At 60.3% G+C, this 56,514-nt stretch carries 56 protein-coding genes (2 of these 56 cut by a window edge); 31 read left to right on the top strand and 25 right to left on the bottom strand.

Annotated features, from left to right (window positions below; all coding sequences use genetic code 11):
• Positions 1-222, bottom strand: the beginning of a protein-coding gene (locus tag ACP15P_RS11475) for a glycerophosphodiester phosphodiesterase family protein (RefSeq protein ID WP_424928599.1). Its footprint begins 570 nt before the window's first position; 222 of the gene's 792 nt are visible here — the first part of the coding sequence; it begins with the start codon at positions 220-222; its stop codon lies off the left edge, out of view.
• Positions 203-667, bottom strand: coding sequence for a RidA family protein (locus tag ACP15P_RS11470; RefSeq protein WP_424928598.1), 465 nt, complete (start codon positions 665-667; stop codon positions 203-205). The genes ACP15P_RS11475 and ACP15P_RS11470 overlap by 20 nt, the downstream gene beginning before the upstream one ends.
• A gap of 197 nt (positions 668-864) precedes the next feature.
• Here ACP15P_RS11470 and ACP15P_RS11465 point away from each other — a divergent pair, with 197 nt between their 5' ends.
• Together ACP15P_RS11465 and ACP15P_RS11460 are read left to right on the top strand one after the other, a co-directional pair.
• Positions 865-1,608 (top strand): MlaA family lipoprotein, encoded by a 744-nt coding sequence (locus ACP15P_RS11465; RefSeq protein WP_424928597.1) that lies wholly within the window; start codon positions 865-867, stop codon positions 1,606-1,608.
• Position 1,609: 1 nt separating this feature from the next.
• On the top strand, positions 1,610-2,242 hold the full coding sequence (locus tag ACP15P_RS11460) for an MlaC/ttg2D family ABC transporter substrate-binding protein (RefSeq protein WP_424928596.1): 633 nt from the start codon (positions 1,610-1,612) through the stop codon (positions 2,240-2,242).
• Positions 2,243-2,246: 4 nt separating this feature from the next.
• Here ACP15P_RS11460 and cobC read toward each other — a convergent pair whose 3' ends face one another.
• The 9 genes from cobC to ACP15P_RS11415 all read right to left on the bottom strand — a co-directional run bounded on the left by cobC (position 2,247) and on the right by ACP15P_RS11415 (position 9,995).
• On the bottom strand, positions 2,247-2,771 hold the full coding sequence (cobC, locus tag ACP15P_RS11455; protein ID WP_424928595.1) for an alpha-ribazole phosphatase family protein: 525 nt from the start codon (positions 2,769-2,771) through the stop codon (positions 2,247-2,249).
• Entirely contained in the window at positions 2,762-3,532 is a 771-nt protein-coding gene (cobS, locus tag ACP15P_RS11450; protein WP_424928594.1) for an adenosylcobinamide-GDP ribazoletransferase, read from the bottom strand. Before cobS ends, cobC begins: the two co-directional genes overlap by 10 nt.
• Positions 3,529-4,542: a nicotinate-nucleotide--dimethylbenzimidazole phosphoribosyltransferase gene (gene cobT, locus ACP15P_RS11445; protein WP_424928593.1), complete on the bottom strand. Its 1,014-nt coding sequence runs from the start codon at positions 4,540-4,542 to the stop codon at positions 3,529-3,531. Before cobT ends, cobS begins: the two co-directional genes overlap by 4 nt.
• A gap of 70 nt (positions 4,543-4,612) precedes the next feature.
• The gene (locus tag ACP15P_RS11440) at positions 4,613-5,494 is read right to left on the bottom strand and encodes a DMT family transporter (RefSeq protein WP_424928592.1); all 882 of its coding nucleotides are present in this window, start codon (positions 5,492-5,494) and stop codon (positions 4,613-4,615) included.
• A 74-nt stretch (positions 5,495-5,568) separates the two neighbouring features.
• Positions 5,569-5,859, bottom strand: a complete 291-nt coding sequence (locus ACP15P_RS11435; RefSeq protein WP_424928591.1) for an HU family DNA-binding protein — start codon at positions 5,857-5,859, stop codon at positions 5,569-5,571.
• Positions 5,860-6,040: 181 nt separating this feature from the next.
• On the bottom strand, positions 6,041-7,531 hold the full coding sequence (locus ACP15P_RS11430) for an AMP nucleosidase (protein ID WP_424928590.1): 1,491 nt from the start codon (positions 7,529-7,531) through the stop codon (positions 6,041-6,043).
• A 136-nt stretch (positions 7,532-7,667) separates the two neighbouring features.
• A complete protein-coding gene (locus ACP15P_RS11425; RefSeq protein ID WP_424928589.1) occupies positions 7,668-8,132 on the bottom strand; it encodes a GAF domain-containing protein in 465 nt (154 codons plus the stop codon).
• 131 nt (positions 8,133-8,263) lie between these two features.
• Complete coding sequence (locus ACP15P_RS11420) at positions 8,264-9,622, bottom strand: ammonium transporter (protein ID WP_424928588.1); 1,359 nt, start codon at positions 9,620-9,622, stop codon at positions 8,264-8,266.
• 34 nt (positions 9,623-9,656) lie between these two features.
• Positions 9,657-9,995: a P-II family nitrogen regulator gene (locus tag ACP15P_RS11415; RefSeq protein ID WP_424928587.1), complete on the bottom strand. Its 339-nt coding sequence runs from the start codon at positions 9,993-9,995 to the stop codon at positions 9,657-9,659.
• A 282-nt stretch (positions 9,996-10,277) separates the two neighbouring features.
• Between ACP15P_RS11415 and ACP15P_RS11410 the strand changes: the two genes are divergently transcribed.
• Positions 10,278-12,293 carry a transglycosylase domain-containing protein gene (locus ACP15P_RS11410; protein ID WP_424928586.1) on the top strand — a complete coding sequence of 672 codons (2,016 nt, stop codon included), beginning with the start codon at positions 10,278-10,280 and terminating at the stop codon, positions 12,291-12,293.
• Between the two features lie 9 nt (positions 12,294-12,302).
• Here the strand turns inward: ACP15P_RS11410 and ACP15P_RS11405 are convergent, their stop codons facing one another.
• Positions 12,303-12,818, bottom strand: a complete 516-nt coding sequence (locus ACP15P_RS11405; RefSeq protein ID WP_424928585.1) for a hypothetical protein — start codon at positions 12,816-12,818, stop codon at positions 12,303-12,305.
• A gap of 441 nt (positions 12,819-13,259) precedes the next feature.
• Here ACP15P_RS11405 and ACP15P_RS11400 point away from each other — a divergent pair, with 441 nt between their 5' ends.
• A complete protein-coding gene (locus tag ACP15P_RS11400; protein ID WP_424928584.1) occupies positions 13,260-14,483 on the top strand; it encodes a bifunctional alpha/beta hydrolase/OsmC family protein in 1,224 nt (407 codons plus the stop codon).
• A gap of 81 nt (positions 14,484-14,564) precedes the next feature.
• Here ACP15P_RS11400 and ACP15P_RS11395 read toward each other — a convergent pair whose 3' ends face one another.
• From ACP15P_RS11395 to ACP15P_RS11385, 3 genes are all read right to left on the bottom strand, one after another.
• Positions 14,565-15,344 carry a Bax inhibitor-1/YccA family protein gene (locus tag ACP15P_RS11395; protein ID WP_424928583.1) on the bottom strand — a complete coding sequence of 260 codons (780 nt, stop codon included), beginning with the start codon at positions 15,342-15,344 and terminating at the stop codon, positions 14,565-14,567.
• 134 nt (positions 15,345-15,478) lie between these two features.
• On the bottom strand, positions 15,479-18,016 hold the full coding sequence (locus ACP15P_RS11390) for an ABC transporter permease (RefSeq protein ID WP_424928582.1): 2,538 nt from the start codon (positions 18,014-18,016) through the stop codon (positions 15,479-15,481).
• Positions 18,013-18,702, bottom strand: a complete 690-nt coding sequence (locus ACP15P_RS11385; RefSeq protein ID WP_424928581.1) for an ABC transporter ATP-binding protein — start codon at positions 18,700-18,702, stop codon at positions 18,013-18,015. Before ACP15P_RS11385 ends, ACP15P_RS11390 begins: the two co-directional genes overlap by 4 nt.
• Between ACP15P_RS11385 and ACP15P_RS11380 the strand changes: the two genes are divergently transcribed.
• Positions 18,703-19,386, top strand: coding sequence for an arylesterase (locus tag ACP15P_RS11380; protein ID WP_424928580.1), 684 nt, complete (start codon positions 18,703-18,705; stop codon positions 19,384-19,386). It begins immediately after the preceding gene.
• Positions 19,387-19,416: 30 nt separating this feature from the next.
• Here ACP15P_RS11380 and ACP15P_RS11375 read toward each other — a convergent pair whose 3' ends face one another.
• Both ACP15P_RS11375 and ACP15P_RS11370 read right to left on the bottom strand, forming a co-directional pair.
• Positions 19,417-19,926 carry a hypothetical protein gene (locus tag ACP15P_RS11375; RefSeq protein ID WP_424928579.1) on the bottom strand — a complete coding sequence of 170 codons (510 nt, stop codon included), beginning with the start codon at positions 19,924-19,926 and terminating at the stop codon, positions 19,417-19,419.
• A gap of 87 nt (positions 19,927-20,013) precedes the next feature.
• Positions 20,014-20,241, bottom strand: coding sequence for a YjiS-like domain-containing protein (locus tag ACP15P_RS11370; RefSeq protein WP_424928578.1), 228 nt, complete (start codon positions 20,239-20,241; stop codon positions 20,014-20,016).
• 122 nt (positions 20,242-20,363) lie between these two features.
• On the opposite strand from ACP15P_RS11370, the gene ACP15P_RS11365 reads away from it, so the two are divergent.
• A complete protein-coding gene (locus ACP15P_RS11365) occupies positions 20,364-21,236 on the top strand; it encodes a LysR family transcriptional regulator (RefSeq protein ID WP_424928577.1) in 873 nt (290 codons plus the stop codon).
• 7 nt (positions 21,237-21,243) lie between these two features.
• Here the strand turns inward: ACP15P_RS11365 and ACP15P_RS11360 are convergent, their stop codons facing one another.
• A complete protein-coding gene (locus ACP15P_RS11360; RefSeq protein WP_424928576.1) occupies positions 21,244-22,266 on the bottom strand; it encodes an aldo/keto reductase in 1,023 nt (340 codons plus the stop codon).
• A 105-nt stretch (positions 22,267-22,371) separates the two neighbouring features.
• Here ACP15P_RS11360 and ACP15P_RS11355 point away from each other — a divergent pair, with 105 nt between their 5' ends.
• The 5 genes from ACP15P_RS11355 (at position 22,372) to ACP15P_RS11335 (ending at position 26,934) form a co-directional block, all read left to right on the top strand.
• A complete protein-coding gene (locus tag ACP15P_RS11355) occupies positions 22,372-23,187 on the top strand; it encodes a LysR family transcriptional regulator (protein WP_424928575.1) in 816 nt (271 codons plus the stop codon).
• Between the two features lie 96 nt (positions 23,188-23,283).
• Positions 23,284-23,694: a hypothetical protein gene (locus tag ACP15P_RS11350; protein ID WP_424928574.1), complete on the top strand. Its 411-nt coding sequence runs from the start codon at positions 23,284-23,286 to the stop codon at positions 23,692-23,694.
• The gene (locus tag ACP15P_RS11345; RefSeq protein ID WP_424928573.1) at positions 23,687-24,880 is read left to right on the top strand and encodes an HlyD family secretion protein; all 1,194 of its coding nucleotides are present in this window, start codon (positions 23,687-23,689) and stop codon (positions 24,878-24,880) included. Before ACP15P_RS11350 ends, ACP15P_RS11345 begins: the two co-directional genes overlap by 8 nt.
• A gap of 42 nt (positions 24,881-24,922) precedes the next feature.
• The gene (locus ACP15P_RS11340; protein WP_424928572.1) at positions 24,923-25,588 is read left to right on the top strand and encodes a potassium channel family protein; all 666 of its coding nucleotides are present in this window, start codon (positions 24,923-24,925) and stop codon (positions 25,586-25,588) included.
• Positions 25,589-25,590: 2 nt separating this feature from the next.
• Positions 25,591-26,934: a TrkH family potassium uptake protein gene (locus ACP15P_RS11335; RefSeq protein WP_424928571.1), complete on the top strand. Its 1,344-nt coding sequence runs from the start codon at positions 25,591-25,593 to the stop codon at positions 26,932-26,934.
• 7 nt (positions 26,935-26,941) lie between these two features.
• Here ACP15P_RS11335 and ACP15P_RS11330 read toward each other — a convergent pair whose 3' ends face one another.
• Complete coding sequence (locus ACP15P_RS11330) at positions 26,942-27,907, bottom strand: NADPH:quinone oxidoreductase family protein (RefSeq protein WP_424928570.1); 966 nt, start codon at positions 27,905-27,907, stop codon at positions 26,942-26,944.
• Between the two features lie 151 nt (positions 27,908-28,058).
• Between ACP15P_RS11330 and typA the strand changes: the two genes are divergently transcribed.
• The 3 genes from typA to hisN all read left to right on the top strand — a co-directional run bounded on the left by typA (position 28,059) and on the right by hisN (position 31,425).
• Positions 28,059-29,873, top strand: coding sequence for a translational GTPase TypA (typA, locus tag ACP15P_RS11325; protein WP_424928569.1), 1,815 nt, complete (start codon positions 28,059-28,061; stop codon positions 29,871-29,873).
• A gap of 281 nt (positions 29,874-30,154) precedes the next feature.
• A complete protein-coding gene (locus tag ACP15P_RS11320) occupies positions 30,155-30,538 on the top strand; it encodes a helix-turn-helix domain-containing protein (RefSeq protein WP_424928568.1) in 384 nt (127 codons plus the stop codon).
• Between the two features lie 83 nt (positions 30,539-30,621).
• Positions 30,622-31,425, top strand: a complete 804-nt coding sequence (gene hisN / locus ACP15P_RS11315; protein WP_424928567.1) for a histidinol-phosphatase — start codon at positions 30,622-30,624, stop codon at positions 31,423-31,425.
• Between the two features lies 1 nt (position 31,426).
• Here the strand turns inward: hisN and ACP15P_RS11310 are convergent, their stop codons facing one another.
• Positions 31,427-32,359: an alpha/beta hydrolase gene (locus ACP15P_RS11310; RefSeq protein WP_424928566.1), complete on the bottom strand. Its 933-nt coding sequence runs from the start codon at positions 32,357-32,359 to the stop codon at positions 31,427-31,429.
• Positions 32,356-32,646: an SCP2 sterol-binding domain-containing protein gene (locus ACP15P_RS11305; protein WP_424928565.1), complete on the bottom strand. Its 291-nt coding sequence runs from the start codon at positions 32,644-32,646 to the stop codon at positions 32,356-32,358. Before ACP15P_RS11305 ends, ACP15P_RS11310 begins: the two co-directional genes overlap by 4 nt.
• A gap of 66 nt (positions 32,647-32,712) precedes the next feature.
• On the opposite strand from ACP15P_RS11305, the gene ACP15P_RS11300 reads away from it, so the two are divergent.
• The 5 genes from ACP15P_RS11300 to ACP15P_RS11280 all read left to right on the top strand — a co-directional run bounded on the left by ACP15P_RS11300 (position 32,713) and on the right by ACP15P_RS11280 (position 37,745).
• The gene (locus tag ACP15P_RS11300) at positions 32,713-33,282 is read left to right on the top strand and encodes a tetratricopeptide repeat protein (protein WP_424928564.1); all 570 of its coding nucleotides are present in this window, start codon (positions 32,713-32,715) and stop codon (positions 33,280-33,282) included.
• 33 nt (positions 33,283-33,315) lie between these two features.
• Complete coding sequence (locus tag ACP15P_RS11295; RefSeq protein ID WP_424928662.1) at positions 33,316-36,234, top strand: helicase-related protein; 2,919 nt, start codon at positions 33,316-33,318, stop codon at positions 36,232-36,234.
• Complete coding sequence (locus ACP15P_RS11290) at positions 36,231-36,518, top strand: RNA-binding S4 domain-containing protein (protein ID WP_424928563.1); 288 nt, start codon at positions 36,231-36,233, stop codon at positions 36,516-36,518. The genes ACP15P_RS11295 and ACP15P_RS11290 overlap by 4 nt, the downstream gene beginning before the upstream one ends.
• A gap of 104 nt (positions 36,519-36,622) precedes the next feature.
• On the top strand, positions 36,623-36,961 hold the full coding sequence (gene fdxA / locus ACP15P_RS11285; protein ID WP_424928562.1) for a ferredoxin FdxA: 339 nt from the start codon (positions 36,623-36,625) through the stop codon (positions 36,959-36,961).
• Between the two features lie 268 nt (positions 36,962-37,229).
• Positions 37,230-37,745, top strand: a complete 516-nt coding sequence (locus ACP15P_RS11280) for a CarD family transcriptional regulator (RefSeq protein WP_424928561.1) — start codon at positions 37,230-37,232, stop codon at positions 37,743-37,745.
• Between the two features lie 79 nt (positions 37,746-37,824).
• Here the strand turns inward: ACP15P_RS11280 and ACP15P_RS11275 are convergent, their stop codons facing one another.
• A complete protein-coding gene (locus ACP15P_RS11275; protein WP_424928560.1) occupies positions 37,825-40,431 on the bottom strand; it encodes a calcium-binding protein in 2,607 nt (868 codons plus the stop codon).
• Between the two features lie 262 nt (positions 40,432-40,693).
• On the opposite strand from ACP15P_RS11275, the gene ACP15P_RS11270 reads away from it, so the two are divergent.
• The 6 genes from ACP15P_RS11270 (at position 40,694) to ACP15P_RS11245 (ending at position 48,991) form a co-directional block, all read left to right on the top strand.
• Positions 40,694-41,881, top strand: coding sequence for an RsmB/NOP family class I SAM-dependent RNA methyltransferase (locus tag ACP15P_RS11270; protein WP_424928559.1), 1,188 nt, complete (start codon positions 40,694-40,696; stop codon positions 41,879-41,881).
• Positions 41,882-42,092: 211 nt separating this feature from the next.
• Positions 42,093-44,351, top strand: a complete 2,259-nt coding sequence (locus ACP15P_RS11265) for an ATP-binding protein (protein WP_424928558.1) — start codon at positions 42,093-42,095, stop codon at positions 44,349-44,351.
• A 203-nt stretch (positions 44,352-44,554) separates the two neighbouring features.
• Positions 44,555-45,580, top strand: a complete 1,026-nt coding sequence (recA, locus tag ACP15P_RS11260; protein WP_424928557.1) for a recombinase RecA — start codon at positions 44,555-44,557, stop codon at positions 45,578-45,580.
• A 139-nt stretch (positions 45,581-45,719) separates the two neighbouring features.
• Positions 45,720-48,374, top strand: a complete 2,655-nt coding sequence (gene alaS, locus ACP15P_RS11255) for an alanine--tRNA ligase (RefSeq protein WP_424928556.1) — start codon at positions 45,720-45,722, stop codon at positions 48,372-48,374.
• 23 nt (positions 48,375-48,397) lie between these two features.
• Positions 48,398-48,682, top strand: coding sequence for a DUF1330 domain-containing protein (locus ACP15P_RS11250; RefSeq protein WP_424928555.1), 285 nt, complete (start codon positions 48,398-48,400; stop codon positions 48,680-48,682).
• 105 nt (positions 48,683-48,787) lie between these two features.
• Positions 48,788-48,991, top strand: a complete 204-nt coding sequence (locus tag ACP15P_RS11245; protein WP_424928554.1) for a CsbD family protein — start codon at positions 48,788-48,790, stop codon at positions 48,989-48,991.
• A 119-nt stretch (positions 48,992-49,110) separates the two neighbouring features.
• Here ACP15P_RS11245 and ACP15P_RS11240 read toward each other — a convergent pair whose 3' ends face one another.
• Both ACP15P_RS11240 and ACP15P_RS11235 read right to left on the bottom strand, forming a co-directional pair.
• Positions 49,111-49,734, bottom strand: a complete 624-nt coding sequence (locus tag ACP15P_RS11240; protein ID WP_424928553.1) for a YitT family protein — start codon at positions 49,732-49,734, stop codon at positions 49,111-49,113.
• Between the two features lie 5 nt (positions 49,735-49,739).
• The gene (locus ACP15P_RS11235) at positions 49,740-50,954 is read right to left on the bottom strand and encodes an NADP-dependent isocitrate dehydrogenase (RefSeq protein ID WP_424928552.1); all 1,215 of its coding nucleotides are present in this window, start codon (positions 50,952-50,954) and stop codon (positions 49,740-49,742) included.
• A gap of 230 nt (positions 50,955-51,184) precedes the next feature.
• On the opposite strand from ACP15P_RS11235, the gene ACP15P_RS11230 reads away from it, so the two are divergent.
• Both ACP15P_RS11230 and ctaA read left to right on the top strand, forming a co-directional pair.
• Complete coding sequence (locus ACP15P_RS11230; RefSeq protein ID WP_424928551.1) at positions 51,185-51,958, top strand: RNA methyltransferase; 774 nt, start codon at positions 51,185-51,187, stop codon at positions 51,956-51,958.
• 33 nt (positions 51,959-51,991) lie between these two features.
• Positions 51,992-53,140, top strand: coding sequence for a heme A synthase (gene ctaA, locus ACP15P_RS11225; protein ID WP_424928550.1), 1,149 nt, complete (start codon positions 51,992-51,994; stop codon positions 53,138-53,140).
• Here the strand turns inward: ctaA and ACP15P_RS11220 are convergent, their stop codons facing one another.
• Entirely contained in the window at positions 53,141-53,932 is a 792-nt protein-coding gene (locus ACP15P_RS11220) for an enoyl-CoA hydratase (protein ID WP_424928549.1), read from the bottom strand. It abuts the gene before it with no gap.
• Positions 53,933-54,006: 74 nt separating this feature from the next.
• Between ACP15P_RS11220 and ACP15P_RS11215 the strand changes: the two genes are divergently transcribed.
• From ACP15P_RS11215 to ACP15P_RS11200, 4 genes are all read left to right on the top strand, one after another.
• Positions 54,007-54,441 (top strand): PaaI family thioesterase, encoded by a 435-nt coding sequence (locus tag ACP15P_RS11215; RefSeq protein ID WP_424928548.1) that lies wholly within the window; start codon positions 54,007-54,009, stop codon positions 54,439-54,441.
• Positions 54,442-54,528: 87 nt separating this feature from the next.
• Entirely contained in the window at positions 54,529-55,680 is a 1,152-nt protein-coding gene (gene dcm / locus ACP15P_RS11210) for a DNA (cytosine-5-)-methyltransferase (RefSeq protein WP_424928547.1), read from the top strand.
• Positions 55,634-56,137 (top strand): very short patch repair endonuclease, encoded by a 504-nt coding sequence (locus tag ACP15P_RS11205; RefSeq protein WP_424928546.1) that lies wholly within the window; start codon positions 55,634-55,636, stop codon positions 56,135-56,137. The genes dcm and ACP15P_RS11205 overlap by 47 nt, the downstream gene beginning before the upstream one ends.
• Positions 56,134-56,514, top strand: the 5' portion of a protein-coding gene (locus ACP15P_RS11200) for a type II restriction endonuclease (RefSeq protein ID WP_424928545.1). The gene runs 900 nt beyond the window's last position; 381 of the gene's 1,281 nt are visible here — the first part of the coding sequence; its start codon is at positions 56,134-56,136; the stop codon falls past the right edge of the window. Before ACP15P_RS11205 ends, ACP15P_RS11200 begins: the two co-directional genes overlap by 4 nt.

Below are 56,514 nucleotides of genomic sequence, written 5' to 3'. Positions count from 1 at the left end.
GGTCTCGGCGGTCAGGCGGTCAAGCGTTCCGTCATGGAACACCATCGCCTCGCCACAGGACGCCGCCTGAATGTCGATCTCGATCCCATAGCCCTCAGCCACGGCCGCCTCGATGGCGGAGAGACTGTTTTCAATGATCCCCGCCCCACGATCGTGAAGCCCACGATGGGCAAGGGGCGCGTCAATGAAATCCTGTGGCAGTTCAGCTGATCTGGAATACACCTTCGACCTCTACCGCTACGCCGAGGGGGAGGGAGGAGGAGCCAACAGCCGCCCGCGCGTGCCGTCCGGCATCCCCAAACACTTCCACAAACAGGTCCGATGCGCCGTTCACGACCTTCGGATGGTCCGTGAAATCCGCATCCGCGTTCACAAATCCGTTGATTTTCACGACACGGACAACCCGGTCGAGATCACCGCCGCAGGCCGCGCGCAGCTGGGCGATCAGGTTAAGCGCACAGCGTTTCGCCGCCGCCACACCGGCGTCCACATCCATGTCGCGACCGAGCTTCCCGGTGATCAGGCCATTGGAATCATTACTGATCTGGCCCGAGATAAACACCAGGTTGCCAGAGATCACGTATGGAACGTAATTCGCCGCCGGTGCGGGCGCGTCGGGCAGAGTGAGCCCCAGTGATGCAAGCTTTTGGTCGATGGCGCTGGTCATGAACCTGTTCCCCGTTTTCATTCCGGCCCGTTTTCAACCGTGTCACCGGGGGAGGCAAGAATTTTTTGCGGGATGATCGGATGGCGGTGGCCCGTAATTGGTGTTATCCGGGCCGGAATGCAGCGTTGGTATTTGATAAACCATGTTGTGATTTACCAGCGATCCGATGTTGTCGGCACACCGAAAGGCAGAATTCCTTGAATATCAGCAAACATGCCGCCGTGGTGCTTCTCCTGACCGCTTTGGGAGCCTGTTCGACCAATCCCAACCCGGATGATCCGGTCTACGACCCCCATGAGGAGTTCAACCGGAGGGCCCACGCGCTGAATGTTCCGGTGGACAATGCCGTCTATGGACCGGTTTCGCGCACCTATGGCAACATCGTGCCGGGCATGATCCGGACCGGTATCACCAATCTCAAGCGCAACTGGGAAAACCCGAACTACATCATCCACTATTCGCTTCAGGGCAAGGGCGAGCTGGCTGGCCGGTCCTTCATGCGCTTTGGCGTAAACACCCTGTTCGGGTTTGGCGGTATCCTCGACTGGGGTCAGGATCTTGGGATGGAATACCGCGATACCGGCTTTGACGAGACGTTCCTCGCCTATGGCGTGCCGGAAGGAGGCTACCTGGAGCTGCCGTTTGGTGGCCCGGGAACGGAGCGTGACTGGGCCGGCTGGGCGCTCGATGCGGCTACCGATCCCGTCTATTACGTGACGACCGTCGCCGCGACGCGGACACTTCTCGTGATTGCGGGTCTTGATCTGGCCAATGATCGTTACGAACTGGATACGGTGGTGGATGAGCTTTATAACAATTCCACCGACAGTTATGCCGCCACGCGCATCGCCTATCTTGAGGCCATGCGGGCAAGCTACGGCGGAGAGACCGAGCTTGAAGCGCTGGAGGACATTTACGGGGATGTTTACGGGGATTTCTGAGATGAATGCTGACATGACGATTGACCGCCGCACTGTTTTGACGGGACTGGCCGCGTCCGCAGTGGCCCTGGTCATGCCGCGGATGGCATTTGCGGATGCCGTGTCGAGAGCGCAGCAGCATGTGAGTGCGGCCTCGGCCGAGCTTTCGAGCCTGGTCAATTCCGGCAAGAGCGGTTCGAGCCTCTACAGGGAATTTCAGCGCATCATGTCGAAATACGCCGACATGCCGGTGGTGGCTGCGAGCTGTCTGGGCCGTGACTGGCGGTCCGCGTCGAGTTCCCAGAAGAAAGCATATGTGAATGCGTTCCAGGGTTATCTGGCGGCCAAATATGGACGCCAGTTCGGTGATTTCACCAACGCCACGATCCAGATGGAAGGCGGCCGTGAGGTGAAGGACAAAAAAGGCCGCAGCGCCGGTGTCGAGGTCTTCACCACCGTGGTTCGCCCCGGTCAGGAGAACATCGGCGTAAACTGGCAGATAAGCGAGCGCAGCGGCTCACCCAAGGCGGTCAACCTGATCATTGAGGGTGTGTCGCTTCTCTCGAATGAACGGCAGGAAATCGGTGCCATGCTGGACGCCCAGGGCGGCAGCATCGACGGCCTGATCCAGCAGCTTCAGAGCCGCGCGGCCTGATTGTCTAGGGCGTCGGGCTGATCTCCAGCCAGGCGCCGAACTCAAGGGCCGTGTCCCATCCGTCATGCAGGTTGAGGATGGCGCAGGCGGCCCGGATCACCCCGGAATGCGTAACCCACAGAACCGGTCCCCGTGACCGGTTCATGTCGTTCAGGGCGTCCTCCACCCGGTCCCGAAGCATGCTGACGCTCTCCCCGCCATGCGACCGCGCGCCGAGGAAATCCGCGGCCCAGGCGTCAAGCTGCTCGCGGGGAATGTCATCCCAGGGCGTGTTTTCCCAGGTTCCGAAATCCTTCTCGATCAGGCGTTTATCGGTTTCCACCGGCAGGTTACGGGCGTCTCCGATGTGGCTCGCCAGCATGTGGCAGCGCGTCAGGGGGCTTGTGACGATGCCTTCGACAGACGGCAGGTCCCGGGCAATTTCGGATGCGGTTTGCGGAAATCCGGCATCCGGCAGCAGATCGGTACGTCCGTAGCACAGGCCCTTCGGCATGTCGGGCCGGGTATGGCGCAGCAGGATCAGAGACATGCAAGGACGGCCAGCAGAAACGTGACCTCCGAGACCTGCTGAACCGCGCCGAGCACGTCGCCGGTGTGTCCGCCGAGTACGCGCTGGCTCGGGCGCATGACGATCAGGGTGCCGACGATCAGACCGGCCAGCCCCGTGACGGTTGCCAGCGGACCGGCGAACCAGAGCAGCAGCAACAGGCTGAACAGCACAAACGGGGCCATAATGGCGATGGTGGCTGGCGAGAGGGTTGTGGTCAGCCCACTGCCCTTGCCGTCCGATCGCACATAAGGCGTGAGGCCCATCACGACGGTACAGGCGGTGCGGCTGAGGCAGTGGCCCGCGATCAGGCAGGCTGCGGCGGTGTCAGGGGGCATGTGGCCCAGGGTCACGATTTTGCAGGCCAGAACGAGGCCGAGGCCAGCCGCGCCAAAGGTGCCAATGCGGCTGTCGCGCATGATCTCCAGAACGCGCTCCTTTGGTTGACCGCTGCCCAGCCCGTCGCAGAGATCCGCGAGGCCGTCCTCGTGCAGGCAACCGGTGATCAGAATTCCCGCGCCGGTGGCGATGAGCGCGGCCAGCACGGGTGGCAGGACGGAGGCCGCGATTAGGAAAACCGCGGCCGTGAGCAGCCCGATCAGGATACCGACTGCGGAAAACCAGCGTGGGATGCGGGCATAGCGTTTGGCGGTGTAAAGCCCCTCAACAGGCACGGGCAGTCGGGTCAGAAACTGAACCGCGAGCAGGAAGCCCGCCAGCTGCCTGGTGAGGGGGTGCGTCATGCCGGACCGCTGACCCCTGCGGACTCGAAACTGGCCATGTCGTTGAGCATCGCGACCGAGGCCTGAAGGAGCGGCCAGGCGAGAATGGCGCCGGAGCCTTCGCCGAGGCGCATTTCCAGCGCGAGCAGGGGTTTAGCGCCCATCCACTCGAGAATCCCCACATGGCCGCGTTCGGCGGATTTGTGGGAGAAGATGAAGGACCGGCGGGCGTCCGGTTGAATGGCCTCCGCCGCCATGGCCGCGACGGTGGAAATGAAGCCGTCCACCAGAACAATCCGGCCCGACGCTGCGGCGCCAAGCATGGCACCGGTCATGGTGGCGATCTCAAAACCGCCGAATTCGCGCAATGCGCCGGCCGCGTCGAGCGTGCCGGGGCCGCGGCTCGAGGCTTCCGCGAGGATTTGGGTTTTGCGGGTTACGCCATCATCGTCGAGGCCCGTGCCACGCCCGACGAGACCGGCGAGATCCATGCCGGAAATGCGGTGCGCAACAAGCGCGGCGGAGGCGGTATTGGCAATGCCCATCTCACCAAAGGCCGCAACGGTGTCCGGCGATCCGGAGCCGATGTCGCGGCCGTTTTGCAGGGCGGTTTCGAGCTGTTCCGCCGTCATGGCAGGTTCGGTCAGGAAATTCGCCGTGCCCGGGGCGATGCGTCGGGACACCAGCGCGGGGTCGTCTATGGGATCGCCCGCGACGCCGGTATCCACCACCGTAACGGGAATGCCGAGCGTGTTGGCGAACACGTTCGAGGCGGCACCACCGGCGAGGAAGTTCAGCACCATCTGCGCCGTAACCGCCTGGGGATAGGCGGATACGCCCTCATGGGCAATGCCGTGGTCGCCTGCGAAAATGGTCAGGGTGCATCCGGCCAGTTTCGGGGTCGTGGTGCCCTGAATTTTGGCGATGTGCTCCGCGATTTCCTCAATACGGCCGAGTGATCCGACCGGTTTGGTTTTTGAGTTGAGCGCCTGCTGGACCGCCTGCGCCAGTTCCTCGTTCACTTCGTGCAATGTACCCGTCCCCCACTGGTCGAATCCCCGTGCCACCCCACAGAGGCACGGTTGACCGCTGGTTTACGGCCTAAACCGCCCTGTTTCCATGCCTTTTCGACAGCTGTACGGCGAGGATGCCTATCATGATTATGACGACACCGATGAAGTCCGTGAGCGTGATTGGCTCACCCAGGATGAGGAACGCGATGAACACACCGAGAAACGGGTTGAGGAAGTGGAACGTGGCCGCCGGAACGGCACCGATCCGGCCCACGAGGATGAACCAGATCATGGTTGCGGCAACGCCGGGGATGAGCGTGGTGTAAAGGAAGGCCCAGAACAGCGGCCAGGTCCAGTTGATCTCCCAGGTTTCCAGGGCGACCGAGACGGGGAACAGCGCAAACGATCCCACCAGCATCTGGAGCCCCACAACCATCCAGAGATTGCCGCCGACCGACACGCCACGCACCAGCAGGGTGGCAATGGACAGCGCCAGCACGCCGATCAGGCACAGGGAAAGCCCGTAGATATCCGCACTGGCGCCCATACGGGCCTGCATGATGTAGACCACGCCGGAAAACCCGATTACGAGGCCTGCCATCGCAAGCGGCGTCAGGCGCTCTCCGAAGAACGCGCGTCCAAGTGCGGCGACGATCAGTGGCAGCATGCTGGCGATGATTGAGGCGAGACCGGCCTCGATGGTCTGCATGGCCTCAAAGTTCAATCCAAGATAGAGCGCGTTCTGGCAGAGCCCAAAGACGAGGACGCCGATCCACTGGCTTTTGGTCAGCCGGATCCTCTGACCGGCGGCGAGGCCAATGGCGAGCGCGATGACGCCGGAAATCAGGAACCGGAAGGAAAGTGCGAGAAATGGTGGCGCGTCGGCGACGACGATACGTGCAGAGGTGAAGGCGGAACTCCACGCGAGCACGAAAAGAAAGCCCAAAATCATGGAGCGCCAGTCAGGCATGGTTCCACCAAAAAAAAGGGGCTGCATGTGATGCAGCCCGATAACGGGAAAGCCCGAAATTTCCGTGGGGAAGATCAGGCGTTGATCACGTCCTTCAATGCCTTGGCGATGGTCACCTTGGCAACCCGGTCAGCGGGTTTTTTGATCTGCTCGCCCGTGGAGGGATTGCGAACCATGCGCTCGGCCCGCTCGCGGCAGGCGAATTTGCCGAGACCGGGAAGCGTAACGGCGCCTCCGTTGGCAACCTCTTTTGTGACGATTTCGGTCAGTGCCTCAAGTGCCCGGTTCGCTGTTGCCTTGTCCATGTCGGTGGCTTCCGCCATCGCTGCAACAAGCTGGGTTTTGGTCATGGGCTTCTGAGTCATTGTTGTCTCCCTGGTCCGAAAAAAAGCCTGGCCGCACTCGGCCATCCATTTGGTGATGCTGCACTTAATCGGGCTGGCCGGAAAAACTCAATCGCAGAATGTGCAAAAAGAGTCGTATTTGTTGAGCAAAGGCACAATCCAGAGGAGAATGTTGCAGAAATGAGTCGCGTTTGGGCAATTATTACAAAAATGCGGTTTCATCAAAGCTTCGCAATTTGCGCGAATGCAGTTTTTCCAGTGGCATCTCCCGCAGGCTTTCAAGCGCCCGGACGCCAATGCGAAGGTGCTGTGACACCTGCCGCTTGTAGAAACTGGTGGCCATTCCGGGCAGTTTCAGCTCACCATGCAGCGGCTTGTCGGACACGCAGAGGAGGGTGCCATACGGCACACGGAACCGGAAACCGTTGGCCGCGATCGTGGCGCTTTCCATCTCCAGAGCGATGGCACGGGCCTGGCTCAGGCGCTGGACCGGGCCGGACTGGTCGCGCAGTTCCCAGTTGCGGTTGTCGATGGTGGCGACGGTGCCGGTGCGCATGATGCGTTTGAGGTCGAAACCCTCGAGCCCCGTGACTTCGGCAACCGCATCTTCGAGCGCGACCTGTACCTCCGCGAGCGCGGGGATCGGAACCCAGATCGGGATGTCGTCGTCCAGAACATGGTCCTCACGCATATAAGCGTGGGCCAGAACGTAATCGCCCAACGACTGTGAGTTGCGCAGACCGGCGCAGTGGCCGAGCATCAGCCAGACATGCGGGCGCAGTACCGCCACGTGGTCGGTGATGGTTTTGGCATTGGACGGTCCAACGCCGATATTCACCAGGGTAATCCCGGAATGGTTGGGGCGGACCAGGTGATAGGCGGGCATTTGCGGATTGGCCCTGCCGGGTTCGCCGGTGGTGCCGTCGCGGGTGGTGATGACGTTGCCCGGCTGCACGAACGCCTCGTAGCCGGACTCCGGATCGTTCAGAGCCTCTTTGGCGAAGGCCACGAACTCGTCCATGTAGAACTGGTAGTTTGTGAAGAGTACGTGGTTCTGGAAATGAACCGGACTGCTGGCGGTGTAGTGGGCGAGGCGCGCGAGCGAATAGTCTATACGCTGGGCCGTGAACGGGGCCAGCGGGCGCGTGCCTTCGGGCGTGGGGCTGACACTGCCGTTCACGATGTGGTCGTCGGTTGTGTTGAGGTCCGGCACGTCGAACAGGTCGCGCAGGGGCCGGTGCAGGGTTTCCTCGATCGAGCCTTCCACATGCGCGTTTTCCCCCATTGCAAAATGCAGGGGAATGGGCGTGTTCGAGGTCCCGATGCGCACGGAGGTGCCGTGGTTGCGGATCAGCAGGCCGATCTGCTGGGCCAAGTAATTTTCGAAGAAATCGGGCCGGGTGATTGTGGTCTCATAGCGGCCGGGTTCCGCGACATGGCCGAAGGACAGGCGGCTGTCCACGGTGGCGAAGCTGCTGGTGGTGATGCTCACTGAAGGGTAGTAGGCGCGGTAGTGGCCTTCGGGGTTTTTGCCGCCCATCACCTCCATAAACCGGTCCTTGAGATACCCCGTGGACCCGGAGTAGCGGCGGATGAGGTCGGCCACGGCCTCGCGTGCGTTGGTGTATTCCACATCGGGTTCAGCCTCGGGGCTGATCAAAGGCAGTTCGGGAAACCCGCGACGGTGATCCATGGTGAACTCTGTTCCTTGACTGATGCCCGACGGACTGATCGGGATTTGGGTCTGTGCTGATTGTGCAGAACTTTGGGTTGCAGGAAGACTAAAGACAATCCCTCAGGATAAGAAATCGCGGCAAACGGGCCTGCGGTCAGGGTTTCATTCCCGGTCGACCAAAGACGGCGGCACAGATGGCCTCAAGCGCTTTGGCATCCTCCGCACCGAAAGCGTCGGGTTGGTTGCTGTCCACATCGAGGACGCCGAAGAGCTGACCGTCGGGGCCGAAGACGGGGACGACGATTTCAGACTGCGTAGTCGTCGAGCAGGCGATGTGGCCCGGAAAGGAGTTGACGTCCGCGACGATTTGCGTGGTTCCGGTTTTCGCGGCGGCACCGCATACGCCCCGGTCGAAGGGAATGGTCAGGCAGCCATGGGTGCCCTGATAGGGGCCGATCTTCAGGAGTTGCGGTTCGGTCACGCGGTAGAAGCCGACCCAGTCGTAATGATCGAATTCCTGGTTCAGTTCGCAGGCGATGCTGGCCATGCAGGCGATCACGTCGGTTTCGCCCTCGCAAAGCGCGGTGATCCTTCCCGTGACCTCGGTGTAGTCGGGCATCTGGTGTCCTCCGGCCTGTCAGTTGGGTTTCAGACCTAGTCACCCGTGTGGCGCAGTTCCAGTCAAAAAAAAATATGGCCCGGGTTGCCCCGGGCCATATTCAGCGTTGCCCTGTTGGATTTGGGGTGAGCTTACCGGTGGGAGAATTCCGGATAGGCTTCCATTCCCAGTTCGTCTACGTCGAGACCGTTGATTTCGGCCTCTTCCGAGCAGCGAATGCCAACAGTGGCTTTCAGGATCATCCAGATGATCAGGGAGACCACGAACACAAACACACCAACTACTACGATCGAGATGACCTGGCCGGACAGGGTGGCGTCCGGGTTGGTGATGACGACAGCCAGCGTACCCCAGATCCCTGCGCAGAGGTGAACCGGGATCGCACCGACAACGTCATCGATTTTCAGCTTGTCGAGGAACGGTACTGCGAAGACCACGATGATACCGCCAACGGCACCGATCAGGGTGGCGCTGCCGAGGGTCGGGGTCAGGGGTTCAGCCGTGATCGAAACGAGGCCGGCAAGGGCGCCGTTGATGATCATGGTGAGGTCCGGCTTTTTGTACATGATCTGCGTCAGCAGAAGGGCTGCAACCGCACCGCCGGCCGCACCGGCGTTAGTGTTGGCGAAGATACGGCTAACGTCAGCGGCATCACCAATTGTGCCCATTGCGAGCTGCGAACCGCCGTTGAAGCCGAACCAGCCGAGCCACAGGATAAACATGCCGAGGGTTGCGAGGGCCAGGTTGGAACCCGGGTAGGGGTGTACGCCGCCACCGGAGGGGTATTTGCCGATACGCGGGCCGAGAACGATGGCACCGGCGAGAGCGGCCCAGCCACCTACGGAGTGCACGACGGTCGAACCGGCGAAGTCGAGGAAGCCGAACTGGCTGTCGAGGAAGCCGCCGCCCCATTTCCAGCTTGCCTGGATCGGGTAGATGAACGCGGTCAGGATGGCCACGAAGATCAGGAACGGCCACAGTTTGATGCGCTCGGCCAGGGCACCGGACACGATGGACGCGGTGGTGGCGCAGAACATCAACTGGAAGAAGAAGTCCGAGCCCGTGGAGGCGTATGCGATATCGTCCGCGCTGTCCGCGCCGACGCCTACGGCCTCAAGTACGGCCACGCCGAATGCGCCGAGGTAACCGCCGGTTTCATCGGTACCGATGGTCCAGCTTCCGAGCGGATACATCAGGTTGTAGCCGATCAGGTGGTAGGCGATGGCGGCGATGCCGAAGAGCGCGATGTTCTTCGTCAGCTGCATCGTGACGTTTTTGGACCGCACGAGACCGGCCTCGAGCATGGCGAAACCGGCGGCCATCCACATGACCAGGAAGCCGGCCACGAGGAAGAGGAAGGTGTTGAGGATCCAGATGGTGTGTTCGGATGCCTCTGCCGGAGCCGCGGCGGCGTCCTGGGCCGCCAGGGGTGCGGCCATGGCGAGAAGGGCCACGGCGGCAGGTCCGGAATATTTCAGAAACCTTGTCATGTTGCTTTGTACCTTTTGTATTTCCTTGCGCGGCTCAGAGAGCCTCTTCCCCGGTCTCGCCGGTGCGGACCCGCATTGCTTCCTCGACATTGACGACGAAGAGTTTGCCGTCGCCGATTTTCCCGGTTCTTGCGGTGGTCGAGAGGACTTCCATTGCCTGGGGGGCGACGGAATCCGGTACGACCATCTCAAGTTTGATCTTGGGAACAAAATTGACGACGTATTCCGCGCCGCGATAGATCTCGGTGTGACCGGACTGGCGGCCGTAACCTTTGACTTCCGACACCATCAAACCCTGAACGCCGATGGAGGTCAGGGCATCGCGGACCTCCTCCAGCTTGAACGGTTTAATGACGGCTACAATTAACTTCATGAAGATCCTCACAAGTGTTTTTATTAACGCGTCTGGCGTTGACCCTATACATGCAATTTTTATGCCAAAAATTGCGAGGTTGAAGGTAAGTCAATGAGTGGAAACGGAAAATAAATTTTGGGGCGTTTTGAGGGTTTGGAAATCCTCACGAAGCTGTTAATTCAAATGCCTATAAATTAAACGTTGCTTAATTAATGGGCAAAAATCCCTGGGGCTGGCATACGCAGGCATGAACCGGTATTGTCGGGGCAGAAAAGAAACAATGGCAGGTGGCCGAAAACGATGGCCAGAGCGGTAAAAAAGAAAAAAGGCCGGAAAGCGAAAGTCGGCCGCGTCGAGCGGTTTGCCCGAAGCGCGTTTTCGTGGCTTTTTCGCATTCTTTGGTGGTTGGGCATACGTGCCGCCATAGTTCTGGTGGTGGCGATTGGCATAGGCGTGGCCTATTACCATTCCAAACTTCCGGATTTCGACAACATCATGGACGGACGCAACCGTGGGTCGGTGACCATGATGGACCGGTCAAACACGGTTTTTGCCTGGCGGGGCGATCAACATCACGTCACCTCGGCCACCGATGTGTCGCCGCATCTGGTTCATGCGGTGGTGGCGACCGAGGATCGCCGCTTTTTTAGTCATTTTGGTCTGGACGTCCGTGGACTGGCCCGCGCGGCGCTCGTCAACTACCGGGCAGGTGGCACGGTGCAGGGTGGTTCCTCCCTGACGCAGCAGGTCGCGAAGCTGGTGTTTTTCGACAATGAGCGGACGCTTGAGCGCAAGATAAAGGAGGTCCCGGCCGCCCTGGCGCTGGAACTGAAGTTCTCCAAAAACGAGATCCTGTCGATCTACATGAACCGGGCCTATCTGGGCGCGGGCGCAACCGGGTTTGAGGCGGCGTCCCAGCGCTATTTCGGCAAGTCGGCGGCTGAGGTCAGCCCGGCCGAGGCCGCGATGCTGGCCGGTCTATTGCGCGCGCCGACGCGGTTTGCGCCGACAAATAATCTCGCGCTCGCGCAGGAGCGGGCCGAGACGATCATTACGCTGATGCGCGATCAGGGCTATCTGACCGAGCAACAGGCCGCGGTAGCGATCGCGCAGCCGGCGGTTCTGTCCAAAGCGGCGGCCGAACGTGCGGGGGGCAGCTTTGCGGACTGGGTGATGTCCTCCGGCCCGGATTTCCTGACGCGGAGCACGACCGAGGATATCGCGGTTACCACCACCTTTGATCCCCGCATCCAGAAAGCGGCTGAAGCGGCCCTGACGCATGTATTTGAGACCAAGGTCAGGCCGGGCTCCAAGGCCCAGGCGGCTGTGGTGGTGATGTCCCGCGATGGCGCCGTGCGGGCCATGATCGGTGGGCGGGACCTTGGCGGGACTGAAGGCCAGTTCAACCGCGCCACCCAGGCGAAACGCCAGACCGGGTCGCTCTTCAAGACATTTGTCTATGCTGCGGCGCTGCAGTCCGGGGCGAGCCCGCTGGACCGGGTGCTGGACGAGCCATTGACGCTGCGTGTGCCCGGCTCCGGTGACTGGTCGCCGAAAAACTACACACGGAACTACCGGGGCGAAATCACGCTGGTTGAGGCGTTTCGCGAGTCCATCAACACCTCCGCAGTGCGCGTATCCGAGGGAACAGGCCGTGAGCGGATCCGGGCACTGGCTCAGGATCTGGGGGTGAATTCGCCCATGTCGGACGGTCCGGCTCTTGCGCTGGGCGTGTCGGAGGCAACTCTGCTTGAGATGACGGGCGCCTATGCCGGGATTCTGAACGGTGGCGTGACCGCCATTCCGTACGGCATTCGGCAGCTTCGGCTGAAATCCGATGGCACGGAACTGATGAGTTCAGGGCGTCCGCAGTCGGTTCGCGTTCTGAATGAGCGTGCGGCGGCGCAGATGGTCTGGATGATGAACCAGGTGGTCGAGAACGGCACCGGCGGGAGGGCGCGTCTTGAGGGGCGCCCTGCCGCGGGCAAAACCGGCACGACGCAGGCGGCGCGTGACGCGTGGTTTATCGGATTTACCGGTGACTACGTGGCCGGGGTCTGGATGGGATACGACAATAACAAGCCTTTGTCCGGTGTGACGGGCGGTGGCCTGCCGGCGGATATCTGGCGAGAGACCATGACGCGCATCCACGAGGGTATGCTTGTGACGCCTCTGCCGATGGAGGAGCCGGTACCGGAAACGCCGCAAATCATCGCAGCCGCCGGGGAAGCTCCGGCGCGTGTTGTGGAAAACGTCTCCGAAGCGGTGGAGACGGTGTTTAAAAACGTGCTGAACGGTCTGTTTGGACGAAACTGATCCTGGCGGTCAGTTCCAGAGCAGGCCGTTACCTGAAGTATTGCCCCATGGGCCGATGACCACGCTCTGGTCGGCCAACTGCTCGCGGGCGGTTTTGCTGCCGGCCCTGGCGCGGTCGATCAGGACATCGCTCTCCGCCTGGCGGCCGCTATCCGCGGCACAGGCCATCACGTCGCGCATCTGGGTGAACCCGTAGGCCTGTTCCGTCATGCCGACGGAATCGTAGCTCATTTGGCCGAGGCCGACATAGTGGCGGATCGAGCCGTTGCGACGCAAACGGTCCTCAAAGAACGAACACGCGATGATGCATTCGTCAGCGAGATAGCGGATTGTATCGCGGGGTGCGTTGGCGTCCATGGCCTCTATGACGCGGACGCTGAGCCGGTCGACCATGATTTCGAGATCCATGAAGCGGGCGAAGGTAATCGAGAGATAGGCTTCGAGGTTCTCTGTGAGGGGTATTCCGGCTTTTTCGATGCCGGTTTTTACAAATTCGGAGGCGATGGCGAGTGTGGAGGGGTTCATGTTGCAAAATCCCATATGACGTTGTTACTCGGGAAACGCGGCACCCCCGCCTGCCGTATGGTTGGAACTTCGTTCAGTACGCGATACTCCATCGTCACCTCATACAGATGGTCCATTGCGGAAAAGCGTCCCGCAATCCTCTTCAAATTTGATTAATCCTGTTTCGGAGCCCTGGACCCGCCACGGTGGCTTGTCGCGGTGCCTGTTGATTTTCAAAAGAAATCCGATGCACGAAGTGCGTACGTTGATTTCGGTGTGGTCAGGCAGTCCAATCGTATTCACAACATAATGTTACCACGAAATTGGAAATTCTCAAAATCACTGAAACTTCAAATTTCGCTGATCCGGGAAATTTGGCGTTGATGCACAATGCCTGTGCAACAATCTCCATGCCTGTGGCGAAGGGACAGTCAACTCGAGATTTCAAAGGATGGATCAGATATGGCGGATGGATCAATAAGACTGGATTTCCCGGGCCACGATGGCGGAAAACTCTCGGCGCGGCTCGACATGCCCCTGGGCGGCGCGCGGGCCTATGCGATTTTTGCACATTGTTTTACGTGTTCGAAGGACATTCTGGCGGCCTCCCGCATCGCGCGGTCGCTTGCGGCGGAGGGGATTGCGGTTCTGCGCTTCGATTTCACCGGGCTTGGGTCGAGTGAGGGCGAGTTTGCCAATACGAATTTCTCCTCCAACGTTGAGGATATTGTAGCCGCCGCTGAATACCTGCGCGAGACACGGGAGGCGCCGCAGCTCCTGATTGGTCATTCCCTCGGCGGCGCAGCCGTCCTGGCGGCAGCGGGCAGGATTGATGAGGTGCGGGCGGTTGCCACCATCGGCGCACCGGCCGATGCGGCCCATGTGGTGGAAAACTTCTCAGCCGATCTTGAGCGGATCCGTGAGGACGGCGTGGCGCAGGTCACATTGGCGGGCCGAAAGTTCCACATCAAGCGGCAGTTCCTGGAGGATGTTGAGGGGTCCTCGGTGCTGGACTGCGCCAGAAACCTCAACCGCGCGTTGCTGGTCATGCACGCGCCGCTCGATGAAACGGTGGGTGTGGACAATGCGCGGCGCATTTTTGAGGCCGCGAAACATCCGAAAAGTTTCGTGTCTCTCGATGATGCCGATCACCTCGTCAACCGTGCGGTGGACTCGGAATACGCGGCCGGTGTGCTGGCGTCCTGGGCGAAACGGTATCTGGACCTGACCGATGTGCCGCATAGCTCGGTCGTTGAGGTGTCCGAGACCGGGGCTTCGAAGTTTCAGCAGTTTGTTCGCACGGGCACCCACGGTTTTCTGGCGGATGAGCCGAAAGACGTAGTGGGTGGGCAGGATACCGGGCCCAATCCTTACGACTTTCTATCCGTTGCACTGGGCGCCTGCACGTCGATGACGCTGCGCATGTATGCGGAGCACAAGAAGCTGAAACTGGGCAATGTGACGGTCACGGTCGATCACGCCAAGGTTCATGCCAAGGACTGCGCCGATTGTGGGGAGGGTCGCGAAGGCCGTATCGACCGGTTTGAACGGAGGATATCTATTGAGGGCGCTGTCGATCCGGCAATCCGGGACCGGCTGGTTGAGATTGCGAACAAATGTCCGGTTCACCGTACACTTGAGGCGTCCTCGGTGGTTGTGACCAAAATTGGCGGGGACGCCGGTTAACCCCAACGAAAAAGCCCCACGTGCCGCTGGGAACGTGGGGCCTGAAACGCTGTCACCGGGTGGTTGGTGACGCCTGTCTGCTTATTCGCGGTTACCCAGGAACTGCAGCAGGAACATGAACATGTTGATGAAGTCGAGATACAGGCTCAGCGCGCCCATGATTGCCGACTTGCCCAGCCACTCCTGGTCGCCCGAATGGGCCATCTGCAGGTAGGTGTTTTTGATGTTCTGCGTGTCATAGGCGGTCAGACCCGCGAAGATCAGAACACCGATCACCGATACGGCAAAGGCCAGTGCGGACGATGCCAGGAAGATGTTGATGACCGACGCTACGATCAGGCCGATCACACCCATGATCAGGAATGTGCCGAGACCGCTAAGATCTTTTTTGGTGGTGTAACCGTAAAGGCTCAGCGACGCGAAGGCGATTGCCGTCACAAGGAAGGTCTGGACAATCGACGCGCCGGTGAACACCAGGAAGATCGAGCTGATCGAGATACCCATCACGGCTGCGAAGGCGTAGAACACCGTCTGGGCCGTGGCTGCGGACATTTTATTGATGCCCGCGCTGAAGCCGAAGACAAACAGCAGCGGTGCGAACATCACAACCCATTTGAGGGGCGAGGCGTAAAGCGTCGCGCCCAGGCCGGTCAGATACTTGTCAGCGCCGATCTGCATGCCGGTGATCGACGGGTCGGTGGTGACCGCGAGTCCGGAAATTGCCCATGCCGCCAGCGCTGTGATCAACATGCCTACAGACATTGTGCTGTAGACCTTGTTCATGTGTGAGCGCAGACCTTCGTCGATCTCCGCCGTGCGTACGCCGGCTCCTGTCCGACGAATAGTCCCTAATTCGGCCATGTGTATCCTCCAGAATTGCCGTTGCCTCGCGGCGCAGGCCGCAAGTTTGTTTAGATATTGGTGATGTTTCCGAAATTTTCAACGCTGTATTACGTTGAGTTGCACAGATTCCCGTGAACCTGGCAGATTCCCACCTAATCCCGCGATCTCAGGACCCCCGCAGGCCGTGCCGCAAGGGGGCGCAGGGCAAACATAAGTCCGGCCAGAAGGCTGGTCAGCGCGCCGCCAATGATGATGATAAGGGCGGATACGGGTTCAAACGTGAATTCCGCGTCCATAACGGATGTCATGACCCACCATCCCGCAATGGCACCGGCCGCCATTGCCACGGTGCCGGCGGCAAGACCCACAAATGCCGATCGCAGGGCAAAACTTGTCAGGATGCGGCGACGGGACGCGCCGAGTGTTTTCAGGACCGCCGCCTCAAAAACGCGGGCGCGTTCACCGGCGGCCGCCGCGCCGATCAGAACGATCAGGCCGGTCAGGAGCGTGGCCGATGCACCCCAGCGGGTCGCCGCACCAATGCTCTCGAGGGCTTCGGCCACACGTGCGATTGCGTCGCGAACCCGGACGGCGGTGATGTTGGGGTAGAGGTCCGCAAGTTCGCGGATCAGGGGAGCCTCGGATTCCTGGTCGGCGTAGATCGTCGCGATATGGGTATGCGGTGCGCCGGCAACGGCGGCCGGATTGATCAGCATCACGAAATTGATTCCCATCGTGTCGAACTGCACGTCGCGCAGGTTGGAGATGGTCGCGGTAATGTCGCGGCCAAGCACGTTGACCGTAATGGTGTCACCAATGGTGACGCCAAGTTCCTGTGCCTCTTCCTCCGCAAAGCTCATCAGCGGTGGGCCGTCGTAGTCCTCCGGCCACCATTCGCCTTCGGTGATGGTCATGTTTGGCCCGGGCTGCGCGGCATAGGTCAGGCCACGGTCCCCGCGCAGGGTCCAGTGGTTGCCGGCCACCTCGCGTGCGGGTCTGTCGTTGATGCGCGTGATCACGCCGCGGAGCATCGGAGCGGTATCGATATCCTCGACGCCGGAATAGGCGTTCGACGTGTCGAGAAAGCCGTCAAGCTGGTCATTCTGGATGTCGACGACAAAATAGGCCGGGGCCCGTTCAGGCAGGTCGGTCTGAATGACATTGCGCAGGTTCGCGTCGATTTGACCAATGGCAGCCATGACGGCCAGACCAAGACCAAGGGACAGGACGACCGAGGACGTGTCGGCCGAGGACCGGCCAACCGAAGCCAGGGCCCAGCGCAAAGGCGGTTTGCCGTGGAAAGCCCGCGAAGCCGCCAGCCGCTTGGTCAGAAGCCGGAGCAGATGGGACGCGCCGAGCAGAAGGAGTAGTGCCCCGATGATCCCGGCGGCGGATGTCAGCGTCAGGCGCTCCGCCCCGGAAAAGGCCGTCGCGATGGCGACCAGAACGGCGACGAGCGCGCCGGTTGCCAGGATGAATACCGGTCGCGGGAAACTGCGCACACCGAAACTCTGGTCCCGGAACAGTTCCGCGGCGCGAATCTCCCTGGACCGGGCAAGCGGCCAGAGGGTGAAGATCAGTGCGGTCAGCGCGCCGTAGATCGCGGCTTCCGCCAGAACGCCCGGGAAGACGCCAAAATCGGTCGGGAAGGGAAGCAGATCGCGGAAAAGCGGTGCTGATAGAATCGGAACGGCCGACCCGGCCACGAGGCCGATGGTGATTCCGATGGCCGAGAGGATGCCGATCTGGATGAAATATGTCGCGAAAACGGTGCGGCCGGTGGCCCCAAGCGTTTTCAGCGTGGCGATGGTCTCGGTTTTCCGGTCCAGATAGGCGCGCACGGCAGAGGACACGCCAACGCCGCCAACCGCAAGCCCAGCGAGGCCGATCAGGATCAGGAAGGAGCCGAGCCGGTCGACAAAGCGGCTGACGCCTGGGGTTCCGTTGCGGCGGTCCCTCCACTGCATTCCCGTTTCCTCGAACTCGGCACGGGCTGCGCTGCTGAGGGTGTCGAGATTTGCGTCAACCTGGAAGGTGAGACGGTAGGAGGACTCGAACAGGGAGCCGTCGGCCAGCAGGCCGCTGTCCTCAAGATCGGCCAGTTTGACCATCACGCGCGGCCCGAGCGTGACGCCGCCGGTTGCGGCATCCGGTTCGCGCAGGATTTGACCGTTCAGGCGGAATTCCTTTGTTCCAAGCCGCAGTGTGTCGCCCATTTCCAGCCCAAGGCGGTCAATCAGGATGCTCTCCGCGATAATGCCCGGCAGGTCGTCCGTGGTTTCCAGGGCCTCATGCAGGTCGCCGCCACCTTCAAGGGTCAGTTCGCCCAGCAGGGGATAGGCATCGTCCACGGCCTTGACCTGTACGAGGGTGCGTTCGGTTTCGGAATTTTCCGGATCGAAGGCTGCCATGGACCGGAAGTCGACAATCTCGGATACGCCGGTTGCGTTTTCCCGCATCCACGTGCGCTCGGCCTCGTCGGCGAAACGGTAGGCAAACTCCATTTCGGCATCACCGCCCAGGATAACAGCGGCCTGGTCGGTTAGCCCCGCTTCAATGGCGCTGCGCACCGTGCCGACGGCGGTGATGGCGGCGACGCCGAGTGCCAGACATGTGAGGAATATTCCGAACCCGCGCAGGCCACCGCGCAGTTCCCGGAGGGCGAGGCGGGCTGCGACCGGCAGCCTCATTCAGCTGCCTCGGGCAGGGATTCCAGTTCGCCGTCCCGCAGGCGAATCACCCGGTTGCAGCGGGCGGCCAGTTCCCGTGAGTGGGTCACCATGACCAGGGTCGAGCCATGCCGCTCGCGCAGGCCGAAGAGCAGATCCATGATGGCCTCGCCCGTGGAACTGTCCAGGTTGCCCGTGGGCTCATCGGCCAGCAGGATTTCAGGGCGGGTGACCGAGGCGCGGGCCAGAGCCACGCGCTGTTGTTCGCCACCGGAAAGCTGCGCGGGGTAGTGATCCAGCCGCTTGCCGAGGGATACCGCCTCAAGTTCCGTTTTCGCGCGCTCAAATGCGTCCGAGGCACCGGTCAGTTCCAGTGGCGTGGCCACGTTCTCCAGCGCGGTCATGGTCGGGATCAGGTGGAAGGACTGAAACAGCACGCCGAAGCTTTTCAGTCGCAGTTCCGCCAGAGCGTCCTCATTCATCGAGGTCAGATCGTGCCCAAGCGCGGTAACCGATCCGCCGGTGGCTGTTTCAAGGCCTCCCAGAAGCATCAGAAGCGAGGATTTTCCGGAGCCGGACGGGCCGATCAGGCCAAGGGTGTCGCCGGCTTCAATATCGAGTGAAATATCCCTCAGGATGTTGACCGGTCCAGCATTGCCACTCAGGGTAAGTGAAACGTTTTTCAGCGAAATTACCGGAGTGGACATATGACGGGTACCTCGGCGCAACTGACATCAAACAAGCCATATGGTGCCTTTGCGCCAGTTCGCAACCTCACAATTGCGGCATCTGTCCTGTTTCTCCTGCCGGGTTTGGCCGCGGCGGAGGTGCGCATCCTCGCATTTGGCGATTCCCTGACCCAAGGTTACGGGTTGCCGGACGGCGAGGGGTTCGTGCCGCAAATGGAGGCGTGGCTGCATGAAAACGGGGCCGATGACGCGGTTCTGGTCAATGGTGGCGTGTCGGGAGACACCACCGCCGGCGGGCTCTCACGCATAGACTGGTCGCTGGATGACAGTGTCGACGGGGTCATTGTGGCTCTGGGGGGCAATGACCTTCTGCGCGGCATCAGTGTCGGGACGATGCGCGAAAACCTGGACGGCATTCTGAGCGCGATTGCGGAGCGTGATTTGCCCGTGGTTCTTGCAGGGCTTCCGGCGCCGTCGAATTATGGTGCCGAGTATCAGGAGGAGTTTCGCGATCTCTATCCGTCGCTGGCGGAGGAACATGGCGCAACCCACTATCCCTCGTTTATCGCGGCCATCAACCAGGACAATTTCCGGGAGTTGATGCAGGGCGATGGCATTCATCCTAATGCGGATGGGGTCAGCGCGAATGTGGAGTTGATGGGGCCGGTGGTGCTGGATCTGGTGGAGCGGGCGCGGGACTGAGCCCCACGCCCGTCACCCGGGGGAAACCGTTTAGCGCCGGAACGGGTTGTTCTCGGAGTTCAGGTGCTGGCGGAGGAAATGCTGGCGTTCCAGGGCCTGGCGGGCCTCCTCCTCGCACTGTTCGAGACGCTGTTTGCGCTGGTATTCAATAAGGCAGGCCCAGGCGGCGAAGATGAACACGCCAACCATTGGCTGGGCGGCGCAGGCCAGCATCACGGGCATCGAGAGCGCGATGATCCACGGCAGCACCCGGTTCAGGTCGGTGGCAATGCTCTCGCCATAGCGGATGGCGGCCTGGTGCCGGCTCTCGGTGATAAGGTAAACCACCAGAACGGGCAGGGTGAGTACCGCTATGTCGGCCAAAACCGGAACCGCGAGACAGATCAGCCCGGAAATGGGCTTCACGATCTTGATCATGTCGCGGGCCATGTAGGTGCCGTACCGTCGTTTGGCGATAAGCGCGATGGTCCAGATCATAACCGGCCAGGCAAGGATCAGGCCGGCGTAGTCAGAGGTCAGATCGGCGATTGCATTCAGCATGGTCCGATTCCCCGAATGTTAAACTGGCGTTTTGCCAGAGGAGGACTGGGTGTGTCTTAACCATACGCCGCGGACGTAAGCGTATTGTTAACGATGACGTTTGGTCACGGACCCGTGCGTGTGGCGTGCGACCTCGCGGTCCCGGTCGGAGCGGGTCAGTCCGATGTCGCGCAGCATGCGGTCATCCATCCTGGCAAACCGGGCCATGTTGCGGTGGGCGCTGTCTTTTTCCAAAAGCCATCCGATCAGGCTGAAGGTTTTGCGTGCTGAGGGACGGTGCGTGTGTCTGGCGATGCTGGTGGAATCCATGGTCATGGTATCTCTCCATCAAAAAAATTGTTGCGGTTTGGTCGTTTCATTCATGTCCGTGATAAATACGGTGTTGCGACCAATCATAAAAACGAATAATAATGACCGGCGTCATCACGGAGATTGATATGATCAGGAATCTGGACATCACCGCGCTCAGGTCGTTTGTCGCTGTAGCGGATTCGGGCGGCGTGACGCGGGCGGCGACCATGCTCAATCTGACGCAGTCCGCCGTGTCGATGCAGCTCAAACGGCTCGAGGAAACTTTTGGTCAGAGCCTGTTTGATCGAACCGGGCGCGGGATCGCCCTTACGGCATCGGGTGAACAGCTTCTGGGCTATGCGCGGAAACTGGTGGCCATGAATGATGAGACCTGGGGGCTGATGACCAATCAGGCCTTTGAGGGTGAAATCAGTTTTGGGGTGCCCCATGACCTGATCTACCCGCATATGCCGGCAGTGATGCAGCGCTTTGCCGTGGAATTTCCGCGGGTGCGCATTCAGCTGCATTCCCTCTATTCGACCATTCTCAAGGAAAAACTGCGCCGGGGCGACATGGACCTCATTCTCGCGACCGAGGAAACAACCGATCCGGGCGGCGAGGTACTGGCATCCGATCGCCTGGTCTGGGTTGGCGCGAAAAACGGACAGGCCTGGCGCCAGCGTCCCCTCCGGTTTGCCGCCGTGAACCACTGTATTTTCCGCAGGGTGGCGGTCGATGCGCTGGCCCGGTCCGATATTCAGTGGGAAAGCGGCATCGACGCCATTTCCGATTCCGCCGTGAATGCCGGTGTGCAGGCCGATCTTGCGATCAATGTGCAGCTGCCGTCAGCGGTGCCGCCGGAATGCGAGATTGTGGCAGATAATGGCGCCCTGCCCGAACTGCCGGTTTTTCATGTGAACATGTATATCGGCAATACGCCGCGATCCGTTTTGGCGGAGCATTTGGCCCGGTATGTCCGGCAGGCATATTGCCACAGCGACGTGATGGCCGCCGAATAAGCGCCGGTCAGGTGCCGAGGCGTTTCCAGACGTCCATTTCGGACCAGAACTCCTGAAACCCGTACGGGTAAGGGGGCAGACCAGTGGATGAGACCTTTGTCAGCGCGTCCTGATCCGCCTGATCAAGGACGAGATCTGCCGCCGCAAGGTTGTCCGCAAGCTGTTCGCAGGTGCGTGCGCCCACAAGGACCGAGGCGACACCTGGACGGGCGGTAAGCCAGGCCAGCGCGACATGGGCCGGGGGGCGATTGAGGCGTTCGGCGATTGACGTCAGGGTTTCCAGCACAGCCTTGGTGCGGGCGTTGTTACGCAACTCCCATGCCTCCATGCCGCGCCCGGGGTCCTCGCCGAGCCGGGTTTTGCCGGTCGGAAGCGTATCCGGGCTGTATTTGCCTGTGAGCCAGCCGCCGCCAAGTGGCGACCAGGGGACAAGGCTGACATTATTCTCAAGGCAGCATGGAAGCACCTCCAGTTCCAGGCCGCGGTCCAGAAGGTTGTACTGCGGCTGCACGGCGACCGGAGCCGGAAGACCGAGCTGCCTGGCGGTGCCCAGAATGCGCTCCAGTTGCCATCCGGTGACATTTGACCAGGCGATGTTGTGGATTTTTCCGGCCCGGACGAGGTCCCCAAGAGTTGTCAGGGTCTCCGCAACGTCGGTGTGGCGATCCCAGCCGTGGACGTAGTAGAGGTCAATTGCCTCAACGCGCAGCCGGCGCAGGCTGGCTTCAACCGATCGCATCAGGGAACGGCGGGAAGCGCCCCGGCTGCCGGCCGGCGGCAGAAAACGTCCCTTAGTGGCAATGATCAGATCGTCGAGACCACCACGCGCACGGCCCCAGTCCCCGATGATTTCCTCGGACACGCCGTTGCCGTAGACATCGGCGGTATCGATCAGAGTACCGCCCCGTTCCGCGAAGAGGTCGAGCATTCGTCCCGCCTCTTCGGCACTGGTTTCGGCACCAAACGTCATCGCGCCCAGTGCGAGGACCGATACAAGGGGGCCGTTTTTCGAAAGTGGGTTGAGCTTCATTGATTGCCTCCGGAAATCCGTGCGCGGAACATTTGTGTTCCTGTCCACGGCAGGTTAGGGCTGAAGCGTCCGCAACAAAATGAAACAGTTTGAAAAGAGCATTTCATGCTTGAAAAGAACCTGCCGTGGGATGACCTGCAACTGTTTCTGGCGGTTGCGCGCGAGGGTGGCCTGTCTCCGGCGGCGCGGGTGACTGGGCGCAGTGCCGCAACACTGGGACGGCGGATGTTGGCCCTGGAGCGGGCGCTGGGTCGGGAACTGTTCATCCGTCACGACCGGGGATATGAGCTGACCGCCGAGGCTCAGCGCCTGCTTCAGGGGCTGACGGACGTCGAGGCACGGATCGCCCGGCTGACCTCCGCGCCGCAGGGTGATGGTCTGCCGCTGGTCAAGGTGTCGGCGGGTACGTGGACGACGCTTGCGCTCCTGGATCGGCTGGAGGGGATCACCGGCATGCCGCCCGATCTGCGGGTCCGGTTCATATCGGCGGAACACAGTCTCAACATATCGCACCGAGAGGCCGTGATCGGCATCCGCAATGCAAGACCCATCAGCGAGGGCCTAGCGGGGCGCCGCTTGGCGCGGGTGGAATTCGCCCCCTACGCCACCAAAGACGCGCCGGACCGCTGGATTGTGGTGCTGGCCGATACGCCTTCGGCCCGATGGCTAAAGCGAACGGTTGCGGAGAATGCGGTTTGCGAGGTGAACGCGCCGCGCAACAGTCTGGATCTGGCGCTCGCGGAGCAGGGGATTTCGGTCCTGCCGACCTTCATCGGTGACAGTCATGGCACGCTGGAGCGACGGGGTGGCGTTATTGCGGAACTGGAGCATGACAGCTGGATCGTGACACATCAGGACGACCGGCACCTGCCCGAGGTCAGGCGCACGATCGATCGCCTGTGCCGCATATTGCCGGGGTAGATTTCACAGATGCCGTTTGCGTCGCAGCGGTAGACACACCGGACGCCAGCGACTAGAAAAACCTGACCATTTCAGGAAAACCGGAGACTTGAGTTTATGGCAGCAGAACACGGGGCGGAGCATTCCCCTCCTGGATGGTTCGTGGCACCGGGGGAAGGCGACGTCATGGCGTGGATCGCCCTGGGCTTCATGGTCCTCGCGATCTATGGGATTGTGGTCCTGTATTCGGCATTTGACCGCTGGGCGGAGCATCAGTCCAAGGGAACTCCCCTCGCGAAAACGATCCCGACCATGCTGGCGATTGCGCTGCTTTATGAGGTTTTCCCGCTCGACCATTTTAACATTCTGCTGCCCCTGAGCGCCATTCTGCTCGCGCTCATGGCCGACTGGTCGCGGTTCCATCTGCTTCGGAATCCTGGACCGGTACCGCAGGGGAATGCTGACACGACCATCCCCGAGACACAGGACGCGCCGCGCGCTGAAGAGGAGGCGCAGCGGGATGTTTGAGCTGATGTTTACCTCTTTCCCGGTGATCATCCGGTATTTCCAGCTTCGCCGTCGTGGTGAGGCGATGACGGTCTGGAACATGAAGACGGCGGTGTACCTTTGGCTGCTGCTCGCCTTCTTCCTTTTCCTGACAATCTTCTACTTTCACCAAAAGTCCTACTCGGGCATCGTGCCGTTCCGTACGGTCTCCGTCGTGGCACAGACAAGCGGCCCGGTTACGGAAATTAACGTGATTAACGGCCAGCGGGTGGAAACCGGAGACGTACTGTTCCGGATCGAGGACAGTTCGCAACGGGCGGCGCTGGCCCAGGCCGAGGCGCAGTTTGACCAGATTACAGCGGATGAGGATAAGGCACGCGAAACGCTGCGGGTCAGCCAGGCGGAAGAAGCCGCGGCTCAGATTGAGCTGGAAAACCTGCGTGTGGACCTCTCCGAGGCGCGGACCCTGCTGGAACGGCAGGTCGGACGCGAGGATGACGTACGCAACCTTCAGGCCCAGGTGTCCGAGGCCGAGGCCCATGTTGCCGCAATGCGGGCACAGGTCGATCTCTCCGAAACCGAACTGACGCAGACCATCCCGGCGCGACGCAAGGCGGCGGAAACCGCCGTTGAAAGCGCGCAGGTAGCGCTCGATCATACGGTCGTGCGCAGCTTCACGGATGGCGTTGTGACGCAGCTGGTCCTCGGCGAAGGCAGTCCGGCCACCACACTGATCCTCAGCCCCGCAATGGTGATCATTCCCGACCGTCCGGCGGACACGCCGATACGAATCGTGGCCGGCTTCTCGCAGATTGCCCGCTCCACGCTCTATGAAGGCATGCCAGCCGAGATTGCCTGCAACAGCAATGCGGACATCAACTTCAGGGACTCGGTGCTTCCGGCAAAGGTGGTGGGCATTCAGCCCGCGGTCGCGTCAGGACAGGTCATTCCCGGTGCACGCCTGGTTGACCCGGACTCCCTCGCGGAACGTGGTTCGCTGGTGGTTTATTTTGAGCTGGAATACCCGGAGCATGAGGCAATGATGCTTGATGGCACGGGCTGTATCGTTCAGACCTACACCAACAACATCCCCGGAATTGGCGGGCATGTCGTGGCCGCCACGGGGATCATTAAGGCCGTCGGGTTGCGGATCAAGGTCTGGGGCATGCTGCTCTCGGGCATCGGGCTGGCCGGCGGCGGGCACTGACAGGCCCGTATTTCGGGCGCGTTCGTAGAGAGGTGACTGGACATGGCGCGACATTCCCCCCGAATTTTCGGGGTGCTTGGGCTTGGCAGTTTCGGCAGTACCGTTGCCGCTGAGCTTCAACGCTTCGGGAATCATGTCATTGGCATCGATGTGGACGGGCAACTGGTTTCGAATCACGCCGATATGCTGTCCCAGGCCCTGATCGTTGACGCGCGGGATGACCAGGCCCTGCGTGAGGCGGGACTGGCCGACTGTGAGGTTGGCGTGGTCGCGATGGGCGCGGATCTGGAAGCAAGCATACTGGCCGCGATCAATCTGAAGCTGATCGGGGTCAAAAATGTTTGGGCCAAGGCGTCGACCCGGACCCATCACAGGATCCTAAGCAAAATCGGCGTGGATCGGGTGATTCATCCGGAAGTCGAGGTTGGAAAGCACATCGCGCAGGTGCTGCACAATCCGCTGGTGCGGGATTACGTAAGCCTTGGAAACGGGTTTCACGTGGTCAATTTCCGCGTCTCGGAATCCCTGGAGGGGCGGCGGCTTGCCGATCTGGATCTGAATACGAAATTCGGCGTGCGCTGTATTGGCGTCATGCGTGGAACGGTTTTTGTCGGGGATGAGGGGCAGGAATGCGTGCTTGAGCGGAAGGATCTCCTCCTGCTGCTTGGGGAACGCAAAAACCTGCGCCGTTTTGCCGCGAGCCTTTAGCCATGGCCCCATCGGTCAGTCGCGGTATTTCGAGATTTCGACGTTTCAGGCTTCCGCCGCCGGCGCTTCTCGTTGTGCTGTATCTCGCGTTCATCGTTTGCGGGGCGCTTCTGTTGTGGCTTCCGGTATCCCATAACGGCGATATCGACCTCGGCGAGGCGGTATTTACCTCCACCTCGGCCGTGACGGTCACCGGGCTGGTTCTGGAGGATACGGGTTTGGCTTTTACCTGGTTCGGGCAGGCCGTCATTACCGTCCTGATCCAGCTTGGTGGTCTGGGTCTGATGACTTTTGCGGTTCTGGTGCTCGGCGCGCTGGGCATTCCGGTGGGGATGCCGCAACGGCTGATCCTGCGGGAGGACCTCAACCAGACCTCGCTGTCCAACCTGACTGTTCTGGTGAAGATCATCGTCGTGATTGCGCTGGTCTGCGAGACGGTGGGCGCGTTGCTTCTGGCGATTGTGTTTGTGCCGGAATTCGGCTGGCAGGGCATCTGGCAGGCAGTTTTCCACTCGGTTTCAGCCTTCAACAATGCCGGCTTTGCCCTTCATCCCGACAGCCTGACCCGATGGGTGGGCAATCCGTTGGTCAATACCGTCATTCCGCTCCTGTTTATTCTGGGCGGGCTCGGTTTCATTGTTGTGGGCGACATCTACCAAAAGCGGACCTGGCGGAAGCTGACGCTGCATTCCAAGCTGATGCTCGTGGGAACGGCCGTGCTGATAGTTTGGGGAACAGTGGTTTTCGGGCTGCTGGAGTGGACCAATCCAGGGACGCTCGGCGAACTCGGAACGGTTGAGAAGCTGTGGGCCAGCTGGTTCCAGGGCGTGACGCCGCGCACGGCCGGTTTCAATACAGTGGACATCGGCGCGATGCATGACAGCACCACTGTCCTGGTCATGGCGCTGATGATTGTGGGCGGTGGCAGCACCTCAACGGCCGGGGGCATCAAGGTGACAACGCTCTGCGTTTTGCTGCTGGCCACGGTTGCTTTTTTTCGGCGTCAGAACAGCCTTCACGCCTTTGGCCGGTCACTGGGCATGGAGGAAGTGATGAAGGTGATGGCCCTGACCACCATTTCGGCAATTCTGGTCATAACTGCGATCTTTGTGGTTTCGATCAGCCATGACGGCGAGTTTCTGGACCTTGCCTTCGAGGTGGCCTCCGCGTTCGGTGCGACGGGCCTTTCGAGAGGGGCCACGGGCGAACTCGACACGCTTGGACGTGCGGTGATCATGGCGATGATGTTCATAGGACGTGTTGGTCCGCTCGCCATCGGGTTTTTCCTGGCAACCCACGCCGCCCCGCGCGTGCGCTACCCGGCGGGGCAGATTTATCTGGGGTGATCGCGGCTCACCGCTCCGCCACTTTCACCACCACCTTGCCCGTTGCCTTGCGCGTGCGCAGAAGGTCGAGCGCGTGTTCGGCTTCATCCAGTGGCACGACATGGCTGATATGGGGCTTTAGCGCACCCTCACTGTACCACTCGAACAGGCGGGCGAAGCTTTCGGTGAGCACCTTAGGGTCCAGTTTGGCGTAGGCGCCCCAGTAGAGGCCGTGAACCGTGAGGTTTTTGACCAGCAGAATATTTGCCGGGATCTGCGGCACCTTACCACTGGCAAAACCAAGAGGCAGAAGGCGGGCCAGCGGGTTGCAGGCGCGCATCGCGGCCTCAAACAGGTCACCGCCGACAGGGTCGTAGAGCACGTCCGCGCCGCCGAGGGCTTTGACCTCCGCGCGGATGTCGTCGTCATTATCGAAAACATGCGCGGCACCGGCGGCTTCAGCGATGGCCATTTTCTCCGCGCCGCGGGCCACTGCGATGACGTTCGCGCCCATGAGCCTGCCCAGTTCGACCGCCGTCAGTCCCACACCACCCGATGCGCCAAGAACGAGAAGGTTTTCTCTTGGCTGAAGCCTGGCGCGATGGTCGAGTGCGACATGGCTGGTGCCATAGGCGATGAGAAACCCCGCAACCTCCTCGTCCGGCATCGCGTCGGGAACGGCCACGCAGCTTGCCGAAGGGACAACGGCATACTCGGCAAACCCGCCGGAGCCAACATAGGACGCAACCCGCGTGCCCGGGGCCGGGCCGGCAACGCCTTCCCCCAGGGCTTCCACAATGCCGCAGATTTCCATGCCGGGTGTAAAGGGCGGATCCTGCTTCTCCTGATATTTGCCCTGCACCATAAGGGTGTCCGCGAAATTCACGCCACAGGCCAGCACACGCAAAAGAACCTCACCCGGTTTGGGGGTGGGCCGGGGGATGTCCGCAGCCGACAGGGCCGCGCCCAATTTGTTGATCCGCATGGCGCGCATGGTCGTGATCCTCTCCCGTGTGGATGCCTGTGACCATATTGCGTATGCGAAGGAATTGATTTGCGCAACGACCGCGCGGGATTGCCTTTTGGGCGAACCGGCCTTAATGGGGCGCCAACACCACAAATCTGAACAAGTCAAGGACGTAACGATGGACCTGAGAAACATCGCGATTATCGCGCATGTCGATCATGGAAAAACGACCCTGGTTGACCAGCTTCTCAAACAGTCGGGCACGTTCCGCGAGAATCAGGCAATGACCGAACGGGCGATGGATTCCAATGATCTTGAGCGCGAACGCGGCATTACAATTCTGGCGAAAGCCACTTCCGTGGAGTGGGACAACCACCGCATCAATATTGTGGACACACCAGGCCACGCCGATTTCGGTGGCGAGGTTGAGCGTATCCTGAGCATGGTGGACGGGGTTGTTCTGCTGGTCGATGCGGCCGAGGGGCCGATGCCACAGACCAAATTCGTGACATCAAAAGCTCTGGCGCTGGGCCTGCGGCCGATTGTGGTTCTGAACAAGGTCGACAAGCCGGACGCCGAGCCCGACCGGGCGTTGGATGAGGTGTTTGACCTGTTCGTGAACCTCGACGCCACCGAGGAACAGCTCGACTTCCCGGTTCTCTATGCGTCCGGCCGCAGCGGCTGGGCGGATGACAGCCTCGAAGGTCCGCGCGAGGATCTCAAGGCGCTTTACAACCTGATTCTGAGCCACGTTCCGGAACCCAAACAGGTCGCACACCGCGATGAGCCGTTCCGGATGCTGGCAACGACACTGGCGGCCGACCCGTTCCTCGGGCGCCTTCTCACAGGTCGTGTTGAGACCGGGGCGCTGAAAACCGGTTCCGCGGTTCACGCGCTAAGTCGCGACGGCAAGACGGTCGAGCGGTTCCGCGTGTCGAAAATCCTGGCGTTCCGCGGGCTTCAGCAGACTCCGATTGAGGTGGCCGAGGCCGGGGACATTGTGAGCCTTGCCGGAATGTCCACCGCGACCGTGGCCGACACGATCTGTGACACCTCCGTGACCGATCCCATCCCGGCCCAGCCCATCGACCCGCCGACCATCTCGGTAACGTTCGGCATCAATGACAGCCCGCTGGCGGGCCGTGACGGAAACAAGGTGCAGAGCCGTGTCATCCGTGACCGCTTGATGCGCGAGGCGGAATCCAATGTCGCGATCAAGGTTGCGGATACTCCCGGCGGCGAGGCTTTCGAAGTGTCTGGGCGCGGCGAGCTTCAGATGGGTGTTCTGATCGAGAACATGCGTCGCGAGGGTTTTGAGCTGTCGATTTCGCGGCCTAAAGTGCTGTTTAAGGAAGAAAACGGCGAACGCCTCGAGCCTATCGAGGAAGTCACGGTCGACGTTGACGAGGAATATGCCGGCTCGGTGGTTGAGAAACTGGCCCTGCGCAAGGGCGAGCTGGCCGACATGAAAACAGGTGCCGGTGGCAAGACCCGTATCGTGGCGCATGTACCGTCCCGCGGCCTGATCGGCTATCACGGCGAGTTTCTGACCGACACGCGGGGAACCGGCGTTCTCAACCGGGTGTTCCACGAATGGGCGCCGCACCGCGGAGCCATGCCGACCCGTCGCACGGGCGTTCTGATTTCCATGGAGGACGGCACCTCGGTGGCCTACGCGATTTTCAACCTTGAGGATCGCGGCAAGTTCTTCATCGGATCGGGTGAGGCGGTCTACAAGGGCATGATTCTTGGCGAGCACAGCCGTGACAACGACCTTGAGGTCAATCCGCTCAAGGGCAAGAAGCTGAGCAACGTGCGCGCCGCCGGTAAGGATGAGGCTGTCGTTCTGACGACACCCAAACGCCTGACCCTAGAGGAGGCGATTGCCTATATTGGCGATGATGAGCTGGTCGAGGTTACTCCGAACTCGATCCGCCTGCGCAAGAAGTTCCTCGATACCCACGAGCGCAAGCGTCAGTCACGGATTGCCTGATCTGAACTGACACATTTCGATCCGGCGGTTTGGTAACGTTACGTCAACCGACTGCCGGATCTTTGCAAAATGCAAAATTCTTTGCAAAAAGTAATTGCAATGCCTCTCCGGTTTTGCAAAGTATCCGTAACTCTCCCTATGATTGCATGGCGGTTTGAGTTGCTGATGGCCAAAAATACTCAAGATTGATCCCAAAAGGCGGTTAACACCACATACGAGAGAGTTGGCACGAAAATTGCATCAGTGTGGTTAGTATTAAAGGTAATAGCGGAGCAACAAGTATGAAGCATCCTGTAGACGTGCATGTAGGCAAGCGTGTCCGGCATCGCCGGTGGATGGTTGGCATGACCCAGCAGCAGCTTGGCGACATCGTCGGTATCAAGTTTCAGCAGATTCAGAAGTATGAGACCGGAATGAACCGGGTCAGCGCATCCCGTCTTTGGGACATCGCGCAGGCCCTGGATGTAAGCATCAGCTTCTTCTTCGAGGGCTTTGAGGCCGCCGAAAGCGAAGGTTCAGCGCCGGAAGCGGCGGAATCGAACCAGCGTGGCGATCTTCTGGCCGACAAGGAGGCCCTGGAGCTCGTGCGTTCATACTACTCCATCCCGGAAACCCAGCGCCGCCGGCTCTTTGACCTGGCGCGTGTTCTGAGCGACGTGGCCTGAGAAAAGGACTGACGCTCTTGACCTCCCGCCAGTGATGGCGGAGACCGGCTGAAGAGAATTTCAGGTCGGTTTTGGGGGAAGACATGGTGGATCCGGCGTTGCAAAGGGAACTCTGGGACACCGCGAACCGGCTTGCGGACGTGGCGGGCAAGATTTGCCTGCCGCTGTTTCGCAGCCCGGTGCTGAATACCGACAACAAGGACGCCGACGGCTACGACCCGGTGACCCAGGCGGACCGCAACGCGGAAAAGGCGATGCGTGCCGTTTTGGCCGAGCTGCGTCCCGACGACGCCATTCTCGGAGAGGAATATGGCGCGAAACCCGGCACTTCAGGTTTGACCTGGGTGCTCGATCCGGTTGATGGCACCCGTGCCTTCATCAGCGGTGCGCCCACCTGGGGGATCCTGATTGGCGTCGACGCGGGCGATGGCCCGGTTATGGGCGTTGTTGACCAGCCATTTACCGGAGAGCGGTTCATTGGCGGGTTCGGGCGCGCCGAGGTTTTGCGCGCGGGAAAAACCACGCCACTTGCGGTCCGCCGGTGCAGTGGCCTCAATAACGCAATTCTCTACACAACCTTCCCTGAAATCGGTACCCCTCAGGAACGCGCCCGGTTCGAGAGTGTCCGGGATCAGGTTCGTCTCACCCGTTACGGGTTCGACTGTTACGGGTATGCCCTCGTTGCAATGGGGCAGGTCGACCTGGTAATCGAGGCCGGGCTCAATGCTTATGACATCCAGGGTCCGCAGGCCGTGATAGAGGCGGCCGGGGGTGTGGTCACCAACTGGGAGGGTGGTCCCTGCCACGATGGCGGGCGCGTTATTGCTGCGGGTGATCCCGACATTCACGCGGCCGCGCTTGAGCTGATGAACTCCGGCGAGGCCTGACTCAGGCCACGGTCCTTGCCTGGGCCATGTCGAGGAACCTGTCGACCTCGTTCCAGATCAGTTCCCGGATCTGTGGTGCCTCGACAAACACCTCATGGCGCCCACCCGGACACATCACGAGTTTTCCGTTCGGCATCGCGGCCATGCGCCGTTTGATCATGGTTTGGGACACGACTTTCTCTTCCGTCCCGAGGAAGGTCAGAAACGGCAGTTTGGGCGACCGGAAGTACGCCATCCGCTCCATCTCCACGAGTGCCGCAATGGTCCAGCGCACGCTGGGCGGTCCCGTTATCAGATCGGGATGCCGTTGGATCTGGGAGGCTCCGAGTTCATACAGTTCGCGGTCCGAGGTCAGGACGTTTTCGGGATAGGTGTCCGTTTCCCCTGGGTGCCCTGAAACCGCATCCGCGGCCGCACCACCTTTGGACAGGCCGGCCTTGGCCAGAGCGCCCTTGATTGCCGTGCCGATCTGAAGCCGCCACATGGGCGCGGAAAAAATAGCGCCGCTGAAGTCCTCACTGTCGAGCAGTGTGCGCAGGCCGATGCAACCACCCATGGAGTGCGCGACCATCCAAAACGGTCGGGGCAGGTCCAGATGGCGCACCAGATCCATCACCGCGGCTACATCATACTGATAATCGGCGAAACGGCCCACATGGCCCATCTCATCCGCGCCGGGCAGCCTGTCGGAAAGGCCCTGACCGCGCCAGTCGATGACCACGACGCTCAGCCCACGGCTCACAAGTTGCGTGATTACACCGGCATATTTTTCGCAGTATTCCGTCCGGCCGGGAAACACGATGGCGGTGCCCGCCTGTCCCCCGGTCCAGACCATCACCCTCAACCGGATACCGTCCACCGTTTTCACCCACCAGCCGGTTTGGCCGTCAGGTGCCGAGCAGACATCCGAATAGAAGGGTGCGTCAGGCGTCATGAAAGAACGGAGCCAAGCTTCATTGCGGTTCCCATATCGCCATCGACCTTGAGTTTGCCGGTCATGAAGGCCGCCGTCGGGTCCAGATCGCCTGCAAGCATCTCCTCGAAGGTTTCCTGGGACGCGGTCAGGGTGCAGTCCGCATCAGCGTCGCTGGCGGTTGCGCCATCGGAGTCGATCAGCACCGAACCTTCGTCCTCAATGACGAACTTGGCGGTTCCGTCAAAGGATTCACCACTCAACTTTTCGTTCAGGGCCTTGACTGCACCCTCAATAACGTTGCTCATTTTAGTCTCCATGTATGGGCAGGGCCCGGATCCAGGTTCGATGACTTCAATTTAGGGACCTTCAAAGTGTTACGAAAGTGTCTATGCGCATGTTCCGTCGCGTCAGTCCTGTTTTTGACGCCGGCCGGTTTTGCCCGCGCACAGGACACTTCCGACGCAGAGGACCGGGTTCAGGAACTGCTCGCGGAACTGGCGGAACCAGGCCAGGAAGACTGGCGCCGGATTGAGAACGAGATTGCGGGCATCTGGTCCCGGTCGGGGTCACGCTCGATGGATCTGCTGCTCATGCGTGGCAAAAAAGCCATTGAGGAGGGGCGCATTGACGAGGCGGTTGAACATTTCTCCGCCCTGACCGATCATGCACCCGATTTTGCCGAGGGCTGGAACGCCCGGGCGACAGCTTTTTTCCTGATGGAGGAATACTCCCTGTCGATTATGGATGTGGAGCGCACACTGGCACTGAACCCCGACCATTTTGGGGCCCTGTCAGGTTTGGCGACGATGTTTGAGATAATGGATGAACCCGACCTCGCATTGCAGGCCCTGCGTGAGGTGCAGCGCATCAATCCAAACCGTCCGGAAACGGACGAGGCGATCCTGCGCCTTGAGCGCAGCAGGGGCGAGGTCGACCTCTAGGGTCAAAACCGGTCAGGAACGGCATTCATGGCAATGAGCAGGCACGGCCAGGTAACGGCAGTACTTGGGCCAACCAACACGGGCAAAACCCACTACGCGATCGAGCGTATGCTGGGACACCGCACCGGCGTAATCGGTCTGCCCCTTCGGCTTCTTGCGCGGGAGGTCTACGACCGGATTGTCGCCATCCGCGGCCCGTCCGTGGTCGCGCTGATCACGGGGGAGGAGCGCATCGTCCCGCCCCGCGCCGCCTGGTGGGTCTGCACGGTCGAGGCGATGCCCACCGATCTGTTGCCGGATTTCCTGGCGGTTGATGAGATTCAGCTCTGCGCCGACCCTGACCGCGGGCATGTTTTTACCGACCGGCTGCTAAACGCACGCGGGACCTCCGAGACACTGTTCATGGGCGCGGATTCTATCAAGCCCCGGATCGCCAACCTGATCCCGGAGGCGCAGTTCGTCCATCGCGACCGCTTTTCACGGCTGACCTGGACCGGTGCGCGCAAGTTGAGCCGCATCCCGTCCCGCAGTGCGATCGTGGGCTTTTCGGTGGATGATGTTTATGCCATTGCGGAGCTTCTGCGCCGACAAAAGGGTGGTGCGGCGGTTGTGATGGGGGCGCTGAGTCCGCGCACGCGCAACGCGCAGGTCGCGCTCTATCAGAACGGCGATGTCGATCATCTGGTGGCGACGGATGCCATTGGCATGGGGCTGAACCTCGACATCAACCACGTGGCGTTCTCCGGCCTCTGGAAGTTCGACGGGCGTCAAAGACGCGCCCTGCAACCCAACGAGCTGGCGCAGATCGCCGGACGGGCCGGGCGCTACACGACGGATGGCACCTTCGGCGTAACCGGCGACGCGGGCGAATTGGACGCCGACACCATCGAGTCCATCGAGGAAAACCGTTTCGCGCCGCTGCGCAAGCTGCAATGGCGCAACCACCGTCTCGAATTTGGCACCGTCCGGGCCCTGATCGAGAGCCTGGAGGCGCCGCCGAATCACCCCGATCTGCTCCGCGCCCGCGAGGCCGATGACCTTCTGACTTTGCGAAGCCTTTCTGCTTTGCCCTCCCTGCGGGATGATATCCGCGACGGGCGTGACGTGCGGCTTTTATGGGATGTGTGCCGCGTGCCGGATTTTCGGAAGGTGTCTCCGACCGAGCATGTTTCCCTGTGTTCCCAGCTGTTTTCGTTCCTTCGAACCGGTAAGGGCATCCCCGAGGACTGGCTCAGCTCACGCGTTTCACGCATCGACCGGACCGACGGCGACATTGATGCCCTGTCCAAGCGCCTGGCGTATATCCGCACATGGACCTACGTCGCGCAACGGAAGGGATGGATTGATGATTCTGACCATTGGCGAAATGAGACCCGTGCGGTAGAAGACCGCCTGTCGGACGCATTGCATCTGCGTCTGACCCAGCGATTTGTGGACCGGCGCACGTCAGTGCTGATGCGCCGGTTGAAACAGAGGGAGAGCCTTGTGGCGACTGTGACTGAGACCGGTGAGGTGTCAATTGACGACCAGTTCATCGGCAAACTCGAGGGGTTTCGTTTTCAGCTCGACCCCAATGCGGATGCCGAACAGGTTCCGACCCTGCGGGCCGCCGCAATAGCCGCTCTCGCGCCCGTGTTTTCACTGCGATCCGACAAATTCTACAACGCGCCGGACACCGAGTTCGATATTACGGAACAGGGTGGTCTGATGTGGGGCGAACACGCGGTTGGTCGCCTTGTGGCCGGGGCCGATGTCCTGAGCCCTCAGGTCAAACCTTTTGTGGACGAGGATGCAGGCCCTGAAATTGCGGAAAAAGTCCGCCGCCGTCTTGGCCATTTTGTGGACCGCCGCATAGCTGCGCTTTTTGAGCCGCTGATTGCGATGCGCGATGATGAGGCTCTGTCCGGCATGGCCCGTGGTATTGCCTTCCGTCTTGTTGAGGCGCTGGGTGTAATCCCGCGTTCGGAAATTGCCGGTGATATCAAGGCACTGGAACAGGAACAGCGCGCCGGTCTGCGCAAGCATGGTGTCCGCTTCGGTCAGTTCACCATTTTCATGCCTCTGCTGCTCAAGCCCGCGCCGACGCGCATGCGGCTTGTTTTGTGCTCGCTTATGGACGGCCTGACGGAATTCCCCGAATCGCCGCCGCCGGGTCTCGTGACCGTACCGGTGACGGAAGGCACTCCCGCCAAATATCATGCGCGTGCCGGTTACCGGGCTGCAGGTGAACGGGCCATTCGCATCGACATGCTGGAGCGTTTGGCTGACATGCTGCGCCCGCTTGATACCCGTGCCGGCTTCGAGGCCACGCCGGATATGCTGTCCATTTGTGGTCTGACGCTGGACCAGTTTGCCAAGCTTATGGAGGGCCTGGGCTATCAGGCGCAGGAGGGTACAAGGCCGAAGGTGCGCGCGCCCAAAGCTGAGGCTGCTGCCGAAACGACGGCTGAGGTTGATAAGCCTGCCGAGCCGGAGACCTATGCCGAGACCGGTGAGGCGACGGCTTCCGGGACACCAGCGGAGCCAACGCCGGAGGCCGAATCAGCGGAAGCAGCGTCAGAACCTGCCGAGGCACCCGTTGAGGCGGCCCCGGAGCAGGAACAAACCGCGGACCCCGCACCGGAAGCAGCCGTCGAGGCTGGTGCAGAAACCACGGACGCCCCGGTCGAGATGGAGACCTACTACATCTTCACCCGCGCGCCCCGCAAAAACCGCCAGCGTCCGCAGGGCGCACAGGGAAGGGGCGCCAGGTCGGGCAAACCCCAGGGCAAAACCGGGGATCAGCGCGCCAAGGGCCAGGATGGCCGCAAGGGCAACCGGAAGCCTGACCGCAAATCGGGCGATGACAGCCGGAAGAATCAGAAGGACCGTGGCAACCGGTCGAGGCACCAAAAACCGATGGATCCCGACAGCCCGTTTGCGGCTCTCGCGGCGCTCAAGGATAAAATTTGAGCGAGCGTGCCCGGCCGCCGGAGTCCATCCGTCTGGATAAGTGGCTCTGGCACGCGCGTTTTTGCAAAACCCGCAGCCTGGCAACCGAACTGGTGTCGAAAGGCCGCGTGCGGGTGAACTCTAAACGCGTCAGCAAGCCCGCTACGATGGTGAAGCCTGGTGACGGGCTCTCTTTTGCGTTGCATGACCGTCTGCACGTGGTGCGAATCACCGCAATCGCGGAGAGACGTGGTCCCGCCACCGAGGCGCGGCTTTTATATGAGGAAGTCGCGGAACAGGGCTAATCGACCGGTACGGACCCTTGAACCTCCGGTCAGGCTTGATAAATAGCACCGTGAAGCGTGACAGGCTTTGCCAAACAACCACTGATTTTGAGGCTGCGACCCAAATGACCTATGTCGTGACCGACAACTGCATCGCCTGCAAATACACCGACTGCGTGGAGGTGTGCCCCGTGGACTGTTTCTACGAGGGTGAGAACATGCTGGTGATCCATCCCGATGAATGCATCGATTGCGGCGTCTGTGAGCCGGAATGCCCCGCGGATGCCATCCGCCCGGATACCGAGCCGGACATGGAGAACTGGGTTGAGTTCAACCGCAAATACTCCGAACAGTGGCCGGTGATCATCACCAAGAAAGATGAACTGCCCGAAGCGCAGGAGCGTGACGGGGAAACCGGCAAGCTGGAGAAATACTTCTCCGAGGCACCTGGCGAGGGCGGTTAATCCGCCCACCCTGCATTTTTGCAGAACAGGTTTCGGTTTTGTTCGGTTTGTGCCGTTTTTTTAACCGCTTTGGTCACACCACTTTCATATCCCGTTAAAATCTGATATACTAGGCGGGTACAAATGGTCCAGGGGCCGGTGCCGACTCATTTCGGCGCTTGAAAACAAGCCAAATGGCGAATGAAACTGGGGTTGCTCGTCAATCGCGCGGTTTTTTTTGTCTGATGGTGAACCAACCCTGGCTGGTCAGAAGGATGTGACACTCAATATGAGCAGGTCAAAAAAGACGGCTGAGTTCAGCCCCAATGAGTATGTGGTCTACCCCGCCCATGGTGTGGGCCAGATCGTGTCAATCGACGAGCAGGAGGTTGCCGGTCTTACCCTGGAAATGTTTGTCATCCAGTTCGAAAAAGACAAAATGACCCTGCGCGTTCCGACCGCGAAAGCCACGGCCGTTGGCATGCGGGCACTCTCCTCCGCCGATATCGTCGAGCGCGCCATCGCAACGCTCAAGGGCCGTGCCCGCGTGAAACGCGCCATGTGGTCCCGCCGCGCACAGGAATATGAGCAGAAGATTAATTCCGGCGACCTGATCTCCATCGCCGAGGTCGTCCGCGACCTTCACCGCAATGACGATCAGCGCGAACAGTCCTATTCCGAGCGTCAGCTCTATGAGGCCGCCCTCGAGCGCCTGACCCGCGAGGTCGCCGCCGTGAACGGTGTCGAGGAAGTCGCGGCCCAGGAACAGGTCGGAAGCGTACTCGACGGCCGCGTTGCCGCCTGATTCGGGTCTGCCCGAATACAAAAAGCCCCGGACCATGATGGTCCGGGGCTTTTTTTGTTTCGCGAGTTGCCTGAGCCGATCAGACGAACAGGATGTCGCTTTCGGTCAATTCGCCGGTGTAGTCGGTGAGGCGGATTGCGACGGTGCTTTCCATGGGATCAAAGTACCAATAGTCGTCGGAATTGAAATGTACGACTGTGTCGCCGTTTTCCTGAAAAATCCCGACCTCCCGATATCCCACGTCTTTTTTATTCCCTACGAATTCAATCGGGTCATCATTGTACTCAAAGAACCACTCTGGAAGAGTGATGAGCAGTTTATCGCCTTCTCCAGCATCGAAGTCCGCCACAGTTCCGGACATTGAGTACGAAGTTCCATAATAATCGTCATGGTAACCGGTGCGACTATCAAACACGAATTTGTCGGCACCGTTTCCACCGTACATTTTCGTGCCCCACCAGCTTACGGCGACCAGTCTGTCGTCTCCGTTGCCTCCATCCAGCACTCCAGAGCCGTAAATCGTGTCATTGCCGCCACCACCATATGATGCTTCGTCGGTATTCACGTCGGCGGTTGAATATGCGTCGAATTCGATTTGAGGTTTGCCTGGTTCCCAATCAATTCCGCCGCCCACGATCAGGTCATCACCGCCGCGACCTTGCACACGATCAGCGCCATCACGCGCCCAGATCTCATCCGAATCGCCAGACCCCGATATGGTATCGGCGCCGTTGGACCCCGCGACCACCTCGATGCCTTTCAGCTTTGCTGTATTCTCACCATCCAGGTTGAACGTTGCTATTCCGTCTTTCAGATCTACGTTTAATTCAATTTCTAGTGACGAAGTGACCGAATAATCAGAGTAATAGTCGTCCCAATAGTTGTGCACAGTCGTTTTCGCTTTGAACTCTTTTCCGAAGTCTACCAAAAGCACGTCCCGGTCAGCGCCACCTCGAATGGTATCGTCACCTCGTGACAGAACCAAGATATCCTCGCCAGCCAAGCCTTTTACGAGATCGTCTCCGTCGTTTCCGTCGAGTCGGTTCGCGCTGCGATCTCCCACAATCTTGTCATCGCCGCCCCCTCCAATAGCATTTTCTATGGAATACACTTTGTTTTCGTCTCCGGTCGCTGACACGTCGGCGAAACCGTTACGAATGTTGATCTCTACATCATCAGTGTGAGAATCGAAGCTGACCGTGTCATTCCCGGAGCCGCCTCGAATTACGTCGGTTCCAAGACCAGCATCAAAGAAATTATCTTTTTCATTCCCCTGCAAGGTGTCGTCACCCGAACCGGTAAACGCTCCCTCAATCGAGGACAGCTTTTCCCATTTCCAATTTTTGGTGGGAAATTCCGTGGTTCCCGTTTCCAGGTCGACTACAATATCAATCCTGTCAGTGGAATAATCAGCTATGTCCAGTCCGTATCCGCCATATAGTGAATCAGTTCCGCCCCCACCTTTGAGAATATCGTTGCCTGATCCACCATAAAGTTTGTCGCTCCCCTTGCCGCCATCAAGCGTATCGTTGTCATCGCCACCCCGAAGTATGTTGGAGGCGTTTGACCCAACTATTCGATCGTATCCAGAATTCGTTTTTACATTCTCGACATTCACCAGAGTTTCGTTGGATTCGTCCGCGCCACTAAGGTTTTCGATGCCCACATACTGCACATTGTCACTGTCGAGGGACAAATCGACGTGAATTCCGGCAGTCAGAGCGTACTTTTGTTCGGAGTAAGAATAGTCGCCGTATTCAATGAAATAATCATGTGAACTAAACATGGAAAATTCAACTGTATCGACCCCTTTTCCACCGTCATAAAAGTCAACACCGCCATCGTCGTAGCCAAAATCATCGTCACCATCGCCGCCGTAAAGGGTGTCGCTTCCATCGTTGCCGTAAATCTGATCGTTTCCGGCTCCGCCATAAATCACATCATCATATTGGCTTCCGGATATGGTGTCGTTACCGGCCCCCGAATCAATCTCAACATGATTGGTATTGTCCCATCCTGCATCGATGCGATCGTCTCCGGACCCCGTCCGGATGCCTTCAATTGAAATCAGCGTCTCCGGATCCCAGGACTTCCCTTTAAAAATAATATTGCCATGATTGCCGTTGTAGTAGCTCCACAACTCCACATCCACATCCGACGTTAGCCCCGAATAATCCGCGATATCAAACCCCTCTCCGCCGTCCAGCAGGTCCGTGCCGCCGCCGCCGTCGAGGGTGTCGTTGCCTGCGCCGCCTTCCAGGGTGTCCTTGCCCTTGCCGCCGTTCAGGTAGTCGTCACCGTCGCCGCCCTGCAGAAGGTTGGCATCGTCGTTGCCGGTGATGTCGTCATCGCCGGAGCCCGCGACGATGTTTTCGATGCTTTTGAGTGTCTCGTCGGCCCAGCTGCGGTTGATGAAGCGGGCGAATTCGCTGCCGAGGTGAATTCTCGTGTCCACGGACTGGTCCGAGTAGTCTGCGGTGTCTGACCCGCGGCCGCCATTGAAGTAGTCGTTCCCGCCTCCGCCGATCAGGGTGTCGTTGCCGTCCCCACCCAGAAGGCGGTCGCGCCCCCTGTCGCCGAACAGGCGGTCGTTGCCGTCGAGGCCCTTCAGGGTGTCGTTGCCGGTTGTGCCATTGATGACATCGTTGCTGTTGGTGGAAGCTGCGGTGCGGGAAAATGTGGACATGATACTGCGCCATTCATTGTTACAAGTGTAAGATTTGCCCCGGGAAATGCCGGGTTGATTGAGTCAAATTTTATTGGGGTTTGAATAAAACCTTTACGATCACCTTCGCAGCGATCGCATCTCCCCCCAAGAGTATTATTAAGGCATGGTTAACCGAAGCTGCGGCATCTGTCACCCTTGGAGAGGTTAACGCAGGTGTTTTTGAGGCACCCTAAGGGGGCTTTGGGTTGCGCCCAGGGGCGTTTGCGGGCAATGGAATTTCATGATTCCTGGTGCCCGACTTTCCGCCGCCATTGCGCTGCTAGACGAGATTATTGCCGGAGAACCCGCTGAACGGGCACTGACACGCTGGGCCCGTGGCAGCCGTTTTGCGGGCTCCAAGGATCGCGCCGCCATCCGCGATCTGGTGTTTGATGGTCTTCGCCGGCGACGGTCTCTGGGCTGGCTGGGCGGTGCCGATACCGGACGGGCCATCATTCTGGCGGCCGAGGTGGAAAAAGGCTCTGATATTGAAGAGCTTTTTACCGGCGAGCGGTTCTGTCCCGATCCGGTTGGCCCAGATGAGATGCCGAAGCCGACGTATGCGCTTGCCTCCGCGTCCACCGCCATTCGGCTGGATGTGCCGGATTTTCTGCTGCCCGAGCTTGAGGTCTCCCTCGGCGGAGATCTCGAGGAGATCATGCAGGCCATGCAGTCCCGCGCGCCTGTGGATCTGCGGGTCAATACGCTCAAGACCGGCATCAAGGCGTCGACCGTGGTCCTGGCCCGTGACGGGATCTATGTGGAGCCGCTTCCGGACGCGCCGAATGCCCTGCGGGTGGTGGAAAACCCGCGTCTTGTGAAAAACAGTCGCGCCTACAGCCAGGGTATGGTCGAGCTTCAGGACCTCTCCAGCCAGCTTGCCTCCGATTTTGCCGGGGCGGAGCCGGGCATGACCGTGCTCGACTACTGTGCAGGGGGTGGAGGGAAATCCCTCTCGCTCGCCTGTTCGATGCATGGTGAGGGGCGCCTCATGGCCTGGGACGCCTTTCCCCGCCGCATGACCGACCTTCCCGCCCGCGCGGGCCGGGCGGGTGCCACGGTTGAGATTTTGACCGATAAGGAACGCGCGGCGCTGGGGCCTGTCTGTGATCTTGTGTTCGTGGATGCGCCCTGTTCCGGCACCGGGGCCTGGCGGCGCAAACCTGGCGGACGCTGGCTGTTGACGGAGGAGCGTCTCGCGGAATTCCCGCCGCTTCAGGACAGTATTCTGGATGCGGCAACCGCTCATGTCCGACCCGGTGGTCTGATCTGCTACGCCACCTGCTCTCTGCTGAAATGCGAGAATGAGGACAGGGTTAAAGCTTTTCTGGCACGTCATCCGGATTGGCAAAGTGAGGGCGACCGGCGGTTCAGCCCGCTCGACGGCGGCGACGGTTTTTATGCCGCCCGCCTGCGCGCACCGGCCTGAAAAGCGGCTTCGCCAGCGGGAACCCTGGGGTGTTCAGGTTGTGCTGAACTAAATTTCCGGTTGTTTTTCAATGGGTCAGCCGATTTTCACCCACGGGTCAAAAGTTTAAAAAATAGGTAATTTTTTCAGCCGGTTAATGATGAATTAACCCTGTTTGTGATTGGTGAGACGTGTATATAATGTAAATGCCTTGATCCATTGGAAGAATTGCGTGACGCAAACACTGACGAGCGACGGATCCGCGCGGCCTGGGGAGCGAAGATACGCCTACCTGCTGATCTGTACGGGAATGGCCATATTACTGGGGTGCATTTCGGGGCTTTGGCCTGGTCCGGTACCGGTGCCTCTTGCCCTGTCCGTGTCCCTGACCATTTTTGGTGCCTATGTCCTGCATGTGGCGAGGAAAGCTGACGAAACCGATGCCCCGGCCGTTTCCGCTTGGGCGGAATGGTATGACGGCGACATCGATCCGGTTTATTTTACCGATCTGTCGGGAAATTTCCTTGGCGAGAACCCGTCAGCCAGGGCGGCCGGCCGTCTGGAGGACTGGCTGAGCGATCCCGGCGCCTCGATGTACCGTCTCACCATGGAGGCGGGCACGAATGGGGCCGCGTCGGAGAAATCCGCAAATGGCGACCGGCGCATCTCCGTGGTGCGGGCTGGTGAGGACATGCTGCTGTGGCGGGCGGAGCGTATTGTCGCGAGCCTGCCGGGCGATGAGAGTTTCGCAAAAATTGCCACACCTTGGATTCGCCTCGACGCTGATGACCGTATCGTGGCGCACAACCCGGCGGCTGAACGGCTGCTGGATTCCGCCACCGGGCTTTTGAATGACCTTCTGGCTGATCCACCATTTGAACCCGGTGGCATTCATGTTCTTGCCGAGCAGGGAATGGCCGTGCGGATGGTTCAGTTGGCGGATGTCTCCGGAACGCGCGATTTTCTGATGGTGCCACTGGACGGCACCGAGATTTCGGGCCTGACCCCTGACCGGTTCCTAGAGGACCTTCCCGTTGCGCTTGCGCGTCTTTCACCCGACGGCACGCTGGGATATGCCAACCGCTCCGCGCGGCAGCTTCTGGGCGTGGACGCGGCGCCGGGCAGCAATCTTGCCTCTATGATCGACGGTTTGGGCCGCTCCATCCCCGAGCGTCTGGCCGATACCATGCGGGGCCTCGGTATTGGACGCTCCGAAGTTGCGCGTGGTCGGCTTGATGGGCATGAGATATTCCTCCAGGTCGCCTTTTCCCGCACGTTCCACGAGGGCGAGCCCGCCGTCATGGCTGTGCTGAGCGACGCGACGGAGCTGAAAACCCTTGAGGCCCAGTTCGTTCAGAGCCAGAAGATGCAGGCCGTGGGCCAGCTTGCGGGCGGGGTGGCCCATGACTTCAACAACCTGCTGACCGCCATCAACGGCCACTGTGACCTGCTTCTCATGCGTCACGATATGGCGGATGTGGAACATGGCGATCTCATGCAGATCCGGCAGAACGCCAACCGCGCCGCGGCCCTGGTGCGGCAGCTGCTGGCCTTCTCACGCAAGCAGACCCTGCGCCCGACGGTTGTGAACCTTCAGGACACTCTGGCCGAACTGTCGCACCTGCTCAATCGTCTGCTGAGCGAAAAGGTCACGCTCACCATGAAGCACGGCTCGGATCTCGCCCCCGTGCGCGTGGACCAGCGGCAGCTTGAACAGGTGATCATGAACCTCGTCGTGAACGCCCGCGATGCAATGCCGCAGGGCGGCGAGGTCAAGATCACGAGCCGAAACGTCCACCTGGACGAGGATTTGCACCGCGACCGCGCGGTCGTCTACAAGGGCGACTACGTGGTCATTGAGGTCGCCGACAGCGGCACGGGTATCCCCGAGGACAAGCTCAACAAGATCTTCGAGCCGTTTTACACTACCAAACAGGTCGGAGAGGGCACCGGGCTCGGGCTGTCCACTGCATACGGCATCATCAAACAGACCGGCGGCTTCATCTTTGCCTCCAGCCCGGAGGGCGGTGGTGCGGCCTTCACGATCTATCTCCCGGCCTATGACCATGACGAGGAGGAGGTCGTCGAGGAAATCGAGCACAAACAGACCCGCGATCAGACCGGCCGTGGCATGGTGCTGCTCGTCGAGGACGAGGACGCCGTGCGTTCCTTCGCCGCGCGTGCCCTTCAGCTTCGCGGATACACGGTGATCGAGGCCGCTTCGGGCGAGGAGGCTTTGGAGCATCTGTCGGATGAGAGCCTTCACGTGGATGTCATGCTCTCGGACGTGATCATGCCGGGGCTCGATGGTCCCGCCTGGGTGCGTGAGGCCATCAAAACACGGCCCGACAGCAAGGTGATCTTCATGTCCGGCTATACCGAAGACGTGTTTGTGGGCGGTGACGCGGGCGTGCCGGAATCCACCTTCCTGCCCAAGCCGTTCACGCTCACTGAACTCACCGAACGGGTAAAAGACGCCATTGAGGCGTAATGGTGGCCGGGGGTAACCCCCGGTTAACTTTATCAGACAAGGTTAATTTTCGACCGGTTTACCATTGCAATGTTCCTGTTTTGGTCTCATGTTATGTCAAGGAACAAATATGGAACATTTGTCTGATTGCCGCGGACCGGCATCTATGGAATAAGAGGTCGAGAATGAATTCTCCAGTTGTGAATTTTTCCGAAAGGCGTGGAATGGACAAGCAGAAGGCGCTGGAATCCGCACTATCGCAGATTGAGCGCAGCTTTGGTAAAGGCTCAATTATGCGATTGGGTCAGACCCCGGCTCTGGATGTGGAGGCAATCTCCACCGGGTCCATCGGCCTCGACGTGGCGCTTGGCATCGGCGGTCTGCCCAAGGGGCGCATCATTGAGATCTACGGTCCGGAAAGCTCGGGTAAAACGACCCTGGCCCTGCACGTTATCGCCGAGGAGCAGAAAACCGGCGGCATATGTGCCTTCGTTGATGCGGAGCATGCACTTGACCCGGTCTATGCCAAAAAGCTCGGCGTCAATATCGACGACATGCTGATCAGCCAGCCCGACACGGGCGAGCAGGCGCTGGAGATCACCGAAACCCTTGTACGCTCAGGCGCCGTGTCGGTTGTGGTTGTGGACTCCGTGGCCGCGCTGACGCCGAAGAATGAGCTTGAGGGCGACATGGGCGACCATCAGGTCGGTGCCCAGGCCCGTCTGATGAGCCAGGCCATGCGCAAGCTGACCTCCGCGATCAGCCGCTCCCACTGCATGGTGATCTTCATCAACCAGATCCGCATGAAAATTGGCGTGATGTTCGGCAGCCCGGAAACCACCTCCGGCGGCAACGCCCTGAAATTCTACGCCAGTGTCCGCCTCGACATCCGCCGCATCGGCGCAATCAAGGACCGGGACGAGGTCGTAGGCAATTCCACCCGCGTCAAAATCGTCAAGAACAAGGTTGCGCCACCGTTCAAACAGGTCGAGTTCGACATCATGTATGGCGAGGGCATCTCCAAACGTGGCGAGCTTATCGACCTTGGCGTCAAGGCGGGTGTGGTTGAGAAATCCGGTGCATGGTACTCTTTCGACGATCAGCGTATCGGGCAGGGTCGCGAAAACGCGAAAAACTTCCTCAAGGACAACCCTGATATCGCCTGGTCCATTGAGGACAAAATCCGCGCCGCACATGGCCTGGATTTCGAAATGACCCAGGCCGAAACCAGTGAGGTCCTGGACGACTGACACCTCCCGGTGGGCCGGAATCCGGCCCTCCATGATGACGGGCGTGGACAGTTTCCATTTGTGCGGCTAACAAACGGTTCTCTAACAATCCTGGCCGGTTGAAATAATCGACCGGCCTGAAGTCGCGGAACCGGATCATATGGCCAGCCTGAACGATATTCGTACCACTTTTCTCGACTATTTCAGCGACAAAGGCCACGCGGCGTTGCCCAGTTCCTCGCTGGTGCCGCGAAATGACCCGACCCTGATGTTCGTCAATGCCGGCATGGTTCAGTTCAAGAACCTGTTCACCGGCATCGAGCGTCGCGACTACTCCACCGCTGTAACCAGCCAGAAATGCGTGCGCGCCGGCGGCAAGCACAACGATCTCGACAATGTCGGCTATACCGCACGTCACCACACGTTCTTCGAAATGCTGGGCAACTTTTCCTTTGGAGACTACTTCAAGGAAAATGCCATTCCCTACGCCTGGAACCTCCTGACCCAGGAATTCGGCCTGCCGAAAGACAAGCTGCTCGTCACCGTTTATCACGACGATGACGTGGCGGCGGATCTGTGGAAAAAGGTTGCCGGACTGCCGGATGAGAAGATCATCCGCATCGCGACCGACGACAATTTCTGGTCCATGGGTGCGACCGGCCCCTGTGGCCCCTGTTCGGAAATCTTCTACGATCACGGACCTTCCGTCGCAGGCGGCCCTCCGGGCAGCCCGGATGAGGATGGCGACCGGTTCATCGAGATCTGGAACCTTGTGTTCATGCAGTTCGAGCAGTTTGCTGACGGCTCCCGCGCCGATCTGCCGCGGCCGTCCATCGACACGGGCATGGGGCTCGAGCGCATCGGCGCAGTGCTTCAGGGCAAGCATGACAACTACGACACCGACCTGATGCGCGCCCTGATCGAGGCATCGGCCCATGTGACTAACGCTGATCCGGATGGCCCGGGCAATGTTCATCACCGCGTCATCGCGGACCATCTGCGCTCGACCTCGTTCCTGATCGCGGATGGTGTTCTGCCTTCCAATGAGGGCCGCGGCTACGTTCTGCGCCGCATCATGCGCCGCGCCATGCGTCACGCGCATCAGCTTGGCACCAAGGACCCCGTCATGCACCGCCTGGTCCCCGCGCTGGTGACCCAGATGGGTGCGGCATTCCCCGAACTCTCGCGCGCCCAGGCCCTGGTGGAGGAAACTCTGCTGGCCGAGGAAACCCGCTTCCGCACCACGCTGGACCGGGGTCTGCGTCTGCTCGACGAGGAACTGGCCGGTCTGCCGGAGGACGCCGTTCTGCCCGGCGAGACCGCGTTCCGCCTCTATGACACCTATGGCTTCCCACTCGACCTGACCCAGGATGCCCTCCGCGAGAAATCCCGGTCGGTGGATGTCGAGGGCTTTGAGACCGCCATGGCCGAGCAGAAGCGGAAAGCCCGTGCGGCCTGGGCCGGATCGGGAGAAACCGCCGACGAGACAATCTGGTTTGATATCGCCGACCGCGTAGGACCAACTGAGTTCCTCGGCTATGATTCCGAAACCGCGGAAGGTCAGATCGCCGCCCTCGTGGTTGACGGCAAGGAGACCACCGAGGCCGGGGCAGGCACCCCCGTCCAGATCGTCCTGAACCAGACGCCGTTTTACGCCGAATCCGGCGGCCAGGTCGGCGATACGGGAAACATCCGCGTCGAAGGCGGCCTTGTCGAAGTAACCGACGTGCGCAAAAAAGCCGGCGTGTTTGTGCATATTGGCACCGTCACCGAAGGCAGCGTCAAGCCGGACAGCTCCGCTCAGCTGATGGTTGACCATGACCGGCGCCAGATGATCCGCGCCAACCACTCCGCCACGCATCTCATGCATGAGGCGCTCCGGCAGGCGCTTGGTGACCACGTCGCACAGCGGGGCTCACTGGTTGCGCCCGACCGCCTTCGGTTTGACTTCACCCATACGAAAGCCATGACGCCCGCCGAGTTGTCGCAGGTTGAGGCGGAGGTGAACGCCTTCATCCGCCAGGACGGCCAGGTGAATACCCGCATCATGACACCAAACGACGCCCAGAAACTCGGCGCGCGCGCTCTCTTCGGTGAGAAATACGGCGACGAGGTCCGCGTGGTCTCCATGGGTTCCCAGGATGGTAGCGGCATCGGCTCGGACGGCCGAACCTATTCCCTCGAACTCTGCGGTGGCACGCATGTCGGCCGCACGGGCGAGATTGGCCTGTTCAAACTGCTCTCCGAGGCCGCGTCCTCCGGTGGCGTGCGCCGGATCGAGGCGGTTACGGGCTCTGCTGCCATTGACCACGTGGCCCAGGCTGAGGCCGTGCTGAACGAGGCCGCCGGGCTTCTTAAAGCCCCGCCCGCCGAAATCACGGGCCGTTTGCGGGCGCTGCTGGATGAGCGCCGCTCCCAGACCCAGGAAATTGCCGACCTGCGCCGCAAACTGGCCATGGCCGGCGGCGATGGCGCCGGTGGGTCGGAGCCGGAAGACGTCAACGGCACCGCATTCCTCGCCCAGGTTCTCAGCGGGGTTCCGGGTAAGGATCTGCGGGGTCTGATTGATGAACACAAAGCCAAAATCGGCTCCGGTGTGATCCTTCTCATCGCCGATACCGACGGCCGCGTCGCTGTTGCGGCTGGTGTGACCGATGACCTCACATCAAAAGTCTCCGCGGTCGACATCGTGCGCGCGGCGGCCAGTGCAACCGGCGGCAAGGGCGGCGGCGGCCGACCCGACATGGCCCAGGGTGGCGGACAGGATGCATCCAAAGCCCCGGAAGCGATCGAGGCCGCACGGGCTCTGCTCTAAAATCAGCAACAGGGAGAAACACCATGCCGGCTTACTGGATTGCGCATGTCAACGTCATGGACGAGGAGTCCTACGCCAAATATGCAAAGGCTGCGACGGAGCCGATTCTGGCCCATGGCGGCAAATTCCTGGCACGCGGCGGGCGTTTTGTTCAGCTTGAGGGCAACGAGCGCGCCCGAAATGTGGTCATCGAGTTTCCCACGCTGGAGAATGCGGAGGCGTGCTACAGATCGGACGCCTACCAGGCGGCTCTGGAGTTCGCGCGGGACGCATCGGTGCGCGATCTGATGGTTGTCGAAGGCGCCTGATTCAAGCCAGCATCCGGTCCATTTTTCGTGATCGGCCCTTTGGAACTTTATCGCTGTCCTGTGGTTGTTCCGACATACGCAACGAGCGAATGGAGGACGATAACAATGGCTATCAATAGCGACACCATCGAAGGCAACTGGAAAGAGTGGAGTGGCAAGGCCCGTGAGAAATGGGGCGAGCTGACCGACGATGAACTTCAGCAGGCACAGGGAAACCGTGAGCAGCTGGAGGGACTTATCCAGCAGAAATACGGCAAGTCCAAAGAGGAAGCCAAGCAGGAAGTCGACCAGTTCTTCGGCACGCTCTAAGCCGCCAAGGCTTGAAGCACAGTCCCGTTTGGACATCGAAACCTGTCTCGACGTGGAAACCTGTCTCGACGTGATAGGGGGTGGATCATCCGATCCGCCCCCGTTTCATGTCTGGGGCCTTACATGGCCACGTAACGGTCGCGTCTGTGATTTATGCCTATGATGGCGTTCATGACTGCGGCCCCGATCACTGAAAGCAGCAGTGTGAATGGCGAAATCGTAATCGCCGCCAAGGCAAACACCATCGCATCCACCGCCATCTGAAACCATCCGGCGCGAAAGCCGAACCGGTCCTGAAAGTAGAGGGCCAGGATACCAAAACCGCCCATGCTGGCCCCGTGCCGAAACACCGCCAACAGCCCCGCCGCGAGGATCATCCCGGCGATGACCGCGCCCGCATAGGGGTTCACGCCCTCGAAATTCAGCACATGGGGTTGGACCATGGAGAAAAAGGACATGAGCCCGACGGCGGCAAAAGTCTTGACCGTGAACCTGCGCCCCATGCGGACGAAGCCAAACCAGTAAAACGGCAGGTTGATCACGAAAAAGACCGGGCCAAATCCAAGCCCGGTCCATTTGGATATCAGCAGCGACAGCCCGGCCGTCTGGCCCGTGACAAGCCCCAGATGCTGGAGAAGTCCGAGGCCGACCGCCATCATGGCGGTGCCGAAAACAATGCCCTGAACGTCCTCAAACAGGGTGTGGCGGGGCGCTTCGGGCGCTGTTTCCGTTTGTTCGGCCAATCGGGTCAGCCACCCAGTGCTTTTTGCAGGTTGGCGTCGATCTTCTCAAGGAAGCCGGTCGTGGTCAGCCATTTCTGGTCCGGTCCGACGAGCAGGGCGAGGTCCTTGGTCATGAAGCCGCTCTCGACCGTATCCACCACAACCTTGTCGAGGGTTTCGGCAAAGTTCAAAAGCTCCGCATTGTCGTCGAGCTTGGCGCGATGCTTCAGACCGCCTGTCCAGGCATAGATCGAGGCGATGGAGTTGGTGGAGGTCTCATGCCCTGCCTGATGCTGACGATAGTGACGCGTCACCGTACCGTGCGCGGCCTCGGCCTCAACGGTTTTTCCGTCCGGTGTCATCAGCACGGACGTCATCAGTCCCAGCGAACCGAAGCCCTGGGCCACCGTGTCTGACTGCACGTCGCCGTCATAGTTCTTACAGGCCCAGACATAGCCACCATTCCACTTCATGGCACAGGCAACCATGTCGTCGATCAGGCGGTGTTCATAGGTAATGCCGGCTTCCTTGAATTTGTCGGCAAACTCGGTGTCGAACACTTCCTGGAACAGATCCTTGAACTGGCCGTCATAGGCTTTCATGATCGTGTTTTTGGTGGACAGGTACACCGGCCAGCCGAGAGAAAGGCCGTAATTCATCGAGGCCCGGGCAAAGTCGCGGATCGAGTCGTCGAGGTTGTACATTGCAACGGTGACACCGGATGAGGGTGCGTCGAACACCTCGCGCTCGATGGTCTCGCCGTCTTCCCCAACAAACTTGATTGTCAGCTTGCCCGCGCCTGGGAACCGGAAGTCGGTGGCGCGGTACTGATCGCCAAACGCATGGCGGCCGACCACGATGGGTTTGGTCCAGCCAGGCACAAGGCGCGGCACGTTCGAGCAGATAATCGGCTGGCGGAAGATCACACCGCCCAGGATGTTGCGGATGGTCCCGTTCGGGGAGCGGTACATGCGTTTGAGGCCAAACTCCTCAACGCGGGCCTCATCGGGGGTGATGGTCGCGCATTTGACGCCAACGCCGTACTGCTTGATCGCCTCGGCCGCATCGACGGTGATCTGGTCGTCCGTCCGGTCACGCTCCTCAATGCCAAGATCATAGTATTTAAGGTCAATATCGAGATAGGGGAGGATCAGCTTCTGTTTGATGAAATCCCAGATGATCCGGGTCATTTCATCCCCGTCCAGTTCTACAACCGGGTTCTCCACTTTGATCTTGGTCATTTGGACCCTTTCACAATCTGCTGAGGATACTGAGGATAGTGTCGGCCTCCAGGAGGCGTAATTTGCGGCATATAAGTCGTGTATACGTAAGTATACAGTAAATTGGAACGGTCTGTGACGGGCTTTTTCGACCTAACGCCCGCCGATAAACCAATCGTAAAGCGCGTTCACTTGCCTGGCAATGCAGTCCGGCGTATCACGCCCGCGATATTTTGTTGGAGCGATACCTGGTGGCGGGCACGGATAACGGAAAACGCAACGCGATGTCGGGCCCACAGCCCGTTATGGTGCTGGTCAAACCGCAGATGGGCGAGAATATCGGCGCTTCCGCGCGGGCCATGTGGAATTTCGGTCTCGACCGGATGCGCCTGGTGGCCCCCCGCGATGGCTGGCCCAATCCAAAGGCCGAGGCGATGTCGAGCGGCGCCGGGCGTCTGCTCGACGAGGCGACGGTGCACGACACTACCGCTGATGCCATCGCCGACCTTGAGTACGTTTTCGCCACCACCGCCCGCGACCGGGACCTGACCAAGGAGGTCTTCACCCCCGACGAGGCGATGAAGAAAACCCGCGACATGATCGCCAACGGTCAGAAGGTCGGATTTCTGTTTGGCCCCGAGCGCTCGGGGCTTGAGAGCGCGGACGTGGTTCGGGCCAACGCCGTCGTGTCGGTCCCCGTCAATCCGGCTTTCGGTTCGCTCAATCTCGCCCAATGCGTGCTCCTCCTGGCCTATGAGTGGGGCCAGGATGTGGTGCCGCAGCCCGACGAGGAGTTCCGCATGAGCGCCGGTGAACTGGCCCCGTCTGCTGATGTGGGGCGCTTTGTCGACACGCTCGTCGAGCGGCTCGATAGGGTCGGGTTTTTCTATCCTGAAAACAAACGGGACAGCATGATCGCCAATCTCGAAAACCTGTTCCGGCGCGCGCCTTTGACGCCTCCGGACATTCGGATACTCCATGGCGTGACGCGTGCTCTGGCTGAGAAGGTCAGGGGGCGCAAATGAGCGATTGCATCAACATCCGGTCCGGAGGGCGTAATGGCTAAGGGACGCAGCATTTTTGAGGACGTGGACGCCGGCAGCGCGGCGGAAGTGGCCAAAGCCAAACCTGTCGAGCGCAAAAAGCAGCCGAAAGAGGCGGGCCGCAAGGGCATCGTCGCCTGGCTGACCGTGCTCTTCGTTTTGGTTTTCGCAATGATCGTAGTCGGCGGACTGACGCGCCTCACCGATTCCGGGCTGTCCATCACCGAATGGAAGCCGGTAACGGGCGCGGTGCCGCCGATGAATGCCGAGGCTTGGGAGGCCGAGTTCGCGAAATACCGCGAAACGCCACAGTTTGAGATCATGAACTCCGACATGACGCTGGAGGGTTTCAAAACCATCTACTGGTGGGAATGGGGCCACCGGCAGCTCGGCCGTCTCGTCGGCGCGGTCTGGTTCATCGGCTTCCTTTATTTCCTCGCCCGCAAGCAAATACCGCGTGGCTGGACCGGGCGTCTACTCGGCCTCGGCGCCCTTGGCGGGCTTCAGGGCGCAATTGGCTGGTGGATGGTGGCCTCGGGTCTGACCGGAGAGATGGTCAGCGTTGCCTCCTATCGCCTGGCGACGCATCTGGGTCTCGCCTTTGCCATCCTTGGCCTGATCGTCTGGTACGTGCTTCATTTGCGAAACCGGGAGCAGGAGTTGATGCAGGCCCGGCGTCTGCGCAACGGGCGGCTGGTGACCTGGGGCACGGTGCTGATCTGTGTCTGTTTTGCCCAGATTATCCTCGGCGCAATGGTCGCCGGGATTGATGCGGGGCGAGGGCACATCGACTGGCCGCTGATGGCGGGTGAGTTTTTCCCGTCCGATTCGTTCAGCATCACGCCCGCTTGGCGGAACTTCATGGAAAATCCGGGTCTTGTGCAGTTCAACCACCGTATGCTGGGCTACATTCTGGCGATCCTGGGCCTGTTTGCATGGCTGGCCAGCCGCAAATCCGCCTCAACCCATATCCGGCGCGCCTTTGACGCGGTGGGGATTGCCATGATCGTGCAGATCCTGCTGGGCATCTACACCGTCATCAACGCCTCGCCATGGCAGATCGCCATCGTGCACCAGGCTGTCGCCGTCGCACTGTTCGCGCTGATCATCCGCGCGCGCTTCGCGGCCTGCTATCCCCGTGCCGACAGTCTGCGGCGCGGCTGATTACTGGTCCCATTCCGGGGTGCGTTTGTCGAGAAACGCCTCGATGCCTTTGGCGGTGTCGGGGCGCATCATGTTGGCGGCAATGACCTTACCGGTATGCGCGTAGGCCTCGGCCATGGTCATCTCGGCCTGCTCATAAAAGGCCCGCTTGCCGATCCGCACCGCCGGGCCAAGCTTGCCCGCGATCTTCTCCGCCAGATCCCGTGTAGTGTTTTTCAACTTCTCCGGAGGCGCTGCGTGGTTGATGAGCCCGACGTTTTCGGCCTGTTCCGCCGTCAGGAAATCGCCCGTGGTCAGCAACTCAAACGCCTTCTTCCGCCCGATATTCCGGGTCAGCGCCACCATAGGGGTGGAGCAGAAAAGCCCGATATTCACGCCATTTACCCCAAACCTCGCGTCCGACGCCGCTACCGCCAGGTCACAGGTCGCCACCAGCTGACAGCCCGCGGCCGCCGCGATGCCATGAACCTGGGCGATCACCGGCTGGGGCAGGTTCACGATCGACATCATCATTTTCGAGCATTTGTCGAACAGCGCCTCAAACTCCGCCTGACCGCCATCATCAGCCTCCCGCGCTGCAGTCATTTCCCGCAGGTCATGTCCGGCACAGAAGGCGCGTCCCTCGCCACGGATCACCACAACCCGAATGGAGCGGTCCCCGGCCAGCGCATCCAGCTGCGCCTGCAGTGCGTCGAGCATCCCGTTGGACAGGGCATTGAGTTTGCCCGGATTTTTCAGTGTCAGCGTCGCAACCGCGCCCGCATCCTCGCGCAGCAGAATATCGCCTTCCATGGTCCCGCTCCCCTTGTGTCGCCGTCCGGTACTGGTCAGTCTGCACCCATGGTGATGCCGAGGAAAGAGCCGGAATGGAACTGAAATTTACCGCTGCCGAGCTTCAGGGATATCTTGGTGAGGTCTTCCCCGAAACCGAAGGCCGCTTCGAAATTCTGGATCTGGATGCGGGCCGTTTGCGCGTCAAAATGCGTGTCGGGCCCGGCGATCTGCGCCCCGGTGGTACGGTTTCGGGACCGACCATGTTTCTGCTGGCCGATTGCGCCTTCTACATGGCTACGCTCGCCCTGATCGGGCGGGAGGCCTTGACGGTCACGACCAACGCGAGCATTGATTTCATGCGCAAGCCCTCGCCAGGTGACATGACCGCAGACGCCCGGATTCTGAAACTCGGGCGCAGTCTGTCCGTGGGCGATGTTCTGATCTATTCCCACGGTGTGGCCGAGCCGGTGGCGCGGGCGGGGATGACATATTCCATTCCGCCAAAACGTGCGCTGGAAAAGGATTGACAGAAGCGGAAAATCCTGGAACAAAAGTGAAACACGTTAATTTCTCCCTGGATATTTTGTATCAAATCCTTCAGGGTAACACCATATATGCCCCAGGAGGATGTTGAGGGAATGAAGTACGGCGGTTTCGGGGTGGGACGTGGCGTGGGGGCGCCGCAATCCGGAGCGGCTTTTACATTCGTCGATCTGTTTGCCGGAATCGGTGGTCTGCGCATCGGTTTTGAGGGCATTGGCGGCGAGTGCGTGTTCACCAGCGAGTGGAACAAATATTCGCAGCAGACCTATCTGGAGAATTTCGGCTCCGATCATCCGGTGATGGGTGACATTACCGAGATAGATCAGGGTGAGATACCGGCCCATGACGTCCTGCTCGCCGGGTTTCCCTGTCAGCCGTTCAGCATTGCGGGGGTGAGCAAGAAAAACTCCCTGAACCGTGCGCATGGCTTCATGGATGAGACCCAGGGCACGCTGTTTTTTGATGTGGCACGCATTATCAAACATCACCGGCCCAAGGCGTTTCTCCTTGAAAACGTTAAGAATCTCGTCTCCCACGACAAGGGCCGCACTTTTGAGGTGATCCTCAAGGTGTTGCAGGAGGATTTGGGCTACAAGGTGTCCTGGCGGATCATCGACGCCAGGTCCTGGGTGCCGCAGCATCGGGAGCGGATCTTCATCGTGGGTTTCCGGGAAGACGTCGATCCCGGCTTCACATTTGACGATATCATGGTGCCGGATGTGACGGCGAACCCAACGCTGGCGGATATTCTCCACCCCGAGGACGGATCTGAGGCGGCGGAGGAACCCTATACCTCCGGTGCGATGGGGCGGGTGGCTGACAAGTATACCCTCAGCGACAAGTTGTGGAATTACCTGCAAAATTACGCGGCCAAGCACCGGGCCAAGGGCAACGGATTTGGCTATGGCCTGTTCGACGGGACCGGCGTCGCGCGGACACTGTCGGCGCGGTATTACAAGGACGGGTCGGAAATTCTGATCGCGCAGAAGGGTAAAAACCCGCGGCGTCTGACCCCGCGGGAGTGTTCGCGGCTGATGGGGTTTGACCGAAAGGGCGGAAACCGTCCGTTTGCCATTCCGGTTTCGGACACGCAGGCCTATAAGCAGTTCGGAAATGCGGTTGCGGCACCGGTGGCGGTGGCAATCGCGGAGGCCCTGCAACCCTGGATCACAGGCAATGTCGTCCCGCTTAAAACCCGGAAAATCAAGGACGCAACCGGCTGAAAACAAACGGCCTTTGACCCGTTCGGAGGTCATGGCGCGTATTGGTCCAAAGGATACGAAACCCGAAATTCTGTTGCGGCGCGGGCTGCACCGGGCCGGGTTTCGGTACAGTCTGCATCGCCGGGACCTGCCCGGGAAGCCCGATATCGTGCTGCCGAAATGGCGGGCGGTGATTTTCGTCAATGGCTGTTATTGGCATGGGCATGAGGGCTGCATGCACTTTCGTCTGCCAAAGGGGAACGCGGAGTTCTGGGCCGCGAAAATTGGACGGACCCAGGCGCGGGATCTGGAAAATGTTGAGGCATGCCAAACACTTGGCTGGCGCGTGCTGACGGTCTGGGAATGCACCATGCGCGGCCGGACGGCGCTTGAACCTGATGTTTTGATTGATCAGGTCGGGGCGTGGCTGGCCTCGGGTGAGGAGCGCGGGGTTGTTGAGGGTGTACAGCCGGCATGAAACAGGGGTCGTTGCGGCAGTATTTTGACGGGATCGCCTGCAAAAGTCTGACCAGTGTGGACACGGTGCAGGGGAAATCCAACCAGCACGAGGTCGGCGGCCGCAATGCGTTCAACACGCTGCTTGGCACTGACGCGAACCGGATGCGCAAGGAAAACAACGGTATTCCAACACGTTACGTGCGCATCACCGACGACGCGGAGGACAGTCTGACCGTCGACAGCGACGTGACGTGGTACGATTCCCGCTGGAAAGATCCCAAGAGGGGGCCGGAATGGCGGCTCTATTATCCGACGAATGAAGTGACGCGGGTGATGCGGGAAGGGGACCTGTTTTTGCTGGCGAAAAAGCCGGACGGGACGTTGCTGATCGTGGTG

Origin of the sequence: Amaricoccus tamworthensis, from assembly GCF_049800875.1 — a bacterium.
GTDB classification, from domain to species: domain Bacteria; phylum Pseudomonadota; class Alphaproteobacteria; order Rhodobacterales; family Rhodobacteraceae; genus Amaricoccus; species Amaricoccus tamworthensis.
The sequence above is the reverse complement of the archived record's forward strand: the minus strand, read 5'-3'. Positions and strand labels throughout refer to the sequence as shown.

Bases quoted from the DNA above. Each gene is read 5' to 3' on its own strand.
- ACP15P_RS11320 (WP_424928568.1), top strand. From the start codon at position 30,155: ATGAAGCATCCTGTAGACGTGCATGTAGGCAAGCGTGTCCGGCATCGC.
- cobS (WP_424928594.1), bottom strand. From the start codon at position 3,532: ATGACGCACCCCCTCACCAGGCAGCTGGCGGGCTTCCTGCTCGCGGTT.
- ACP15P_RS11205 (WP_424928546.1), top strand. From the start codon at position 55,634: ATGTCGTCCCGCTTAAAACCCGGAAAATCAAGGACGCAACCGGCTGAA.
- typA (WP_424928569.1), top strand. From the start codon at position 28,059: ATGGACCTGAGAAACATCGCGATTATCGCGCATGTCGATCATGGAAAA.
- ACP15P_RS11460 (WP_424928596.1), top strand. From the start codon at position 1,610: ATGAATGCTGACATGACGATTGACCGCCGCACTGTTTTGACGGGACTG.
- ACP15P_RS11385 (WP_424928581.1), bottom strand. From the start codon at position 18,702: ATGTCCACTCCGGTAATTTCGCTGAAAAACGTTTCACTTACCCTGAGT.
- ACP15P_RS11310 (WP_424928566.1), bottom strand. From the start codon at position 32,359: ATGACGCCTGACGCACCCTTCTATTCGGATGTCTGCTCGGCACCTGAC.
- ACP15P_RS11275 (WP_424928560.1), bottom strand. From the start codon at position 40,431: ATGTCCACATTTTCCCGCACCGCAGCTTCCACCAACAGCAACGATGTC.
- ctaA (WP_424928550.1), top strand. From the start codon at position 51,992: ATGGCTAAGGGACGCAGCATTTTTGAGGACGTGGACGCCGGCAGCGCG.
- ACP15P_RS11395 (WP_424928583.1), bottom strand. From the start codon at position 15,344: ATGGCCGAATTAGGGACTATTCGTCGGACAGGAGCCGGCGTACGCACG.
- ACP15P_RS11345 (WP_424928573.1), top strand. From the start codon at position 23,687: ATGTTTGAGCTGATGTTTACCTCTTTCCCGGTGATCATCCGGTATTTC.
- ACP15P_RS11420 (WP_424928588.1), bottom strand. From the start codon at position 9,622: ATGACAAGGTTTCTGAAATATTCCGGACCTGCCGCCGTGGCCCTTCTC.
- ACP15P_RS11280 (WP_424928561.1), top strand. From the start codon at position 37,230: ATGAGCAGGTCAAAAAAGACGGCTGAGTTCAGCCCCAATGAGTATGTG.
- ACP15P_RS11270 (WP_424928559.1), top strand. From the start codon at position 40,694: ATGATTCCTGGTGCCCGACTTTCCGCCGCCATTGCGCTGCTAGACGAG.
- ACP15P_RS11400 (WP_424928584.1), top strand. From the start codon at position 13,260: ATGGCGGATGGATCAATAAGACTGGATTTCCCGGGCCACGATGGCGGA.
- fdxA (WP_424928562.1), top strand. From the start codon at position 36,623: ATGACCTATGTCGTGACCGACAACTGCATCGCCTGCAAATACACCGAC.
- cobC (WP_424928595.1), bottom strand. From the start codon at position 2,771: ATGTCTCTGATCCTGCTGCGCCATACCCGGCCCGACATGCCGAAGGGC.
- ACP15P_RS11375 (WP_424928579.1), bottom strand. From the start codon at position 19,926: ATGCTGAATGCAATCGCCGATCTGACCTCTGACTACGCCGGCCTGATC.
- ACP15P_RS11340 (WP_424928572.1), top strand. From the start codon at position 24,923: ATGGCGCGACATTCCCCCCGAATTTTCGGGGTGCTTGGGCTTGGCAGT.
- ACP15P_RS11215 (WP_424928548.1), top strand. From the start codon at position 54,007: ATGGAACTGAAATTTACCGCTGCCGAGCTTCAGGGATATCTTGGTGAG.
- ACP15P_RS11330 (WP_424928570.1), bottom strand. From the start codon at position 27,907: ATGCGCGCCATGCGGATCAACAAATTGGGCGCGGCCCTGTCGGCTGCG.
- ACP15P_RS11425 (WP_424928589.1), bottom strand. From the start codon at position 8,132: ATGCCCGACTACACCGAGGTCACGGGAAGGATCACCGCGCTTTGCGAG.
- ACP15P_RS11360 (WP_424928576.1), bottom strand. From the start codon at position 22,266: ATGAAGCTCAACCCACTTTCGAAAAACGGCCCCCTTGTATCGGTCCTC.
- ACP15P_RS11350 (WP_424928574.1), top strand. From the start codon at position 23,284: ATGGCAGCAGAACACGGGGCGGAGCATTCCCCTCCTGGATGGTTCGTG.
- ACP15P_RS11405 (WP_424928585.1), bottom strand. From the start codon at position 12,818: ATGAACCCCTCCACACTCGCCATCGCCTCCGAATTTGTAAAAACCGGC.
- recA (WP_424928557.1), top strand. From the start codon at position 44,555: ATGGACAAGCAGAAGGCGCTGGAATCCGCACTATCGCAGATTGAGCGC.
- ACP15P_RS11370 (WP_424928578.1), bottom strand. From the start codon at position 20,241: ATGACCATGGATTCCACCAGCATCGCCAGACACACGCACCGTCCCTCA.
- ACP15P_RS11390 (WP_424928582.1), bottom strand. From the start codon at position 18,016: ATGAGGCTGCCGGTCGCAGCCCGCCTCGCCCTCCGGGAACTGCGCGGT.
- alaS (WP_424928556.1), top strand. From the start codon at position 45,720: ATGGCCAGCCTGAACGATATTCGTACCACTTTTCTCGACTATTTCAGC.
- ACP15P_RS11295 (WP_424928662.1), top strand. From the start codon at position 33,316: ATGAGCAGGCACGGCCAGGTAACGGCAGTACTTGGGCCAACCAACACG.
- ACP15P_RS11220 (WP_424928549.1), bottom strand. From the start codon at position 53,932: ATGGAAGGCGATATTCTGCTGCGCGAGGATGCGGGCGCGGTTGCGACG.
- ACP15P_RS11305 (WP_424928565.1), bottom strand. From the start codon at position 32,646: ATGAGCAACGTTATTGAGGGTGCAGTCAAGGCCCTGAACGAAAAGTTG.
- ACP15P_RS11415 (WP_424928587.1), bottom strand. From the start codon at position 9,995: ATGAAGTTAATTGTAGCCGTCATTAAACCGTTCAAGCTGGAGGAGGTC.
- hisN (WP_424928567.1), top strand. From the start codon at position 30,622: ATGGTGGATCCGGCGTTGCAAAGGGAACTCTGGGACACCGCGAACCGG.
- ACP15P_RS11250 (WP_424928555.1), top strand. From the start codon at position 48,398: ATGCCGGCTTACTGGATTGCGCATGTCAACGTCATGGACGAGGAGTCC.
- ACP15P_RS11235 (WP_424928552.1), bottom strand. From the start codon at position 50,954: ATGACCAAGATCAAAGTGGAGAACCCGGTTGTAGAACTGGACGGGGAT.
- ACP15P_RS11470 (WP_424928598.1), bottom strand. From the start codon at position 667: ATGACCAGCGCCATCGACCAAAAGCTTGCATCACTGGGGCTCACTCTG.
- ACP15P_RS11440 (WP_424928592.1), bottom strand. From the start codon at position 5,494: ATGCCTGACTGGCGCTCCATGATTTTGGGCTTTCTTTTCGTGCTCGCG.
- ACP15P_RS11410 (WP_424928586.1), top strand. From the start codon at position 10,278: ATGGCCAGAGCGGTAAAAAAGAAAAAAGGCCGGAAAGCGAAAGTCGGC.
- ACP15P_RS11245 (WP_424928554.1), top strand. From the start codon at position 48,788: ATGGCTATCAATAGCGACACCATCGAAGGCAACTGGAAAGAGTGGAGT.
- dcm (WP_424928547.1), top strand. From the start codon at position 54,529: ATGCCCCAGGAGGATGTTGAGGGAATGAAGTACGGCGGTTTCGGGGTG.
- ACP15P_RS11355 (WP_424928575.1), top strand. From the start codon at position 22,372: ATGCTTGAAAAGAACCTGCCGTGGGATGACCTGCAACTGTTTCTGGCG.
- ACP15P_RS11435 (WP_424928591.1), bottom strand. From the start codon at position 5,859: ATGACTCAGAAGCCCATGACCAAAACCCAGCTTGTTGCAGCGATGGCG.
- ACP15P_RS11430 (WP_424928590.1), bottom strand. From the start codon at position 7,531: ATGGATCACCGTCGCGGGTTTCCCGAACTGCCTTTGATCAGCCCCGAG.
- ACP15P_RS11380 (WP_424928580.1), top strand. From the start codon at position 18,703: ATGACGGGTACCTCGGCGCAACTGACATCAAACAAGCCATATGGTGCC.
- ACP15P_RS11335 (WP_424928571.1), top strand. From the start codon at position 25,591: ATGGCCCCATCGGTCAGTCGCGGTATTTCGAGATTTCGACGTTTCAGG.
- ACP15P_RS11365 (WP_424928577.1), top strand. From the start codon at position 20,364: ATGATCAGGAATCTGGACATCACCGCGCTCAGGTCGTTTGTCGCTGTA.